Origin of the sequence: Enterobacter sp. C6, assembly GCF_008122455.1 — a bacterium.
GTDB classification, from domain to species: Bacteria; Pseudomonadota; Gammaproteobacteria; order Enterobacterales; family Enterobacteriaceae; genus Enterobacter; species Enterobacter pseudoroggenkampii.
In genome coordinates, this window is record NZ_QPFW01000230.1 from 1 (window position 1) to 54,096 (window position 54,096).

Genomic DNA, 54,096 nt, shown 5'->3' on the forward strand with positions numbered 1-54,096 from the left:
ATGCGCCACGGAAGAGGTGCCCGGGATCAGCAGGATATTTGGGGAACGCTGCAGCAGCCATGCCAGCGCAACCTGCATTGCCGTGACGCCCAGCGAGTCGGCGACAGCCTGCAGCCCGGAAGATTGCAGTGGCGTAAAGCCTCCCAGTGGGAAGAACGGCACATACGCAATCCCCTGCTGCGCCAGCAGATCCACCAGCGCGTCGTCACCCCGGTTCACAATGTTGTACATGTTCTGCACGCACACCACCGGTACCAGCTTCCGGGCTTCCGCGACCTGGGTTGCCGTGACGTTGCTCAGGCCAATATGCCGCACCAGCCCCTGCTGCTGTAATTCTGCCAGGGTGGAAAGCGGTTCAGCAATCGATCCTTCCGCCGGCCCGTGTGCGCTAAACATGATCCGCAGATTCACCACGTCCAGCACGTCCAGCTGCAGATTACGCAGGTTGTCATGCACCGCCTGCGTCAGTTCCTGCGCGGAAAAGGCCGGCAGCCAGGCGCCTTTGTCATCGCGACGGGCGCCGATCTTGGTGACGAGCGTCAGATCGTCCCGGTACGGGTGAAGCGCCTCGCGGATCAGCTGGTTAGTGACATGAGGGCCGTAAAAATCACTGGTATCAATGTGGTTCACCCCCGCCGCCACCGCTTCGCGCAGCACGTCCAGCGCGGCCTGCTTATCCTTCGGCGGCCCAAAGACGCCAGGCCCGGCCAGCTGCATCGCACCGTAGCCCAGCCGTTTCACCGTCCGCGTCCCGAGCGCGTACGTCCCGCTTTTATCAATGCTGCTCATGTTGACCTTCCTCATAAAAATGATCCGGATTTACAACAGGTTCCCTCAGGGAGCCCTTAGTTAAGCGCGAGTTAAATTAAAGTTTAAATTCTATACGACGATAGTATTGGTGTACCTCTGCATCCTTTCTAACGGACGACCGCTATGCTGAAAAATCTGCACGTGATTACCGGTATTATCTTTGCCCTCACCATATTCTGTCTGCTGCAAGTTGTCACGGGAGGGTTGTTCTACTCTGCCGTCAGTAACGATCGCCATAACTTCCAGAATTCCGGCGTGCTCAATGCCCAGCAGGAAAGCCTGAGCGACAGCGTGAACACGCTGGTGAAAACGCGCGTCACCGTCACCCGCGTGGCGATCCGCTATCTGAAAAACCAGCGTGACCCGGCTTCCCTGGCGGCGATCAATAAGCTGCTTGGCACCGCAGGCGACTCGCTGGCAAAAGCCGAAGCCTATAACAAAGAGTGGCAGAAACTGCCGCAGGTTAAGGGCCAGGAGGCGGCATTGACCGACGAGATGCAGAAATCATGGAACCAGATGCGCGAAGTGATGCGCTTATCGATTGAGTATCTGCGTGCCGACAACTATCAGGCCTATGGGGATCTGGACGCGCAGCAGGCGCAGGACGACATGGAGGCGGTCTATAACCGCTGGCGCGCCGAAAACAACACCCTGCTGAAGGCCGCAACCGAAGAGAACCAGAGCAGCTTCACGCAGATGCAGTGGACCCTGGCGGCAATTCTGCTGGCCGTTATCGCGGTTCTGGTGGTCATCTGGCAGGGTTTACAGCACCTGCTGTTAAAACCACTCCACTCCATTATGAACCATATTCGCGCCATTGCAGGGGGCGACCTGACGCAGGATATCGCAATATCTGGCCGCAACGAGATGGGTCAGTTGGCCGCTGGCCTGCATGAGATGCAGCAGTCGCTGGTGACCACCGTCAGCGCCGTGCGCGGAAGCACCGATTCCATCTACACCGGCGCAGGCGAAATTGCCGCAGGAAGCAACGATCTGTCCGCCCGCACCGAGCAGCAGGCCGCCTCGCTGGAAGAGACTGCCGCCAGCATGGAAGAGCTGACCGCGACGGTTAAACAGAACTCCGATAACGCCCGTCAGGCCACGCTGCTGGCGAAAAACGCCTCTGAAACGGCCGCGCGCGGCGGTCACGTCGTGGATAACGTGGTTCGCACCATGAACGAAATCGCCGACAGTTCGCAGCAAATTGCGCATATTACCAGCGTGATCGACAGCATCGCGTTCCAGACGAACATTCTGGCGCTTAACGCCGCGGTGGAAGCCGCACGCGCCGGGGAACAGGGGCGTGGCTTTGCGGTTGTCGCGGGCGAGGTCCGTACGCTGGCGAGCCGCAGCGCGCAGGCAGCGAAAGAGATCAAAGGACTTATCGAGAACTCCGTCAGCCGGGTGAATACCGGCTCTGAGCAGGTGAGCGAGGCGGGCACCACCATGAAGGAAATCGTCGCCGCCGTTACCCGCGTGACCGATATCATGGGCGAGATTTCCTCTGCCTCTGACGAGCAGAGCCGCGGCATTGAGCAGGTGAGCCTGGCCGTTTCGCAGATGGACAGCGTGACGCAGCAAAACGCCGCGCTGGTGCAGGAGTCCGCCACGGCGGCTGCGGCACTGGAAGATCAGTCCGAGCAGCTGCGCCAGGCGGTAGCGGCGTTTCGTCTGAACGGCAAAGAAAAAGCGGTCGCTCCACGCCCGGCCAATCTGAAAACGCCACAGCTGCTGCGCCCGGCAACGACAAACGCCTCCACCGACAGCAACTGGGAAACGTTCTGAGTCTCAGGCGGGCGAGAATATCGCCCGCTAGCGGCTGCGCTTGGCGTGCCGCTCCCAGTTCTCCTGTTTTGCTTCATCGGATTTTCGCAGTGAAACGTAACATGCCCCGCTGCCGCCGTGATGCGGCAGCGCCACGCAGAAGGCCTGTACATCCTCGAACTCGGTTAACCAGCGCGCCAGGTAGCTGCGCACCACATTCGGATGCGAGTTCTGCTCCCGCCCTTTCCCGTGAATAATAATCAGGTTACGTAACCCGTCACGTCTGGCCTGGCAGATAAAAGAAAACAGCATCTGACGGCAGCGTTCGGCAGGCTGACGCAGGAGGTTTAAGCTGGCCTGGCGGGCATATTTACCCGAGCGCAGCTTATCGATAACGCCCTGCTGCACCCCTTCGCGCTGGAACGCCAGCGGTTCTTCCAGGGGAAGAAGGTCAAGAAAATCGAGCGTCAGGAAGTTATCCAGCTGTTCATTATCCACCTCCTCGCGCACCCGGGTATTGCGGCTGGGCTGCCAGTGAATATCCGGGCCACGCTTCAGCGGCTGGACATCTTCCATGGCGTCAAGAAAAAAGGATTTGTCGTCAGGGTTCATGGATATCCTCCGGCTACAACTGAGGACGGTACTATACCTGCGCCCGAGACAGGCCTCAATCACCGTTACAGGCCGTCGTGCGCAACAAATATTAACCTGATGAATATATATAGTATTTATAAAATAAACTTAAATGTGACTTAACTAAAATTTCAGCAAAGATGAAATAAGTGATTTGTGTTAAATTTTCGTAAAATCAAACACTCAATATCCTTTCATTTTGCGGGAAAGGTGTTATACCTAAATATACCTGCTTCATGGATATAATACTCAGGATTGGCGAAAGGACGCACTGCTGTGTGTACTGGAGGGTCTGTCAGATGTCGGACAGACCCTGTTTTTTTATGGTCGGCTTTTCACGCCACGACTATTTTCCTCGCATCCCTTCTGAACTGTGTAATTAATGATTCGGCAAGGGGCGTCTGACGTGAATCACGGCGCTGAATTAAATAATATGCTGCTTTTGGAAGCGACTCGACAACCGGCAGCATGACCAGGCGGTGCGCCAGCAGCGGGTCACACCCTAGCTCCTGCGGCAATATGCTTAGAAAATCACTTTGCGCAACCAGGCTAATACAGGAGGAAAAGGTTTCACAGACCACACCAATTCGCGGTATTTGCGAGCGATGGCTAAATACCTCTTCTAACTGCTTATAATAACTTCCCCGCGGGGTCGGCATTGTCCAGTTATAATGCAGAAGTTCATTAATCGACGTTGCCCCCGTCGCCGGATGCCCTTCCCGACAAAATACCGCAAACGGTTTTTCGAAAAGTTTTTCAAACGTAAATTCCTGATCGTAAGGCCCCTGATAATAGGTATTGATGGTGAAGTCCAGTTCACCCTGGCGTAATTCATTGATCATCGATACCAGCTGCCCTTCCATAATCCGCACCTTGACCTGCGGATGCTGCGCGTGAAAGCGGGTAATGACGGCGGGCATAAGCGTGCGTGAAACGCTGGCCCCCATCCCGATGTTGATCTGCCCGGCCAGCTCCCCCTGCCGCTGACGAATGTCATCCTGCGCCGCGCGCAGCTCTTCCAGGATCAACCTGGCACGCTGGTAAAAACCCTCACCGCATTCCGTCAACGCGACGCCCTTACTCCTGCGCACGAAAAGCTGCGCCGCCATGCCCTCTTCCAGCTCTTTGATGGATTTGGTCAGCGCCGGCTGGGAAAGATTCAGCGTTCTGCTGGCACCGCGAATGCTGCCCTGACGCGCGACTTCAACAAACGCCCGGATTTGATGAAATTTAATCTGGAATGTCATAGCCCGACCGATAACCGTTGTTTATCAGAGTAAAGAAACTGTCATCTACTTTAATGGAAAGGGATGTGCGAGGGTAATTCCTGAACGGTTAAAACTGTGAAAAATCGGTTAGTGATAAGTAAAAACTATCACATCGTGAAGCAGTTCACATATTTTAATGATGACAGGAACAGATATGGACACACTGGCACAGTACATCCAGACGTTACCCCCGCAGCTGAGCGCATGGCGTCATGATTTTCACCATTTCGCGGAATCCGGCTGGGTAGAGTTTCGTACCGCCGCGAAAGTCGCGGAAATCCTGGACTCGCTGGGTTACGAACTGGCGATGGGTCGCGACGTGGTCGATGCCGAAAGCCGGATGGGGCTGCCCGATACCGCTACCCTGGCGCATGAGTTTGCCCGCGCACGGGCGCAGGGCGCGCCTGAGAAATGGCTGGCGCCGTTTGAAGGCGGCTTTACCGGCATTGTGGCGACCCTCAATACCGGCCGCCCTGGCCCAACCCTGGCGTTTCGCGTCGACATGGACGCCCTTGATTTAAGCGAAGCGCTCGACGACAGCCATCGTCCGTTCCGCGACGGGTTTGCCTCCTGCAACGCGGGAATGATGCACGCCTGCGCGCACGACGGCCACACCACCATTGGTCTGGGGCTGGCGCAGGTGCTTAAGCAGAATGAAGCCCGGCTGAACGGCACCATCAAGCTGATCTTCCAGCCCGCCGAAGAAGGTACGCGCGGCGCGCGCGCCATGGTTGCCGCCGGGGCGCTGGACGACGTGGACTATTTCACGGCTATCCATATTGGTACTGGCGTGCCTGCCGGAACGGTGATCTGCGGCAGCGATAACTTTATGGCCACCACCAAGTTCGACGTGAGTTTTACCGGCGTGGCCGCACACGCGGGCGGTAAGCCGGAGGACGGTCGTAACGCCCTGCTCGCCGCCGCGCAGGCCGCCCTCGCCCTGCACAGCATCGCCCCGCACAGCGAAGGTGCCTCCCGGGTAAACGTCGGCGTGATGCAGGCGGGCAGCGGACGCAACGTGGTGCCCGCGAATGCCCTGATGAAGATTGAAACGCGCGGTGAAAGCGAAGCGATTAATCAGTACGTTTTTGAACGCGCGCAGGCGGTCATTACCGGCGCGGCGGCGCTCTACGGCGTGAGCGCCGAGATGCGCCTGATGGGGGCTGCCACCTCCAGCGCACCGACGCCGGCCTGGGTGGATTATCTGCGCGAGCAGGCGAGTCAGGTTTCCGGGGTTGTTCACGCCATCGATAAGGTGAAGGCGCCAGCAGGCTCCGAAGACGCCACGCTGATGATGGCCCGCGTGCAGCAGAACGGCGGCATGGCGTCCTATATGGTGTTTGGCACGGAGTTGAGCGCCGGACATCACAACGAAAAATTCGACTTCGATGAGCAGGTCATGCCTGTCGCCATCGAAACGCTGGCGCGAACTGCGCTTAATTTCCCGTGGACGCGAGGTGTGTAATGCAGGAGAACTACGCTTTTATTGCCGATGCGATCGACACGCGATGTCGGATGTTAACCGATATTGCCGATGCGATCTGGGATCGTCCCGAAACCCGCTTTGAAGAGTTCTGGTCCGCAGAACGACTGGCCAGCGAGCTGGAAGCAGAAGGCTTCACGCTGATCCGCGAGGCAGGCGGCATCCCCAACGCGTTTATCGCCAGCTTCGGCAGCGGGAAACCGGTTATCGCCCTGCTGGGCGAGTACGACGCGCTGGCCGGGTTAAGCCAGCAGGCACACTGCGCGACCGCGCAGACCGCCACGCCGGGAGCCAACGGCCACGGCTGCGGGCATAACCTCTTAGGCACCGCGGCGCTTGCGGGCGCGGTGGCGGTGAAAAGCTGGCTGGAGCAGCACGGCGGCAGCGGAACGGTGCGTTTTTACGGCTGTCCCGGCGAAGAAGGCGGCTCCGGGAAAACCTTTATGGTGCGCGAAGGGCTGTTTGATGACGTCGATGCTGCCGTCACCTGGCACCCGGAAGCCTTTGCCGGGATGTTTAACGTCAGCACGCTGGCGAATATTCAGGCCGCCTGGCGTTTTCACGGCGTGGCGGCACACGCGGCCAACTCCCCTCACCTGGGACGCAGCGCGCTGGACGCCGTGACGCTGATGACCACCGGCACCAACTTCCTTAACGAACACATTATCGAGAAAGCGCGCGTCCATTACGCCATTACCGATACCGGCGGGATTTCGCCCAACGTGGTACAGGCGCAGGCCGAGGTGCTGTACCTGATCCGCGCCCCGGAGATGGCGGATGCGCAGCAGATCTACGAGCGCATCGAGAAAATTGCCCAGGGCGCGGCGCTGATGACCGAAACCACCGTCGAGTGCCGCTTTGATAAAGCCTGCTCCAGCTACCTGCCGAACCGCACGCTTGAGGCGGCGATGTATCGCGCCCTGCAGCACTACGGCACGCCGGAGTGGACCAACGAGGAGCGAGAGTTTGCCCGCGAGATCCGCGCCACGCTGACGCCCAACGATTTGCAAAACAGCCTGAAAAATATTGCCGCCACGGGTGGCGAAGCGGGTAAAGCCTTTGCCCGTCGTCATCAGGCGACGCTGCTGGTGGATGAAGTCGCGCCTTATGCCGTCACCGACAACGTGCTGGCGGGTTCAACCGACGTGGGTGACGTCAGCTGGAAAATGCCGGTCGCCCAGTGCTTCAGCCCCTGTTTTACCGTCGGCACGCCGCTGCATACCTGGCAACTGGTATCTCAGGGGCGAACCTCTATTGCCCACAAAGGCATGCTGCTGGCCGGGAAAGTGATGGGCGCGACCGCGCTCAATCTGCTGCAGGACGCCGCGCTGCTGAAAAAATGCCGTGAAGAGTTCGAACAACAAATACAAGAAAAACCGTACGTGTGTCCGATCCCACGAGGCGTGACACCGTCACCTTTAAAATAAAAAACACAACACAACAACACAACAGTCCCGAGGAACGCCCATGAGTATGTCATCCATACCTTCGCATTCCCCATCCGGTAAGCTCTATGGCTGGGTTGAAAGGATCGGCAATAAAGTGCCGCACCCTTTCCTGCTGTTTATCTATCTGATCGTGATTTTGATGGTCGCCACCGCCGTGCTCTCCGCCTTTGACGTCAGCGTGCGCAGCCCGGCCGACGGCAGCCTGGTGGCGGTAAAGAACCTGCTCAGCGTTGACGGGCTACACTGGTTTTTACCTAACGTCATCAAAAACTTCAGCGGTTTCGCCCCGCTGGGCGCCATTCTGGCGCTGGTGCTGGGCGCCGGGCTGGCAGAACGCGTTGGCCTGCTGCCCGCATTAATGGTGAAGATGGCTTCCCACGTCAGCGCGCGGTACGCGAGCTACATGGTGCTGTTTATCGCCTTCTTCAGCCATATCTCCTCCGACGCCGCGCTGGTGATCATGCCGCCGATGGGGGCGCTGATTTTTCTCGCCGTCGGTCGTCATCCCGTGGCGGGCCTGCTGTCGGCGATTGCGGGGGTGGGCTGCGGATTCACCGCTAACCTGCTTATCGTCACCACCGACGTGTTGCTCTCGGGCATCAGCACGGAGGCGGCAAAGACCATCGATGCGTCCATGCACGTCAGCGTGATCGACAACTGGTACTTTATGGCAAGCTCGGTCATTGTCCTGACGATTGTCGGCGGGCTGATTACCGATAAGATCGTCGAGCCGCGCCTGGGCAAATGGGAAGGCCGTAGCGATGAAAAGCTGGAGACCCTGAGCAAAGAGCAGCGCTTCGGCCTGCGCGTGGCTGGCGTGGTCTCGCTGGCCTTTATCGCGCTGGTGGCGCTGATGGTGGTCCCGGAAAACGGCATATTGCGCGATCCGGTTAAACATACGGTCCTGCCGTCACCGTTTATTCAGGGCATTGTGCCGCTGATTATCCTCTTCTTCTTTGTCGTTTCGCTCGCCTACGGAATCGCTACCGGCAAAATCCGCCGTCAGGGCGATTTGCCGCAGCTGATGATCGAGCCGATGAAGGAGATGGCGGGCTTTATCGTGATGGTGTTCCCGCTGGCGCAGTTTGTGGCGATGTTTAACTGGAGCAACATGGGCAAGTTTATGGCCGTGGGCCTGACCGACGCGCTGGAGGCTGCCGGATTAAGCGGCGTACCGGCGTTTGTCGGCCTGGCGCTTCTGTCATCCCTGCTGTGCATGTTTATCGCCAGCGGTTCCGCCATCTGGTCGATTCTGGCCCCGATCTTCGTGCCGATGTTTATGATGCTGGGGTTCCACCCGGCTTTTGCCCAGATCCTGTTCCGCATCGCGGACTCTTCGGTTATTCCGCTGGCGCCAGTCTCGCCGTTTGTTCCGCTGTTTTTAGGCTTCCTGCAGCGCTATAAACCCGAGGCCAAACTGGGTACCTACTATTCGCTGGTTTTACCCTACCCGCTTATCTTTTTAGGGGTATGGCTGGTGATGCTGGTGGCATGGTATCTTGTCGGCCTGCCGATTGGACCGGGGATTTACCCGAGGCTGAACTAAAGGAATGAGGATGCTGAGATTACTCGAAGACAAGATTGCGACGCCGCTCGGGCCGCTGTGGGTGATCGCGGACGAGCAGTTCTGCCTGCGCGCGGTTGAATGGGAAGAGCACAGCGACCGCATGGAAGAACTGCTTGCGATTCACTACCGCTCACAGGGATATGAACGTATCCGCGCCACCAATCCGGGCGGGCTGAGCGACAAGCTTGCGGCGTACTTCGAAGGCGATCTCAGCATCATCGATACTCTGCCGACCGCCACGGCGGGCACGCCTTTTCAGCGCGAAGTGTGGCAGGCGCTACGTTCGATTCCGTGCGGGCAGGTCATGCATTACGGCCAGCTTGCGGAGCAGCTAGGCCGCGCAGGAGCAGCACGCGCGGTGGGTGCCGCGAACGGCTCTAACCCGGTGAGCATCGTGGTACCCTGCCATCGCGTCATTGGCCGTAACGGTACCATGACAGGCTATGCCGGTGGCGTGCAGCGAAAAGAGTGGCTGCTGCGTCACGAAGGGTATCTCTTGCTCTAGTTCCCAGGCTTTTTGTGCTTAATTTTCTACCGGTTAGGGTAAAAATCCATAATCAAGCTGTGGAATTTCAAGAAGATGGCGACACGTTGTCGTCTCTTGTCCTTATTGAGGGTTTGTCAGGCTTACGTACTTACCAAAAAGATGTTAAAATTGACCAATATCAATTAAGGCTTGAGCAAACCTATGATCCCGGAAAAGCGAATTATACGACGCATTCAGTCTGGCGGTTGTGCTATCCATTGCCAGGATTGCAGCATCAGCCAGCTCTGTATCCCGTTTACCCTGAATGAGCATGAACTCGATCAGCTTGATAATATCATCGAGCGCAAAAAGCCTATTCAGAAAGGGCAGACGCTGTTTAAAGCGGGAGACGAACTGAAATCGCTCTATGCTATCCGTTCTGGCACCATCAAGAGCTACACCATCACCGAACAGGGTGATGAGCAGATCACCGGCTTCCATCTGGCGGGCGACCTGGTGGGCTTTGATGCCATCGGCACGGGCCATCACCCGAGCTTTGCTCAGGCACTCGAAACCTCAATGGTTTGCGAAATCCCGTTTGAAACCCTGGACGATCTCTCCGGCAAGATGCCTAACCTGCGTCAGCAGATGATGCGTCTGATGAGCGGTGAAATCAAAGGCGATCAGGACATGATTCTGCTGCTTTCCAAAAAGAATGCAGAAGAGCGCCTGGCCGCGTTTATCTACAACCTCTCCCGCCGCTTCGCCGAGCGTGGCTTCTCGCCGCGTGAATTCCGTCTGACGATGACGCGTGGCGATATCGGTAACTACCTGGGTCTGACCGTGGAAACCATCAGCCGTCTGCTGGGTCGTTTCCAGAAGAGCGGGATGCTGGCCGTTAAAGGTAAATACATCACTATCGAAAACGGTGAAGCGCTGGCCGTTCTTGCCGGGCACGCCCGCAACGTGGCATAACTTTCCACCTGTTGATGACCAGACTGATAAATTCTTGTGATTTATTGGTCTGGTATAATCACTTTCGTTTCAAGATATTTTCACCGTAGTACGTCCCCACACAGCGCCCGAAAGGTTCTCGTTGAGGTTATGAATTGAGAGAAAGTTTGTTTTTCGTTTCAGTCGTGATCGCCTCAGTGACCTTTATCTTCATCTGGATCATGCTTGTCGGCCCGATGAAGGGGGAGGAAAAAACCTACGTTCAGGACTCCACGACCTTTGCGATAGCGGTGATGGTGCTGCTGTTTATTGCGTTTATCGCGGTGACGACCACAGTGCTTTTCCTCTGATAAATTTTCATGAATTATTGATCTGGCAAAACCTCCCCTCTGTTTCATTCAGGATATATAGGTTACTCTTTTAATTACAGACTGTGGTGACAGTAGTAAGGAGACCTGTATGGCCAAGTATCAAAACATGCTGGTAGCTATCGATCCGAATCAGGACGATCAGCCGGCATTACGACGTGCTGTGTATTTACATCAACGGATTGGTGGCAAAATCAAAGCGTTTTTGCCGATCTATGACTTCTCGTATGAGATGACCACCCTTCTGTCGCCTGACGAGCGCACCGCTATGCGTCAGGGCGTCATCAGCCAGCGTACCGCGTGGATCCGTGAACAGGCGAAGTATTACCTGGAAGCGGGTGTGCCCATTGATATTAAAGTGGTCTGGCATAACCGACCTTTCGAAGCCATCATCCAGGAGATTGTCGCCGGTGGGCACGACCTGCTGCTGAAGATGGCGCACCAGCACGACAAGCTGGAATCTGTGATCTTCACCCCGACCGACTGGCACTTGCTGCGTAAATGTCCTTGCCCGGTCTGGATGGTGAAAGACCAGCCGTGGCCTGAAGGCGGGAAAGCCGTTGTGGCGGTAAACCTCGCGAGCGAAGAGGATTACCACAATTCGCTGAACGAGAAGCTGGTGAAGGAGACCCTCCAGCTTGCCGATCAGGTGAATCATACCGAAGTGCATCTGGTGGGCGCCTATCCGGTCACCCCGATTAACATTGCCATTGAGCTGCCTGAATTTGACCCAAGCGTGTACAACGACGCGATCCGCGGTCAGCACCTGCTGGCCATGAAAGCGCTGCGCCAGAAATTCAGCATTGATGAGAAAATGACCCACGTGGAAAAAGGGCTGCCTGAAGAGGTGATCCCGGACCTGGCGGAACACCTGCAGGCGGGGATTGTGGTGCTGGGCACAATTGGCAGAACCGGTATTTCTGCCGCGTTCCTCGGCAATACCGCCGAACAGGTAATCGACCATCTGCGCTGCGACCTGCTGGTCATTAAGCCGGATGAGTACCAGACGCCGGTTGAGCTGGATGACCCGGAAGACGATTGATCCCTAACGCCCGGCGGCGCAAGCTTGCCGGGCCTACAAAACCGTAGGCCGGGTAAGCGTGAGCACCACCCGGCAATAAAAAAACCGCCGGATTCGGCGGTTTTTTCGTTTCAACGCAACTTACAGCGCTTTCAGAATCGCATCCACGCTGGCTTTGGCATCGCCAAACAGCATGTGGGTGTTCTCTTTGAAGAACAGCGGGTTCTGAACCCCGGCATAGCCGGTATTCATGGAGCGTTTAAACACAATCACGTTCTGCGCCTTCCACACTTCCAGAACCGGCATACCGGCGATTGGGCTACCCGGATCGTCCTGTGCAGCAGGGTTAACGGTATCGTTGGCGCCAATGACCAGCACGGTGTCGGTGTCGGCGAAATCATCGTTGATCTCATCCATTTCCAGCACGATGTCGTAAGGCACTTTCGCTTCCGCCAGCAGCACGTTCATATGGCCAGGCAGACGCCCTGCCACCGGGTGAATACCAAAGCGAACCTTAATGCCCCGCGCGCGCAGCTTCTCGGTGATTTCCGCCACCGGATACTGCGCCTGCGCCACCGCCATGCCGTAGCCCGGAGTGATGATCACGGAATGCGAGTTTTTCAGCATGTCTGCAGTATCTTCCGCAGAAATTTCACGGTGTTCACCCACTTCTTCATCCGCACTGGAAGAAGACCCATCGGTCCCGAAACCACCGGCGATAACGCTGATGAACGAACGGTTCATCGCCTTACACATGATGTAAGACAGGATCGCACCGGAAGAACCCACCAGCGCACCGGTGACGATCAGCAGGTCGTTGCTCAGCATAAAGCCTGCCGCCGCTGCTGCCCAACCGGAGTAGGAGTTCAGCATCGAGACAACTACCGGCATATCCGCACCGCCGATGGACGCCACCAGGTGCCAGCCGAACGCCAGCGCGATGATGGTCATGACCAGCAACGCCAGCACCTGCAGACCGACGCTTTCGGTACGCACGAAAACCACCAGCAGTACAAACGACACGACCAGCGCCGCCAGGTTCAGCTTATGACGGTTTGGCAGCATCAGCGGTTTAGAGGAGATCTTCCCGCGCAGTTTGCCGAACGCGACAATAGAACCGGTGAAGGTCACCGCACCGATGAAGATACCGAGGAATACTTCCGTCAGGTGGATGTTCACCAGAATCGGTTCCAGGCCCGGTTCGTGATACAGGTAGCTGTTGAAGCCCACCAGCACCGCCGCCAGACCCACGAAGCTGTGCAGAATAGCGACCAGCTCCGGCATCTCGGTCATTTCAACGCGTTTCGCGAGGCGAATACCAATCGCGCCGCCGATGATCATCGCTACCAGGATCCACGCCACGTTGCCGGTATCCGGCCCGAAGATGGTGGCAATCAGCGCAATCGCCATCCCGGCGATACCAAAGTTATTCCCCTGCTGAGACGTTTCGTGTTTGGAAAGCCCCGCCAGACTGAAAATAAACAGGATTGCAGCAACAATGTATGCGGCTGTCACTAATCCTCCAGACATATGCTACCCCTTAGCCTTTACGAAACATTTTCAGCATGCGCTGAGTCACGGTGAAACCACCGAAAATATTGATACTGGCGATCAGCACCGCGATAAAGCTCAGGAAGCTGATCCAGCCGCCGTGACCAATCTGCAGTAACGCCCCCACTACGATGATCCCGGAGATGGCGTTGGTTACCGACATCAGCGGCGTGTGCAGCGCATGGGAGACGTTCCACACCACGTAGTAGCCTACGACGCAGGAGAGCGCGAAGACGGTAAAGTGGCCGAGGAACTCTTTCGGCGCGACGTCAGCCAGCCAGCCGAACAGAATAATCACCAGCGCCATGATCGCGTATTTGCGCCACGGAGAAGCCGGTTTGGCGGGCTCTTTAGGCGCGGGCGCCGCTTTCGCTGCCGCCTGAGGCTGAGCAGAAACCTGAATAGGCGGCGCAGGCCAGGTAATTTCACCTTCACGGACCACGGTGACGCCGCGCACCACCACATCGTCAAAATCGACGGTGATGTTGCCGTCTTTCTCTTTGCAAAGCAGCTTCAGCAGGTTGACGAGGTTAGTGCCGTAGAGCTGAGAAGACTGCGTTGGCAGACGGCCCGGCAGGTCGGTATAACCGATCACCTTCACGCCGTTCGCGGTCGTGGTCACCTGATTCGGTACGGTATATTCACAGTTACCGCCGTTTTGGGCGGCCAGGTCGACAATCACGCTGCCCGACTTCATGGAGTCAACCATCTCACGGGTAATCAGCTTCGGTGCCGGTTTACCGGGGATAAGCGCGGTGGTGACAATAATGTCGACATCTTTCGCCTGGGCAGCGAAGAGTTCCATTTCGGCTTTGATAAAGGCTTCGGACATCACCTTCGCGTAACCGTCGCCGCTGCCTGCCTCTTCCTTAAAGTCCAGCTCAAGGAATTCGGCTCCCATACTCTGAACCTGTTCCTTTACTTCAGGACGGGTGTCAAAGGCGCGTACGATAGCGCCCAGGCTGTTTGCCGCACCGATGGCGGCAAGGCCCGCTACGCCCGCACCAATCACCATCACTTTCGCCGGAGGGACTTTACCCGCGGCGGTGATTTGACCGGTAAAGAAGCGACCAAATTCGTGGGCCGCTTCAACAATGGCGCGGTAGCCGGCAATGTTTGCCATGGAGCTTAAGGCATCCAGCGACTGCGCGCGCGAAATGCGCGGCACGGAGTCCATCGCCATCACGGTCACGCCACGGGCCGCCAGCTTCTCCATCAGCTCCGGGTTTTGCGCAGGCCAGATGAAGCTCACCAGGGTCGTCCCCGGATTCAGCAGCGCAATTTCACTCTCTTCCGGTGCGTTGACCTTCAGAATTACCGGCGACTGCCAGACGTCAGCACCGTCGACCACTTCTGCGCCAGCCTGGATAAAGGCCTCGTCATCGAAACTCGCCAGTTTGCCTGCGCCGCTTTCGACCGCGACCGTAAAACCCAGTTTAAGCAGTTGCTCCACCGTTTTCGGTGTTGCCGCTACGCGGGTTTCATTGGCTAACCGTTCTTTTGGTACCCCAATACGCATAGTTTTCCCTTCCATCGGTTTTTGATGATGGTTTATCGATAAATGCCCGCGGTTTGTATCAATTTTCGCCATCGCGCGAGCGACGAGATATGATTAACCCCGGAAAATAAAACAGTAACAAACTGTCTATAACCTACTGAAAATAGCGCCCGTGATCTACCGCCAGAAAACACTATTTCTTACTTTATCTGTGAAAAATAAGCGATCGGCGTCACTGACAGTGATATTTACCTTAAATTCATCGCCAGAACCGATAAATCGCGCAAACGAAGCGGTAAAAACATGATATAGCGCCATAAGAGAACAACTTGTTAACATTAAATTAACTTGTAAAAGTCATATGCTTTATCAGTTTTACTTGTCAAACGCGTGTTTTTTCAACATATCACTAAATGTTATCGAATAAGGTGATTCAGTAAGCACGGGCAGTGAAAAATGGCGCAGACAGCGACGGGTTTTAAATGCAATAATCGGGACCGTCTCAAATTAACAACAATACCAGTACATGGTTTGCGCAAGGCGAAGGATCATTTTTATGAAGCTTAAGAACACACTCCTGGCGTCCGCACTTCTTTCCGCGACCGCCCTGTCTGCGAATGCCGCAACAGAGTTAACGCCGGAGCAAGCGGCAGCGTTAAAACCTTTTGACCATACGGTCATTGTGGGTCGTTATAATTCTATTGGCGACGCCGTCGCCGCGGCATCAAAAGCTGCTGATAAAAACGGGGCGGCCTCGTTTTATGTCGTTGACCAGTCCGATTACGGCAACAGCGGTAACCAGCGCGTGACCATTGCGCTGTTCAAAGACAATGCGCCAAAAGCTGACGCACCGAAAAACCGCGTGATCAACGGTGTTGTTGAACTGCCGAAAGATCAGGCGATTGAGCTGGAACCTTACGACACCGTCACTGTTCAGGGCTTCTATCGCAGCCAGCCTGAAGTGAACGATGCCATAACCAAAGCCGCGAAAGAGAAAGGGGCCTACTCGTTCTTCATCGTGCGTCAGGTCGATGCTAACCAGGGTGGCAACCAGCGTATTACCGCGTTCATCTATAAAAAAGATGCGAAAAAACGTGTTCTGCAGAGCCCGGATGCCATCCCGGCGAATTCAGAAGCAGGTCGCGCGGCAATAGCAAAAGGCGGCGAAGAAGCGAAGAAAGTTGAAATTCCAGGCGTAGCAACGACGGCTGCTCCAAGCGCTGAAGTGGGCCGTTTCTTCGAAACGCAGTCCACGAAAGGTGGCCGCTATTCCGTTACGCTGCCGGACGGTACCAAAATTGAAGAGCTGAACAACGCCACTGCAGCGCAGATGGTGCCGTTCGACAGCATTAAGTTTACCGGCAACTACGGCAACATGACGGAAGTCTCTTACCAGGTCGCGAAGCGTGCGGCTAAGAAAGGGGCGAAGTACTACCACATCACCCGCCAGTGGCAGGAACGTGGTAATAACGTGACCATCAGCGCCGATCTGTACAAGTAACAAAATCGTTTAAGAAAGGCGGCGCAATGCCGCCTTTTTTGTTACTTTTTTTGAATTTCTGCCACACGTCATTGCATGCTTTCGATACACTCCGTAAAATCCCGCGCCTTAGTGTGATCCACCATTTTTATGCGCCTGAGCGAAATAATTATTCTGGATTTTGACCTTTCATAACAGGAAGCCAATGGAAAAGAAACTTGGCCTGAGTGCTCTGACTGCACTCGTTTTAAGCTCAATGCTGGGTGCAGGCGTATTCAGTTTGCCGCAAAATATGGCGGCCGTTGCGAGCCCTTCCGCGCTCATCATTGGCTGGGGCATTACCGGTGTCGGAATACTGCTGCTGGCCTTCGCCATGCTGCTCCTCACCCGCATTCGCCCGGATCTGGACGGCGGCATTTTCACCTATGCACGTGAAGGTTTCGGCGAGCTGATTGGCTTCTGTTCCGCATGGGGATACTGGCTGTGTGCCGTTATCGCCAACGTCTCCTATCTGGTGATCGTCTTCTCGGCGCTCAGTTTCTTTACCGATACGCCAGAGCTGCGCCTCTTTGGCGACGGGAATACCTGGCAGTCTATTGTGGGCGCCTCGGTGCTGCTGTGGTTCGTCCACTGGCTGGTATTACGCGGCGTACAAACGGCCGCCAGCATCAATCTGGTGGCGACGCTGGCGAAACTGGTTCCGCTCGGCCTGTTTATTGTTCTGGCCTTTATTGCGTTCCGTATGGACGTATTCAAGCTCGATTTCAGCGGCGTTGCGCTGGGCGTTCCCGTCTGGGAGCAGGTGAAAAACACGATGCTGATTACCCTGTGGGTGTTCATCGGTGTGGAAGGTGCGGTGGTGGTTTCTGCCCGTGCGCGGAATAAACGCGATGTGGGCCGCGCCACGCTGCTGGCCGTACTGGCCGCGCTCGGGGTCTATCTGCTGGTGACGCTGCTGTCGCTGGGCGTGGTGGCGCGTCCTGAGCTGGCGGAAATGCGTAACCCGTCAATGGCAGGCCTGATGGTGAAAATGCTCGGTCCCTGGGGCGATGTGGTGATTGCTGCAGGACTGATCGTCTCCGTCTGCGGCGCTTACCTGAGCTGGACCATCATGGCGGCTGAAGTGCCGTTCCTGGCCGCGACGCACAAGGCGTTTCCACGCCTGTTCGCCCGTCAAAACAAAAACAGCGCGCCGTCGGCATCACTCTGGCTGACCAACATCAGCGTTCAGGTCTGCCTGGTGCTGATCTGGCTCACAGGTTCAGACTATAACACGCTGCTGACCATCGCCTCGGAGATGATTCTGGTACCCTATTTCTTAGTGGGTGCGTATCTGTTAAAAATTGCCACACGCCCGGCGCATTATGTCGTGGGTGTCGGAGCCTGTATTTACGGCATGTGGTTGTTGTATGCTTCCGGACCTATGCATCTGCTGCTGTCGGTAGTGCTGTACGCACCGGGTCTGCTGGTGTTTATCTACGCCCGCCGCACGCATCAGCTGGAGAATGCGCTGAAACGCCGTGAGATGGCATTAATTGGACTGCTACTGGTTGCTGCTCTGCCGGCAACCTGGATGTTAATGGGATAGCATCGCCTTTCCCATTGTTGAATTGTAAAGGAGAATACGATGGGAAATGCACCGCTTCGCCCAATACTGATTACCGGTGGAGGCCGCCGTATCGGCCTCGCTCTTGCCCATCATTTTCTCAACCTTCGCCATCCGGTCATTGTCAGCTACCGTACGGAATACCCGTCGATTGAAGGATTACGCAAGGCCGGAGCGGTCTGCATTCAGGCTGATTTTTCAACCGATGAAGGCATTCTGGCTTTCGCGGAAGAGGTGAAGTCCACCACGACGGGGCTGCGCGCCGTGATCCATAACGCCAGCGCATGGCGTGCCGAAAAACCCGGTACGTCACTCAGCGAAACGCTCTCCGCCATGTTGCAGATCCACGTTAATACCCCTTATCTGCTCAACCACGCCCTGCAGGATCTGCTGCGCGGCCATGGGCATGCTGCGGGCGACATCATTCACTTCACTGATTATGTGGTGGAGCGCGGAAGCGACAAGCACATCGCCTACGCGGCCAGCAAAGCCGCGCTGGATAATATGACGCGCTCGTTTGCCCGCAAGCTCGCGCCCGAGGTGAAGGTGAACGCCATCGCCCCGGCGATGATTTTGTTTAACGAAAACGATGATGCGGAGTATCGCCAGCAGGCGCTGAATAAGTCGCTTATGAAAATCGCTCCTGGCGAGAAAGAGGTCATCGACCTCGTGGATTACCTTCTCACCAGCTGCTATGTCACCGGCAGAACCTTTGCCGTGGACGGCGGCCGCCCGCTGCGCTAGTGAAAGCGAATAACAGCCAGAATTACGGAACCGGCGTTAATTTTGAAAGATTAATGGAAGGTTAAGGTTCCGCGGTGTATGTTGGCTTTTTTCACGAAAACAGACGCTGTATGAATAAGATTGTTTATGTTGAAGACGAACCCGAAGTCGGGCAGTTGATCGCCGCCTATCTGGGTAAACATGATATGGACGTCATTGTTGAACCTCGCGGCGATCGTGCCGAAGAGGTGGTCGTCCGTGAAAACCCCGATCTGGTGCTGCTGGATATCATGTTGCCAGGCAAAGACGGCATGACGCTCTGCCGTGACCTGCGCGCCAGGTGGGAGGGCCCTATCGTCCTGCTCACCTCACTGGACAGCGATATGAACCATATCTTGTCGCTGGAGATGGGTGCCAATGACTACATTCTGAAAACCACACCGCCTGCCGTCCTGCTCGCTCGCCTGCGCCTCCATTTGCGCCAGCACGCCAGCATCGAACGCGAAGCGCCCGCGGCGTCTCTGACGCCGCACAAAGCGATGCGCTTCGGTACGCTGTCTATTGACCCCATTAACCGCCAGGTGCTGCTCTCTGGCGAGCTTATCGCCCTCTCCACCGCAGATTTTGACCTGCTGTGGGAGCTGGCAACGCACGCCGGGCAAATCATGGACCGCGACGCGCTGCTGAAAAACCTGCGTGGCGTGAGCTATGACGGAATGGACCGCAGCGTTGATGTGGCGATTTCGCGTCTGCGCAAAAAGCTGCAGGATAACGCTACCGAGCCCTACCGCATTAAAACCGTGCGTAACAAGGGTTACCTGTTTGCCCCCCACGCCTGGGAAACCTGATTCCGTTATCCGGTTAGCATAACATGCGCGAAATGAAGGCATTACACAGTGATGTCCTCTCTTTCGCGCCTTTATTTATCCGTTTGCGCAACAATTAACTTGCTAAGCACGCGAACTATCCCATAATTAAACCCTCTACTGTCCTTTCTTCAACTGGCACTGACCCGGCTACAACGCTTTCTCACCGTGAAGCTCTCACGAAACCTCTCCCATAAAATCTTGATATGAGGATTTAAGCCCATGAAATATGTATAGCTACAGTCAGGTTGAAGCCATCAAAACCAATCTTGAATGGATTGTTAATCAGGCAGCGCTTAGCCATGCCTCTCCCTCACGCGCCGATCGGAAAGCGCTCTTTGATCTCCTTGAACTCATCCAATCTTACGAAATACTTCTGGATTTGATTAACGAATTTGGAACCGATGTGATTGATGTGCACATTGCGGAAGGACTGGCAGTAACGGAAACACTCATCGCCAAGGTAAAAAACAGCGCGAAAGCCATGTAACACGCTTCACAGACATGAAAATATCGGCGGCTTTCATGTATATTCTGCACAAAGCGTTTCTTCGGTGAGATCCAATGAAAAAGCTGTTTGTGCAGTTTTAGTGTGCAGAAAAACCCCAACTCATTGAAATGGATATACTTATTATTTTTTCAATAAGTTAGCCCGAAACGTTTAACGGACATCTACGGACATTCACGGTCTTTTTTGTGCCCCTTTTGGTGTCCCTTCCTTCAAAATGCCCCCAAATTTGCCCCCAAAATCCCCCTCTTTTGCATAGCTCCTTCCAGTTTCGTAACACACCGCTGTACGCACTCCATTCTCTTCAGGAGAATCGCCCCGAATACGTTTGTAAGACTTAACCAGCGCGCTACTTTTTCTCCCTGCCCTATAATACTTTCAGTATGACTAACTGGAGGTTTCTATGTGTGGACGTTTTGCACAAGCACAAACACGTGAAGAATATCTGGCTTACCTGGCCGACGAAGCCGATCGTGACATTGCCTATGACCCGGAACCTATTGGCCGGTACAACGTGGCGCCAGGTACTAAAGTCCTGCTGCTGAGCGAACGCGACGAGCAATTACACCTCGATCCGGTATTCTGGGGCTATGCGCCCGGGTGGTGGGATAAGCCGCCACTGATTAACACGCGCGTCGAAACTGCGGCCACGAGTCGAATGTTTAAACCTTTGTGGGAACATGGCCGGGCGATCTGCTTTGCCGATGGGTGGTTTGAATGGAAGAAAGAAGGCGACAAGAAACAGCCCTACTTCATTCACCGGGCAGACGGTCAGCCTATTTTCATGGCTGCAATCGGCAGCACGCCGTTCGAGCGCGGCGATGAATCGGAAGGTTTCCTGATAGTGACATCTGCAGCTGACAAAGGCCTGGTGGATATTCATGACCGCCGGCCACTGGTTTTGTCAGCAGTAGCAGCAAGGGAATGGATGCGTCAGGACGTTGGAGGGAAAGAAGCTCAAGAGATAGCGGCCGACGGCGCTGTACCAACCGACAAGTTTATCTGGCATGCGGTGGCCCGTGATGTTGGAAATGGAAAAAATCAGGGGAGAAAATTGATAGAACAAACAGATATATAATCTGCAGTTCTTTTGATGCGCACTTTATATTTGGCTCAATATTATCTTACTTTAAGAAAGAAATATATTTGCAGCCATCGGACCACTAAGTCCATTTATACGATAAAATTCAACACGAACACCTGGCTTTAACGTTTGGCTTTCACTATTACTTAATGCAGAAACATGCAAAAAAACATCTTTTCTGCCATCTGATGGGATAATCAATCCCTTTCCGCTCTTGAAGTCAAAACTTTTGACAATTCCTGTCATTTTACGAGACAAATATTTTCCTAATGGTAATCCAGATTTCACTATACAGGATCAGTTAATAATAGCTAACACTATTTTAACGGCCTTCTAGAAGGCTAAGATAAAATTTGCTTAATCATTCAACACGTGCCTTAATGGTTTGGCTGATTCGGTGCGATGATGAATCTAACTTTTCCAAAAGCCGTTCTCATAACTAGGTGTTATCTCTGATATCCCTCCTCTTGAGTCCATACATATACCAGCATACGTTTCTTATCATGAGCTTGCTTGTCAGTTTGAAATGTTCAAACGGAGTTTGTATGTCATCTAAAATCATAGGTCTTGTTAAGTGGTTTAACGAAGATAAGGGGTTTGGCTTTATCTCCCCACTCGATGGAAGTAAAGATGTTCTTGTTCACACCTCTTCCCTGCTGGGAGAAACATTTAATACTCTTTTTGAAGGACAAAAAGTCAAATTCGCTATCATAGCTGGAACTAAAGGTCCAATCGCTGCCAATGTAACACTTTGCGATAGATAATTTTTAGATGGTTTGCTTAAGCCAGCATGACTTTATCAGTGAAAGGTGATGTTCGGTTACTCACATCATTACAACAGGCCAGCATATTTACTTACCATCAAGTTTGCTGACCGATGTGATGAAATGCAGGACTGCTGCATGAACAGTCTCAAAGCAGAAGCTAACTGCTTATAAAATACTAAAGTGCGTAAGAGGTTAGGCAGCCTCCAAAAGCATCACTTCTTATTTTTTTAATAAATTTTTTAGAAGCGCTGGGAAGATTTGAACAAAGCACAGCAGTATGGGCACACCAACTGAGCCCCCTTTTGTACACGATTGTAACTATGTTCGGAATCTTTTGAGCAGTTTGGACAAGGACATTTTACTAAATAATTTCGGCGGAATTGAGTGTTTTTACGTGCAGACATAGACTTCTCCAGTTCAAATGGACCGTTACAGTACACGTTAAGAAAGTATAATGCTTGTTTTAATTTCGAAAGAGGCAAAAAAAAATGAACAAACAGAACCCTTTCGACCACCTGCAGGGGCTAGAAACCCTCAAAATACATGGTGATATATGAAAAAAGTAATCATTTTTTTTAATGGTAAGCCAAGTAAAGTTATCACTGTGCTTAAAGGTGTGACATCAATACGCGAAGAATATCCTAATGGAGAAGTGATAAACCTTCAGATAATGTCAGCAGGTTTTCCCTCTTTAACAGGTGACCATGAAGTGGTCCATGTGGCATCAGATCGAGAGCTTACCTCTCAGGAAATATTAGATGCGGCGCAGAAGTATCTTTGACGCTAGGGATTCAACGCAGACATTCATGAAATCATTATTATAACTACGTTTAATTATTATAGCCTGCTTAACGCAGGCTTTTTTTACCCCCACACAAACATTTATAATTAAGACATGTACATCCAACACCATGGCAATATGACTTTATTGCTGAGGCAACCATAAGGCTTCCATGAAAATCCTGCATTACACAGTATTAATAGTTCTTGAAGCCCCATTCTCAGATAATAATATCAACCCTCTTATCTTGGGTCTCTTGCATGACCGAAACTATTCAAGTAAGTCAAACCGAGGTGTCAAACTTCCATCCCATGCATTCATTGGTTCAGAGGGTCAGGCAGTTTTAGAGTGGGAGTCTGAAAAAGATGGAGCAGAAAAACTAAAAAAAAGACTCTACCAGATGCTGCATGGAATTACACGTTTAGAAAAATCTCCCACAGCAATTTTTCTAATGATTTGCCCAGAAGATAAAACCTTAAACTTTGTCTCAAGACTTAAAGTAAAAAAATGAACATCGATATTTTAACCTTCACCATCTGAAAATTCCGTGACCGTGAAAACTGCGAAAGAAAATCATGAGGCACATCAGTAAATATTGTATCATTTGCTAAGCATTGCTGTTACATTCGGTTTAATGATGAATCCTCCTCAGCGGCAGGGCTAATTAACCTGATGATTTGTATATCCAGCGGCTCATCCTGAATTTCTGAAGCAGCGAGTCACGAGTGGTTAGTTCAATGACTCACCGGGAGGCACCCGGCATCATACCCATAAGCCCCTGTATAATTGCAGGGGCTTATTTACATTACAAAAGCATAGTAGTAGACATATTAATCTTAATACTCATAGCCGATGATTAGGTTCGAATGAATATACCGTTTAAAGGATCATCTAACTTTTATTAGGTCTGAATACCTCGTAGTATACCGTGGAGATAACATATCCCGTTTCATCTGCTGCTGTATGCCCTGCCCGGCAAAATAAAGCGTTCCCTTTCCATCTTTCCCGTTCAGATAATCCAGAACTTCCATCAACCTCTCGCTACCAGCACGCGGCGCGTTCTCATCGAACAGGTTGAGCTGGGCCACGCCCTGGCTGAAAAAATCCCCAAGCATGATCCCTGCCTTCTGGTACCGGTGGCCATCCTTCCAAATTTTGTCCAGACACTTTACAGCAGTGTTGATGATGTCGCGAGAATCCTGAGTGGGGGTGAGAAGCTTCATGGACGCACTGTTACCGTAATACGGCTCGTTAAGCGCAAAGGGAGAGGTTTTCACGAACGTAGAGATAAAGCGGCAGTACTGATGTTCACCCCGCAGTTTTTCAGCACCACGGGCGGCATAGCTGCAAATAGCCTGGCGCATCTGTTCATACTCAGTAACGCGTTCGCCGAATGACCGACTGCAGACGATTTCCTGCTTAGCTGGTGCAAACTCCTCCAGATCCAGACATGGTTCGCCGCGCAGTTCCCGGACAGTTCGCTCCAGGACGACATTGAAGTGCTTTCGAATAATCCACGTACTCTGCTCTGAGAGGTCGAGAGCCGTTTTGATGCCCATGGCGTTCAGCTTCTTACTGATGCGCCTGCCGACGCCCCAGACGTCCTCCACCGGAACCAGAGCAAGCAGTCGGCGCTGGCGATCAAGATTGGATAGGTCCACTACCCCACCCGTTTGCCGCTGCCATTTTTTGGCGGCATGGTTTGCGAGCTTAGCGAGGGTTTTGGTCTGCGCGATGCCGACCCCAACTGTCAGGTGCGTACGCTTTAGAACTGTAGCGCGGATCTCTTTCCCGAAGTCAGTCAGGTCCCGGCAGTTGCGAACACCTGTCAGGTCGCAAAATGCTTCGTCGATACTGTAAATTTCAACTCTGGGGCTCATTTCTTCGAGTGTTGTCATCACCCGGTTCGACATATCAGCGTAGAGCTCGTAGTTACTGCTGAAGCAAACAACCCCAGCGCGCCGAAATAAGTCCTTTTGCTTGAAGAAAGGCTCCCCCATCGTAATTCCAGCGGCCTTAGCCTCGGCACTGCGTGCGATTACACAGCCATCGTTATTCGAGAGAACGACAACCGGGCACCCTCTCAGGTCAGGCCTGAATACGGTCTCGCATGATGCGTAGAACGAATTCACATCACAGAGCGCAAACATACTCAGCTCGCCGATTTGACGATGAAAGTAACAACGCCGAAAACGTCCAGCGTATCTTCGCTGCCTACAACAATCGGACTGTAGGCGCTATTCATTGGGATGAGTTGGACTGTCGGGCGTAGCTGCAGGCGCTTAACAGTGAATTGGCAAAGTGATATTTGAGTGTATTTTCGAGATTCATGCGGCCTCCAGCTCGGTGATAGTGAGTTCTAATTTTCCGCCCTTAACGACAGGCATTTTCACAACGCGATAGTCGACAACCTGGCAGTCATCCAGCCAGAATCCCGCCTTGGTTAAAGCGTCGAATGTAGCTTTCTGCAGGTTATCCAGATCGCGGCGCCGGCGGTCGGGCATGTGACATTCGATACGGATTTTGAGTGGTGCGGCCGTTCGGATATTTAGACGGGCGCTTCGAATGACACTGGCGACCGCATAGCGGTAAGCGACGCCATAAGCACTAATATGCGTGCGCCCGCGGTTGTGCCTGTAATACCGGTTGTTGCTCGGCGGCCAGGGTAAAGTGATTTGATATGTCTTCACGTTCCCCCTCACATCCGGTTTCGCCAGCGGCTATCCGGGCGCGCTGGTGTGTTAGATGTCGGAAGGAACGCACTCACAGTCCATGTCACGTAATCTGGATTAAGGCTACGCTCAACTCGTACCCCGCGGGCCTTATAACGCTTAACCAGTTCGTCGGCCTGTTCGGTGCTGCAGTCGGTATGCTGGAACCAGGTCTTCTTCATCCCCATCACCCCGCAAAGCCAAGCAGCTGAGCAGCGACATTTTCTGCTTCATCACGACTGCGGAATGAACGGGACAGGACCCAGCGCCAGAGAACATCGAGCGCAGCTTTATAGAGTTGCTGGAACTCGAGTTCGTCCATGTTGGCGAATGAAATGCTGCGAGGATGCTTTTTGAGTGTGCCGTCAGGTAGCTGAATGGCATCAAAGTGCCCTGCCTCGACGATCACCCAGGAGCGGTAAGCATCGAAGGATTTGCACAGGCTAATACCATTCGTAACGCGCCGGTAAGCAACCTGCTCAAGATACTGCTCAGCGGCATCGATCAGAGCCCCCTCGTTACCGCCATAAGAAGCCAGGAACTTAGCGTAGCCATTAATCAGCTTCCGCTCGTTACTCGAAATAGCCCCGCCGGTTGGTTCCCAGTATTCAAAACCGAGATTGAGAAGCGCGAAAAAGCGCCGGTGAAATGCCGGGTTTCGTACCCGCCTGAACTCGGCAACAAGAACATCGCCGAGCCGGGTTTTGGATTGCAGGATATCTCTGGTCTCGGGCGTAGCCGGGATCAGTATTCCTGAATGGTGTTTAATAAGTTGTAATTCTAGCGCCATGGTTTTCTCCGTGGCGCATCAGGTATAGGGTGTTCAGGCCTATGAAAGAATAATATCAGACGGTAGTGTAACTCGGTACCCCAGTCGTTTTGCAAATTGCATAAATCCGTTGAGAGTGAAGATTTCTTCCTCTTCGAGTAACGGTCGTAATGAAACTATTCCATTTACTCGATAAACCAGATATCTCCCTTCCGCCGGGAAGCTATAGATAACTGCTTTATCGGCCCTTCTGACCACGTCGTACCATTGATCATCTGCATTAAAGGCATCTGCACTAAACACTATTTCCCCCAGAGCGACTTATTGACGCGGTAAACAGTAATCGGGAACAGCCAGGGGAACGCAAACAGCGATACTCTTTGAAACTGCTCCAGTGAAATTCACGCGATTAATAAAACCACTCGTCCGCGCTTTCCCAGGTCTCCTGCACGATATGTTCGATCTCTTTCTTGTCGCCCCCGAAAACAGTCAAACCATCACTACTGGCACGTCTAATCGTAAGCTGGCATTCATCGAACTGTTTACTGAGTCTTTTGAGCAGTTCTGACTCGAGCGCAGGTATAGCTCCATCAGGAAGTTTCTTCATGCGATCAATGGTTAACTCGATTTTCATTTTTTCCCTCCGCAGCGAATTACTGTATGCATATACAGTATATTTATAAACTTATGTTACAGATTTTGCAACGCTTTAAGAGCGTCTAATGCAAATCACCGCATTGTTTACACACTAAAAAAACATCAGGCCATTTCTTTAATCGGGAGTAATTTTTCAATGGATTGTAGTTTTGAGGGGAAAAGTAAGAATGAATGTTTGCATTTTCAGCATGGCTCAAATGCACCGCACCACAATCAAATTGCTGAAATTTGATCCAACTTTGCGTGGGGTACGGTGTCCGCTTCTTGCCAGGAGCAGACGTTGGCGTTTTTTTAGATGCCCTGCACAGCAAAATCCCTTGGCCAGCAAATTCAATCATTACGATCATCATGGCTGATAAGACGCTCACGGCAGACATCCAGAATTTCATCAGCCAGAGCGGAATTATCCGGGCATGCACGAGACAGTACCAAAGCGCCGACAAGATGCGCGATGGTATCTATAAGGTCAGCGCGCATACCATTTTCAGCACCTAAAACTGCCAATTGCCGTTCAATTCCAGCCGCAAACGTCTCCTTTATTGACTCAGACTGACGCGCTGCATCAGTACTTAGCGCAGACATGACACAGCCTTTTCCCATGTGATCGCGATGTTCTCGGGATAGATAATATTCAATAAATTTGTCCCGGTTAACACCCTCAGTTTTTTCTGCGGATTGAGTAAAACCACATTTCATGGCTTCAGCCAGCAAATCAGCTTTAGAACCAAAATGCTTATAGAAGCCGCCGTGAGTTAACCCTGCCTCTGACATCAGTTCCGATATCCCGATGCCATCGTAACCTCGTTCACGAAAAAGTTCTGAGGCTGTTTCAACAACTCGCATCCGGTTTTCCCGAACCTGCTCTTTCGAAACCTTCATTCTTTCTGCCCTTTTGAAAATAAGGGTTAAGTATACATTGATGATGATCATAATCAAACCAGTTGACTTTATAGATTATGATCATCATCATTAAAAGTAACCTTTACTCACCACTGATTAGGCAAATAATCATGACGAATCGATCACTATTTCAGCCTTATGCTCTCGGTCCAATAACACTTGCCAACCATATCGTGATGGCACCGCTTACACGTAACCGAGCCGGAGCTGGTCTGGTACCAAGCGAGCTGGCGGCTACCTATTACGCACAGCGTGCTACAGCAGGGCTGCTAATTACTGAAGCCACGCAGATCTCAGCGCAGGCACAGGGCTATCAAGATACACCGGGCATCTATACGCAGGCTCAAATCGATGGCTGGCGCAAAGTAACGGATGCGGTGCATGCCAAAGGCGGACGCATATTTGTACAGCTATGGCACGTAGGACGAATTTCACATGTCGATTTACAGCCAGGCGGGGTAGCACCGGTAGCTCCGTCAGCCATCCGTGCCGAAACAAAAACCTTTGTTAACAACGGTTTTGCTGACGTTTCAGAGCCACGTGCGCTCGAACTGCAGGAAATACAGGGGATTATCGACGATTTCAAAAAAGCTGCTGCCAATGCCATTGCTGCCGGGTTTGACGGCGTTGAGATCCACGGCGCGAATGGCTATCTGCTGGAACAGTTCCTTAAAGATGGCGCAAACCAGCGTACTGATGAATACGGTGGCTCTGTTGAGAATCGCGCGCGTTTACTGCTGGAAGTCACGTCGGCAGTAAAAGATGAGATAGGCGCAGAACGCACTGGCGTTCGTATTTCACCAGTTTCACCGGCTAATGCGATTTCGTGCAGCGATCCGCAGTCACAATATGACTACCTCGCTGAACAACTCGATGCATTAGGTATTGTGTATCTCCATGTGGTTGAAGGCGCCACAGGCGGCCCGCGAGATGTATCACCGTTCGATTATGATGCCCTTCGCCGGCGCTTCAAAAACAGCTATATCGGAAACAATGGCTATGACCTGGCGCTGGCGTCCACTCATCTCGCACAGGGCAAAGCTGATCTTTTCGCTTTTGGTCGCCCGTTCATCTCCAATCCGGATCTGGTCGAAAGGTTGAAGACGGGCGCGCCTCTGGCATCACTCAATCCTGAAACACTTTATGGCGGTGGCGCAGAGGGATATACCGATTATCCGTCTCTTGCCGAGGCCAGCAAGTAAATCTGTGAGTGTCACGGTTCTACATACATCGCAGATTGCGAATTCTGTTTACAAATTATAAAGAAGATCAACATGACTAAAGCTTCAGTTCTCATTACAGGTGCATCAACGGGTATTGGTGCTGTTTACGCTGAACGGTTTGCCCGCCGGGGTCACGACCTTGTTCTGGTTGCACGTGACCAAGCGAAGTTAGAGATATTGGCCGAGCGCCTGCAACAGGAAAATGGCATTTCTGTAGACGTTCTGCCTGCCGACCTCACGCGAACGAGTGATTTAGCCGCGGTTGAAGCTCGCCTGCGTGAAGACACACAGATTGGCATTCTTATCAATAACGCTGGTATCGCGCAGTCCGGTAGTTTTACAGAGCAGACGCCTGAATCCATAGAAAGTCTCATCGCACTCAATGTCACTGCCCTGACAAGGCTTGCCAGTGCCGTGGCTCCTCGGTTTGTAAAAGCGGGAGAAGGTTCGATCGTCAACATCAGTTCTATCGTCGGTCTCGCCCCTGAATTTGCCATGACGGTGTACGGCGCGACCAAAGCCTTTGTTCTTTTCCTCTCTCAGGGAATGAATGTAGAGCTGTCATCTAAAGGCATATATATTCAGGCGGTTCTCCCTGCCGGTACTTACACGGAAATTTGGGACCGTGCGGGTATCGATATCAGTAACGCTGCAAAATTCATGGAAGTTGGCGAGTTAGTTGATGCCGCACTGGTTGGCTTTGATCGCCGTGAGCTTGTCACCATCCCACCACTACAGAAGGCTGAACGCTGGGACACCTTCGATACCTCGCGTCACACTCTGCTTTCTGACATCAAACAAGATGAAGTTGCTGAACGATATAAAGCACTTTAGTCAATGAGGTAGGCTCTGCAGAACGCCCTTTGAGTAGTTCTGCAGAGAAGCCCCCCTTACAGCGTGACGTCTCATCAGCGATGAGAATTCTCAAACAAATCTTGAAGGCCTTTTCAGTATGACAAAAAAACGTGTAGCACTGGTTACCGGTGCGTCCTCAGGTATCGGCGAAGCGTCTGCTATTAAACTTTTAGCGGCAGGGTATAAGGTTTATGGCACGAGTCGGCGTGGCTCCATAGCGGGAAAGCATCCGTTTCCCTTGCTGACTCTTGATGTAACAGACGACGCTTCTGTCGGGGCCGCCATTGAGGAGTTACTTCGTATGGAGGGCCGCATAGATCTTCTGGTGAATAATGCTGGCTTCGGGATCGCTCCGGCGGCGGCGGAGGAAAGTTCTGTCGAACAGGCCAGACAGATGTTCGACACCAATTTCTTGGGCATAGTCAGGTTAACCAGGGCAGTAATTCCACACATGCGTCATCAAGGCAGCGGACGCATTATTAATATCGGCTCGATACTCGGGGTCGTTCCGTTTCCTTATGTGGCACTTTATGCTGCCAGTAAATACGCGATCGAGGGATATACGGGAGCGCTGGATCATGAACTACGCACCCAGGGTATCAGGGTTTCGGTCATCGAACCTGCTTACATGAAAACACAGTTTGAAGCCAATAACATAGAGCCGGATGCCAAGCTTGAAGAGTATGACCTGATCCGGGCTAAGCTGGCGAAAGTGCTTAGTAAGGCAATGGCCGAAGCGGAAAGCCCGGAGGTCGTTGCTGACGTAGTTGTTAAAGCGGCTCAGACTTTACATCCGAAGGTGCGCTACACGGCGGGAACTCTGGCCGGTAAATTGAATTTTATCCTCAGGTTCGCGCCTGCTTCATTCCTGGATAAGGTCGTGCGCAAAAGTCTTCAGCTGGATGCGAAGGACTAAAAAATGAAATTTTCTCAACTGGCCATTCTTACTACAGTGTTGTTTTTCATCCTGGCCACGGTATGGATGTTTTTCCCGGAACAGCTTTTAACACAATGGGGCATTGAGCCAACTCCGGGTACTATCGTTATTTGTCATCGCTCGGCAGCATTTTTTGCAGGAATAAGCGTTATGTGTTTCCTGGCCAGAAATGCCGGACCTTCCCCGGCCCGTTATGCTCTGGCCGCGGGTATCAGCACGATATCGATTATTTCAGCCGTGCTGGGCATCGCTGAATGGCACGAAGGGCATGTCAGCGGACAGATTCTTTTTGCCGTCTTAATCGAGCTGTTCCTGGGCGCCGCCTTTTTACTCAGCAACAGGGCTCCTGCGAAAAATATTACTGGCAAATACTAAAGGGTAAAGAACAAATGAAAAGTAGGAAGATGAAAGCCTTTACGTTTAAACGTTATGGTAAAACCCCTGAGCTGGGATTTGATGACGTGGATTTTCCTTCCCCGGGTGCTAATGAAATCCTGGTGAAGGTACACGCGGTTGGCCTTAACCCAATTGACAACATGATCCCAACGGGAATGTTTAAGCCAGTGTTGAATTTTACGCTTCCTGCGACAATGGGCAGTGATTTGGCTGGGATCGTCGTATCCGTGGGTTCTGGTGTGACCCGTTTTATCCCGGGTGACGAAATCTTTGCCAGTATTTTCGATACAGGAATGGGTTCCCTGGCCGAATTTGCTTTGGTCCCTGAAAGCGCTGCGGCCAGAAAACCCGCGAACCTGGACTTCGTGCAGGCGGCTGCGTTACCGATGGTAAGCCTAACGGCCTGGCAAGCGCTAATAGAACGTGCCGAGCTTAAGTCTGGTCAGAAAGTTTTTATACCTGCAGGTTCAGGAGGCATTGGCAGTTTTGCCATCCAGCTTGCGAGTCACCTGGGCGCAGGCGTAGGTACGACAACGAGTACAGAGAATGTAGACTGGGTAAGCCGTCTTGGTGCAGCTGAGGTGATTGACTATAAAAAGCAGGAATTCGAAATCGAACTCAGTGGCTACGATATTGTCCTGGGTACTCTCAGAGGGGATGCAATTGAAAAATCCACCTATATTCTTAAGCCAGGCGGGAAAATTGTATCTCTCATCGGCCCGTTAGATGCTGATTTCGCACGTGAGAGAAATTTAAACTTCCTCCTGCGCTTTGTGTTTACCCTGATGAGCCATAAAATCATGCGTCTTGCAAAAAAGCGCGGACTGACCTATTCATTTCTCTTTGTTCGGCCTGATGGCTCTCAACTCTTTCAAATAAGTAAGCTCATAGAAGCGGAACATATCATCCCAGTGATCGACAAGGTTTTCCCTTTCGAAGCAACGAAGGAAGCTCTTGATTATCTTGCAGGAGGACATGCGAAGGGCAAAGTTGTCGTTAGGATACAATGAAAAAATAAGCGTGATTTGCATCTGCCTACTATAAGAAAAATCGCTAGCTCTGTTGCCTCAGGTAAGCGGGACAACATGTTTTCTACTAGCTAAAGGCGGACGCTTTGCGACTAGCGTCCCCCTCTCCTTCTTGTTGATAAATATGTTTATTTAATAGATTGTACATAGAGAAACATGAGCAAATGTAACATCACATATCCTGCGACAGGAAATGTAGGTTGGAATTATCTCATCGATTGAGGGTAAAAGTTCTCACGCCTGCATCCCCTTACCTCTTGCCAGGTTAATTCTATCAACGCATTCCCTCAGCATTTTTACTTGCTCAGGGGTGAGTTCAGTTTCATCAATGCTGGCGAGAAGACTATTGAGAGAGCGCTCAATATCATTTTTAGTTAACCGTAAACAGATAACCTTAACCCAACGTGGCGAGAACTTACTGAGGCCGATTGCTCTTGTGATGCGTATTTTCATGAGATGCCTCTTAACCACCAGTTTGGTGGTTTTGCAACCTCGGTTATAGCACGTAATGAAGATTACTTATGTGATAATTTCGCCTTAGAAATTTCTTAGAGTCGTTTAGCTTATGTCCAACCGGTTTTCCAGCAAACATCAAATTGGTTTTCCTGCATGACGCACACCCGCCACACCATAAACAGAGAGTTAGTAGTTCACCTTGTGGAAGTTTTTTTACGGTCTGACACAGGATGGGATGTCAGTTTTGTGCCAAAAGCGGAAGTAGCTAATAATAGTCTGTGTTGAACAACGGGGAGCAGGTCAGAAGAGTTTGGGATATAGTGTAACCAATGAAAAAGGCCAGATTAACTAGCCTTAAGCATGTACATGATTGGTTTTTACTTCTTAATTTCACCAGTGCACTGGAATTCAGTCTCAACATGCCAACCCATGCCCCCGCTTGAAGAGGGTTGATTACAGGTTTGAATTGTACCCCCGAAAGGTTCAGTCCCAGAGTAACCCCATGCTTTACAGCGTCGTTCCGCTGCTGCGATTGCCTGATTCTTATCGAGCACTGGCTTTTCAAACAAACCATAATCAAAGCCCATCCTCACTGTACCATCAGCTTTTGAACCTCCCATCGGCACCATTTCTTTTTGGGTGGCACAACCAGACAAAACCAATGTAGAAACCAATAACACCAATATATTATTACGCATAGTTAATCCTATAAACTTATTTTTATATATGCTTGAATGATATTTTCATTTTAAATTGCTTATGTGCTGTTTGTGTTTTTTTATTAAGACTGTTCTCCGTGCTTCTTGTTTCTCTCATTAAGGAATATTAATCCCTGTAATATCATGATGGGTAACGCGGGTAATCTGTTGTGGTCATTGTTCAAACTGTGGCTTTACGGGAGTTGGTCATCGTCTTTCACGTAGCTAAGGATGGTTTTCATACTGTCGTGTTTGGTTCTACGCAGTAGCAGTGTCACTAAAACCAACCACAGGATTATTAACACAACACCCCCACCGATTAACCATTTCATTAGGTAGGCTAGCCTCCGGTGTTTTGTGATGCCTTGGCGTAAATGCTTGAGAGTATGAATACGATTAGAGAATACTGTTGTTCGTCTTCAAAGATAAAGCTATGACGTTCAAGCCCATTTAATACTTCCTCAAGAGACAATCTGATCATTTGTCTCCTCCGGCGCTGCCTCTCATCCATGCCCGGCAGAAAACCCAGCCGAAGGCAAGCCACAGCGCCAGAAGCGCTGCGATTTCTATTAGTGTTTTCATTTAGTCTGATTACAGATGTGATTATTATCTTGGTAATGTTTCTGGTTGGTATTATTGCTGGGGAAAGAAGGTTGAACAAGTAACTAATTTTAATTGGGTATTAGCAAAACTAATAAATCTCTAAAGATGATAAGAACCTTGTGCTGTCTCCCCCTATCTCCATTTAATTTCATCTCTGTAACTCTTGCTCAAATTGCACTCATGGCTCATGATTTGAAGATTGGATAGTTCCAATGCAAGATAAGGATGTAGGGAACGGGGCTTGATGTGTTCTACGTTCATCACCATTCCTTCACTTGCGCCACGTCCACATACAAAGCATTTGTTGCCATACTTTCTGAATTCCTGATAGCGTAAACGTCGCCATTCCTTTGAGTTAAAGAATGTGGTTGCGTTACTGGCTGAACGGTTGCGTTCCTCCTGCTCACGCCGGATCTGTTCGAACAATCCAACATGGTCTTCCTCCTTGGGATAATGTCCCCAAGCATCTTTGCCAGCAGCACCCCATTTCACCTGTGCTCTCTCACTTGGCGATCTGCTAGACGGAAGATTGCACTGACCTGCTCCCCATTAACCCATACGCCTTGACGTCAGTAATATCTTCATCAGCAACGTGAATGCCCGCCGGACAAAAGAAGTGTGCATCTGTAGCCACTATCTACTCCTGGCGAAGAAATACCCCGGTAAGTCTAAGTCCGGGCCAGAGGGGGTTTTTGATGAGGTTCAGATTAAAATGCATCACTTTTTCAGGACGTAATTTCGACCTGAATTGCGATGAGCTCATCCACTTTAAGCTAAACCGGCGTCAGCAGATCGACACCGGTCTCCGGTACATGAAGGGAGACGATGATTCTGTAGCGCGCTTCAGAATCATCGCGTTCCGGAGCGAGTTGTGTGTTGCACCAGCGCTGCCTCCTGAGCAAGCGGTTTGGTTATGGGCAAAGTAAGGGCATAGCTTTCGAAGGAGATATGTCATTAATGTTTGCATGATGGTCGTCCGCTTTGTGCCAACAGCAGACATTGGCTTACCAAGAAAGTAGCCGTGATGTGTTTTCATCTTCGCTGGTTCCATTAGAATAGCCTCGTTGAAAACGAGAGAACTGGAGTGAAAATGTTTGCTGATTTTGGTGTCGTGAATTTCTGGACGTACCTGCTTGGGGCGACGCTGATAGTCCTTGTGCCTGGCCCTGAAACCATGTTCGTGATTAAAACGAGCATTACCAGCGGCATCAAGCGGGGCTTTGCTGCAATATTTTCCATTCTGCTGAGCGACGTTATTCTGGTTCTTCTGGCATGGTGTGGGCTGGCGGCGGTTATAAGCTCAACCCCTTCCTTGTTTAACGCCATCAAGTACGCAGGCGCTGCTTATCTTTTCTATCTCGGTGTCCAGACAATACGCGCAATCTTTAAGCCGGCTGTCGAAACGAGTGAGGAAAAGAAATCTTCAGCTGATACCGGAGGGATCATCGGACGCGGAATGCTGGTTACGCTATTGAATCCAAAGACGCTGCTGTTCTATATATCTTTCTTCGCACAGTTCATTAATGTTCAGGCTGAACACTCCTGGATGGCTTTTATCATTCTGGCAGCAGTAATGTTCGCAATTACTCTCGTTTATTTCGGCTTTCTCGTTTTCTGCGGCTCTTATCTGCTTAGCCGTCTTAAAGGCAACCGACGTCTTTCTGCAATCGGAAACGCGCTGGTAGGGATGTTCTTCATTGGATTTGCAGCAAGGCTCGCAAGCGCAACTTCCTGACTGGACACATAAGCCGCCGTGAGGCGGTTTTTTTACTTTCTTCCTGGGATGAGACGTCCGCACCTCGCTCACAGCGGACCTTCAGTCTCGTCAGTACGTCCGCCCTGTGCCAGAAGCGGAAGTTAGTAGAGAGCCTTTTTTGTTACTGATATGATAATAAAATGCATAAAAGAGGTGACACATGGGTACTGACACTGTAGTTACGCTGTTTAGATACAAGCGCTGGATAGATATTGAAACACTACAAGCGATTAAAAGAATTGATGCGTCTGCGAATGCAGAAAAACGTCATCTGACGCTCAGATTGATGAATCACATACATGTTGTTGATATGATCTTCAAGGCTAACATTACCGGGCAGAAACATTTCTACACTGCACTGAACACGCCGGAGACCCCCTCCGCTGATGAGCTTCTGATAACGATGACAGAATGTACAGACTGGTATATTCAACGTGTCAATTCTATGTCCCTTGCTGACCTTGCGGAAACAATTAAATTCCAGTTTGTCGATGGCGGACATGGTGAGATGAAGGCGGCCGATATGCTCAATCATGTGCTGTTTCACGGGACATATCATCGCGGTGCTGTAGGTTGGCTACTTTCAGAAAGTGGTGTAACCCCGCCCAAAGACGTACTGACCGTTTTTCTAAGAGACCATAACCACGAGTAGATGGCTGACAGGGTCATGCAAACTTAAAACGCTATTGACCCTTTAAACAAAAACGTCAGTACGTAAATGATTGTCCAGGAATGTCTGCTCCTCGCTCATAACAGACCATTTCCTCACTATGCCCTGCCATCGGCTTTCATCAGCTGATATTTAGCTTTCAAAAGCTCCGCCGGTGTCGGTCCCTTAGGAGCAACTGGTGCAGCCAACGCCCTCCGAACAGGCGGGATCGGCTTCCCGGCCAGCACCCGCTTTTCCCACATATCCAAAATATCGCTGGCCTCACGCTCGAGCTCTTTCTGACACAACTGGCCATCGATTCCGCGGCGACGCAGTTCGAGGCAGATGTGGTAATACACCGGCTCCGGCCACGGATACTGCTCACTGCTAGGATACGGGCGAGTGGCCAGCGCCGATCACTACCGATTACACAGATGAACTGAACGATTTCGACCTGCGCCGCCTCGAAGCGCTGCGCGCTCAGGCTTAAGGGGGATTTATGCATAACACAAACGTTACCGTTGCTGACCAGAACACCGTTATTAACTCCAACGTGGCTTTGTTCGATTCCCAGTATCTGAACGCCATCAGCACGTTCGCGCAGATTATGGCCCAGGGCACTGCTACTGTTCCTAAACACTTGCAGGGCAATCAGGCCGACTGCATGGCTGTAGCGATGCAAGCGGCACAGTGGCAGATGAATCCCTTTGCCGTGGCGCAGAAGACGCACCTAATTAACGGTGTGCTCGGGTATGAAGCGCAGCTGGTTAATGCCGTCATCTCGCGCAGCGGCGTGCTGGCCAGCCGTTTTGAATATGAGTGGTATGGGCCATGGGAAAAGGTCGTTGGAAAATTCCATATCCGTAAAGGAGACAAAGGCGAGTACCGCGTCCCGGGCTGGCCCCTGGCTGACGAAGCCGGGATCGGCATCATTATCCGCGCAACGCTTAAAGGCGAAGATCAGCCGAGAGAACTCGATTTGCTGCTGGCTCAGGCCCGTACCCGAAACTCTACCCTTTGGGCTGACGACCCTCGCCAGCAGCTGGCGTACCTAGCAGTCAAACGCTGGGCGAGGCTGTTCTGCCCGGATGTGATTCTGGGCGTCTACACCCCGGATGAACTCGATGATCGACGAGAAGAACGAGAGATAAACCTCGTACCGGCGCAGCACGTAAGCCTTGTAGACATTTCAGGTGACAACGTCACTACCACTCAAACGGCCCAGGAATCAGCTCAAAACATCGATGCACTTGCTGATGATTTTCGTGATCGCATCGAGGCGGCTCAGGATGTGGATAGCGCTAAAGCTCTGCGCGCAGATATTGAAACCGTCAAAGCAACGCTGGGTTCTGCCCTGTTCACTGAGCTGAAAAACAAGGCCGTGAAGCGTTATTACCTAGTTGATGCACGGAACAAAGTCGAAGCAGCCATCAATTCCTTGCCACCTTCAGATGAGCCCGATGCAGCTGCGCGGTTCGCAGAAGTAGAGCGCGTTCTTGCATCGTCGAAACGCCATCTGGGCGACGAACTGCATAGTCAGTTCAGCATCACCCTGGCGGATATGAAACCGGAATACGTGGACTAACGAGATCGGGAGGGGAAACCCTCCCTCAAGGAGAAGAAATGCGACTGATTAATCGAGGCAGTAAGCAATCCCCTTTAGCTCGCCAGGCATGTGAAATCGCACTCGCAGCCCACCAGCAAAGATATGGTGACTATGGGCGCAGCAAGATGAAAGAGACCTATACGGTGAAAGTGGAAGGCGTGAAGGTCTGGGTTGAAGTAGTCAACTGCAAGGCAAGCTACGTGGCCACAGCAATGACCGGCATGCGCCGACTGCGTTCCCTGCCCGGCCAGGCAAACTGAAACTGAAATATCAACGACTAAAGACCGGCATATCTATACTCATGCCGGTTACCTGAGGTGAACCATGTCGCAGGTAATTTACGATTCAGAATGGGGCGTTGCTTCAAAACTAAAAGAGAAGACAGGCCTTACAGATCGTCAGATTAAAAGCTATCGCCAAACCTCCTGGGTAGAAAGTGTTCATTTTAAGAGAATCCCATTGGATGGAAGCAGCTCCGAAGAGCGAGGACTTGTCTGGTACAACATCCCAAACATTAACAGGTTTGTGAAGGAGGCATAATGGCTGCAATGCCAACGGGTGTTGAGATCCACAACAATAAGATACGAATAAGTTTCAAGTTTCAGGGCGTTAGATGTCGAGAAACATTGAAAGGATGGATCGTAAATGCTCCGAATCTCAAAAAAGCCGGGAATCTAAGGGCCAAAATTGTAAGCGAGATTCAGCTGGGCACTTTTGACTACCGGGACGTGTTCCCGGAGTCAAAGGTGGCAGCAAAGTTTTATACATCTAAAAACATTACGACGTTCTCCGAACTTGCATCAACCTGGTATGAAAACCATAAAATCGATCTCTCACCCAATGCCACAAGAAGCTATGGGATAGCTGTAAGAACGTTAACAAAACTAATCGGCCCTGAAACGCTGGTTGCATCCATCACCAACAGCGACATTCTGGGCTGGAGAAAGGAATTACTGACTGGCGAGACTAACTATGCTCCCGTAAAGAGGAGAAATAAAACCGGCCGCGCCGTTAGAACAGTAGATTATTATCTGGCCATCCTGCGACAAATCCTCGACTATGCGGTCAAAAATAAAGTCATTTCATATCAACCATATGTCGGGATAAAAAGGCTTCGCAAAGGGCAAACAAAACCCGATCCACTGCTGAGACATGAATTTGAGCAGTTGAAAGAGACTGCTCCGACTCAGCAGAAAAACATGTGGCAATTTTTTGCTTACACCGGTGTTCGGCCTGGGGAGCTTTGCGCTCTTGCATGGGAAGATATCGATCTTAATTCCGGCGAAGCTACGATTGCACGCAATCTAACTCAGGAAGGCTTTTTTGGACCACCTAAAACCGAAGCTGGATATCGGACTATAAAGTTACTGGAGCCGGCTCTGGAGGCTTTGCGAGCTCAAAAGGAGCTTACGGGGAGTGCCCCTAAAGTACCAATCACTTTTCACCACCGGGAGTTCGGAAAAACGGAAACGCAAAAGCTGCACTTTGTGTTTATGCCTCGCCCCCAGAAAGGCAAGCAAGCTGCGTACTATTCAGTCAGTTCAATTGTGTCATTATGGGATATTACGGTAAGACGATCGGGAATTCGCCGCAGACGCCCCTATCAGCTGCGTCATACATATGCGTGCTGGATGTTGTCGGCAGGTGCTAATCCTGCTTTTATAGCGAATCAGATGGGTCATGAGAATGCAGAGATGGTCTTCCATGTATACTCTGCGTGGATAAATGCTCTCGATAGCGATCAGGTATCATTTTTGAATCAGCGCTTTGGCGGATATGCAAATGCCCCTATAGTGCCCCTGAAGGTATAAACAAAGTAGTTAATTACTTGATTTCCCGGTGATATTTAATGAAAAAGCTGTTTGTGCAGTTTTATCTTTTGCTGTTTGTCTGCTTCCTGGTCATGACCATGCTGGTCGGGCTGGTCTATAAATTCACCGCCGAACGTGCAGGCAGGCAGTCGCTGGACGACCTGATGAAAAGCTCGCTCTATCTGATGCGCAGCGAGCTAAGAGAGATCCCGCCGCACGACTGGGCGAAAACCCTGAAAGAGCTGGATCTGAATCTCTCGTTCGATTTACGCATCGAGCCCTTAAAAAATTTTGAGCTGGACCCACCCGCCATGCAGCGTCTGCGCGACGGGGACATCGTCGCGCTGGATGAGAAATACACCTTTATCCAGCGTATCCCGCGCAGCCATTACGTGCTGGCCGTCGGCCCGGTTCCCTATCTCTATTATCTGCACCAAATGCGCCTGCTGGACATGGCGCTGATGGCCTTTATCGCCATCTCGCTCGCGTTTCCGGTTTTTATCTGGATGCGCCCGCACTGGCAGGACATGCTGAAGCTGGAATCCGCCGCGCAGCGTTTTGGCGAGGGGCATTTTACCGAACGCATTCACTTCGACAGCGGTTCCAGCTTTGAACGTCTGGGCGTGGCCTTTAACCAGATGGCCGATAACATCAATGCCCTGATCGCCAGTAAAAAGCAGCTGATCGACGGAATTGCGCACGAGCTGCGCACGCCGCTGGTGCGCCTGCGCTATCGTCTGGAGATGAGCGAAAATCTGACGGAAGCGGAGTCTCAGGCGCTTAACCGCGACATTGGCCAGCTTGAGGCGCTGATTGAGGAGCTGCTGACCTATGCGCGCCTCGATCGCCCGCAAAACGAACTGAACCTCAGCACGCCGGATCTGCCCGCGTGGCTGCAAACCCATATTGACGATGTCCAAAGCGTGAACCCGCAGCGCACGCTGTTAACGCGCGTGACGCCGGGTGATTACGGCGCGCTCGATATGCGCCTGATGGAACGCGTGCTGGACAACCTGATGAACAACGCCATGCGCTACAGCGAAAGTACGCTACAGATTGGGCTGGATTTGCAGGGCAGTCAGGCCAGCCTGACGGTTGAGGATGACGGCCCGGGGATAGCTCCGGAAGCGCGAGAAACCGTGTTTGAACCGTTTGTCCGCCTCGACCCCAGCCGCGATCGCGCTACTGGCGGATGTGGCCTGGGGCTGGCGATTGTCTACTCTATCGCGCAGGCAATGGGCGGCACGGTGCATTGCGAGGAGAGCGAGCTTGGCGGCGCGCGCTTCTGCTTTAGCTGGCCGGTATACCACAACATCGCCCTTCCCGTTCCTGTCTGACCTAAACCGCACGCTGGCCTGACCCGGCGTGCTGTGCTATATGATAAGTATGTTGTAACTAATGAGAGTGTTTATGGCGACTTACGATCTCCTCGAACGGCTGAACAGCACGTTTCGGGAAATAGAACACGAGCTCCTGACCCTGACCGAACGTTTGCAGACCTGCCGTCTGCTGGCTGCGCGCGTCTTTACCCTGCCCGAGGTAGCTAAAGGGGCAGAACACGACCCGCTGGACACCATCGAGGTTGAACAGCACATCGGCAGCGCCGCCCTTGAGCTGGCGCTGAAACACTATCGTCGCCTGTTTATCCAGCAGCAGTCTGAAAACCGCAGCAGTAAGGCGGCCGTGCGTCTGCCCGGCGTGATTTGCCTGAAAACCGATGCGACAACGCGCGAAGCGCTGGAAGCCCGGATTACCCATATCAACACCCTGAAAGCGGCATTTGAAAAGATCGTTACCGAAGAGTCCGGCCTCGCCCCTGCCGCCCGGTTTGAATGGGTGCACCGTCAGCTTCCTGGGTTAATTACCCTGAATGCCTATCGCACGCTGACGGTACTGCGTCACCCCGCCACGCTGCGCTTCGGCTGGGCGAATAAGCACATCATTAAAAACTTCACCCGGGATGAAATTCTGGCGCAGCTGGAAAAAAGCCTGAAGACGCCGCGCACCGTCGCGCCGTGGTCGCGTGAGCAGTGGATTGAGCGCCTGGAACAGGAGTACCACAGCATCGCCTCGCTACCGGCGGATACGCGCCTCAAAATTAAGCGCCCGGTGAAGGTGCAGCCTATCGCCCGCGTCTGGTATTCCGGTCAGCAAAAACAGGTTCAGTATGCCTGTCCGACGCCGCTGATTGCGCTCTTTGATGCCAATCAGGGGGCCATCGTGCCGGATATTGGTGAGCTTTTGAATTACGATGCGGACAATGTCCAGCACCGTTACAGGCCTCAGGCGCAGCCGCTGCAGCTGATTATTCCGCGGCTGCACCTGTATGTGGCGGGTTGATTATTTCAGGCTACCGACCATCGCTTCCGGGCGAACCCAGGCGTCGAACTCCGCCTCCGTCAGATAGCCCAGCGCCAGGGCGGAGGCTTTCAGCGTCAGCCCCTCTTTATGCGCTTTTTTAGCGATCTCGGCGGCCTTGTCGTAGCCGATATGGGTATTCAGCGCCGTCACCAGCATCAGGGATTCATTGAGCAACTGGCTGATACGCTCGCGATTCGGCTCAATCCCTACCGCACAGTGCTCGTTAAAGCTCTCCATCCCGTCCGCCAGCAGACGAATCGATTGCAGAACGTTGTGGATCACCATCGGGCGATAGACGTTCAGCTCGAAGTTGCCGGACGCGCCGCCCAGGTTGACGGCCACGTCGTTGCCCAGTACCTGACAGCAGAGCATAGTCATGGCTTCACACTGGGTCGGGTTGACTTTACCCGGCATGATGGAGCTGCCCGGCTCATTTTCCGGAATGCTGATTTCACCAATGCCGCAGCGCGGGCCCGAGGCCAGCCAGCGCACGTCGTTGGCGATTTTCATTAATGATGCCGCCAGCCCTTTCAGCGCGCCGTGGGTGTGGACCAGCGCATCGCAGGTCGCCAGCGCTTCGAACTTGTTGGGCGCCGTGACGAACGACTGCCCGGTGATGTTTGCCAGCTCCTCCGCCACGCGCACCGCGTATTCTGGATGGGTGTTTAACCCGGTCCCGACCGCCGTCCCGCCGAGCGCCAGCTCCGCCAGGTGCGGCAGGCTGTACTCAATATGCTTCAGGTTATGTTCCAGCATCGCCACCCAGCCGGAAATCTCCTGGCCGAGCGTCAGCGGCGTGGCGTCCTGCAGGTGCGTACGGCCAATTTTAACGATGTCGCGGAAGGCCTGCGCTTTCTCATTGAGCGTGGATTTCAGAACGTTGAGCTGCGGAATAAGCTGCTCGCGGATAGCAATCACCGCCGCCACGTGCATCGCCGTCGGGAAGACGTCGTTAGAGCTCTGGCTTTTGTTGACGTCATCGTTCGGATGGATCTTACGCTCCATGCCGCGCACGCCGCCCAGCAGTTCGCTTGCCCGGTTCGCCAGCACTTCGTTCATGTTCATATTGCTTTGGGTGCCGGAACCGGTCTGCCAGATGGCGAGGGGGAATTCATCGGGATGCTTACCCGCCAGCACTTCGTCGGCGGCGTTGATGATGGCGGTCGCTTTGTCTGCCGTCAGCAGGCCTAAATCCTGGTTCACTTTCGCAGCTGCACGTTTGGTGAGCGCCAGCGCCTGAATCAGCGAGACGGGCATCTTTTCAGTCGAGATACGGAAATGCTCCAGCGAACGCTGGGTTTGCGCGCCCCATAGCTTGTCGGCCGGGACGTCGATGGCGCCCATCGAATCTTTCTCATGGCGTACCGTGGTCATTACTTTCTCCTTGATAACAAAAGAGGGATTGCTCACATGCTTAAGGGATAAGTATTGATGACTTCTGAGAAACGTTATGGCGCTTTGTGCGCTCTTTTTGGTGTCGGGTGGCGGCTGCGCCTTACCCGACCTACGAGAATGCAGGCCGGGTAAGCGTCAGCGCCACCCGGCAATTTACAGAATTACTTCACACATGCCGAACACTGGGACGACTGAATCTGCTTGAAGAAGTCGTTGCCTTTGTCATCCACGAGGATAAACGCCGGGAAATCTTCCACTTCAATTTTCCAGATCGCTTCCATGCCCAGTTCCGGGTATTCCACGCACTCCAGGCTCTTGATGCTGCCCTGCGCCAGCACCGCTGCCGGGCCGCCGATACTGCCGAGGTAGAAGCCGCCGTGCTTGTGGCAGGCGTCCGTCACCTGCTGGCTGCGGTTACCTTTCGCCAGCATGATCATGCTGCCGCCGTTGGCCTGCAGCTGGTCGACATACGAGTCCATACGCCCTGCCGTGGTTGGGCCTAACGAGCCAGAGGCGTAGCCTTCAGGCGTTTTCGCCGGGCCAGCGTAGTAGATTGGGTGATCTTTAATGTACTGCGGCAGCCCTTCGCCATTGTCCAGACGCTCTTTCAGCTTCGCGTGCGCGATGTCGCGCCCCACGATAATCGTGCCGTTCAGGGAGAGACGGGTCGAGACCGGATACTGCGAAAGCTGCGCCAGAATTTCTTTCATCGGACGGTTCAGGTCAACGCGAACCGCTTCACCCTCACCCGCTTTACGCAGCTCTTCCGGAATGTACTTGCCCGGGTTGTTTTCCAGTTTTTCGATCCACACGCCTTCGCGGTTGATCTTGGCCTTGATGTTGCGATCCGCAGAGCAGGAGACACCCATACCGACCGGACAGGAGGCACCGTGACGCGGCAGACGGATCACGCGCACGTCGTGGGCAAAGTATTTGCCGCCAAACTGCGCGCCGAGACCCAGGTTACGCGCCTCTTCCAGCAGTTCCTGCTCAAGCTGTACGTCGCGGAACGCCTGGCCGTGCTCGTTACCTTCGGTAGGCAGGCCGTCATAGTATTTGGTTGAGGCCAGCTTGACGGTTTTCAGCGTGCTTTCAGCCGAGGTACCGCCAATCACAAACGCGATATGGTACGGCGGGCACGCCGCGGTGCCGAGGGTGCGCATCTTCTCAACCAGGTAGTTCTTCAGCTTACCCGGGGTGAGCAGCGCTTTGGTTTCCTGGTAGAGATAGGTTTTGTTGGCTGAACCGCCGCCTTTGGCGATACAGAGGAATTTGTACTCATCACCGTCGACGCTGTAGAGGTCAATCTGTGCTGGCAGGTTGGTGCCGGTGTTGACCTCTTTGTACATGTCCAGCGCGGCGTTTTGCGAATAGCGCAGGTTGTCTTCGGTGTAGGTGTTATAAACACCGTGCGCCAGCGCCGCTTCATCACCGCCGCCGGTCCAGACGCGCTGGCCTTTTTTACCGACGATGATCGCCGTGCCGGTATCCTGACAGGTTGGCAGAATGCCTTTCGCGGCGATGTCTGAGTTACGCAGGAACTGCAGGGCAACGTATTTATCGTTTTCGCTGGCCTGCGGGTCGCTCAGGATATCGGCCACCTGCTGCTGGTGCGCAGGACGGAGCATAAACGAGGCGTCGTGGAAAGCGTGCTGCGCCAGCAGCGTCAGCGCCTGCGGGTCGACTTTGAGGATCTCTTGTCCTTCAAACTCAGAAACGGAGACGTGATCGCGGGTTAACAGGTAATACTCGGTCTGATCCTTACTGAGGGGGAAAGGATCCTGATAATGGAAGGGTTTATTCGACATTGGTCTCTCACTTACTGCTTCGGTCTGTTTATTCAGGGCAGATGTTCCGCTGCCCGGCTTAAAAGCGAGTCAGCTTATCCTACACAATTTTTTAACAAAAACTGAGACTAGTACGACTTTTTACATCCACAGGTTACTTCCATGAGGTTTATTGCTTTAATACCCGGAGTTAATTCCACAATTGAATCAGGGCTTGATAATGCAAAAACTCATTAACTCAGTGCAAAACTACGCCTGGGGAAGTAAAACTGCGTTAACGGATCTCTACGGTATCGCGAACCCGAACAACCTGCCGATGGCAGAACTGTGGATGGGCGCGCACCCGAAGAGCAGCTCAAAAATTGAAGACGCCAGCGGCCAGGTACGCAGCCTGCGCGACGTGATTGATGCCGATAAAGCCGCGCTGCTGGGTGACAAGGTCGCTCGCCGCTTCGGCGAACTGCCGTTCCTGTTTAAGGTGCTGTGCGCCGACCAGCCGCTCTCCATCCAGGTTCACCCGAACAAGCAAGCCTCTGAAATCGGCTTTGCGAAAGAGAACGCGGCGGGTATCCCGTTAGACGCCGCCGAGCGTAACTACAAAGATCCCAACCACAAGCCGGAGCTGGTGTTCGCGCTGACGCCGTTCCTGGCGATGAACGCGTTCCGCGAGTTTTCGGAGATCATTTCTCTGCTGCAACCGGTCGCGGGTGCCAACAAGGCTATCGCCCACTTCCTCGAAAACCCGAACGCCGACGCGCTGAGCCAGCTGTTTGCCAGCCTGCTGAATATGCAGGGTGAAGAGAAATCCCACGCGCTGGCGGTGCTGAAAGCCGCCCTGGACAGCCAGCAAGGTGAACCGTGGGAGACTATTCGTCTGATTTCCGAATTCTACCCGGACGATAGCGGCCTGTTCTCCCCTCTGCTGCTGAACGTGGTGAAGCTGAACCCGGGCGAGGCAATGTTCCTGTTCGCGGAAACCCCGCACGCCTACCTGCAGGGCGTGGCGCTGGAGGTGATGGCCAACTCCGATAACGTGCTGCGCGCGGGCCTGACGCCGAAATACATCGACATTCCTGAGCTGGTTGCCAACGTGAAGTTCGTGGCGAAACCTGCCGCGGAGCTGCTGACGCAGCCGGTGAAAAACGGCGCAGAGCTGGACTTCCCGATCCCGGTTGAGGATTTTGCCTTCTCCCTGCACGACCTGAGCAGCGCCGAAACGTCGGTGGCTCAGGAGAGCGCGGCGATTCTGTTCTGCGTTGAAGGCGAAGCGACGCTGCGCAAAGGCGAACAGCGTCTGGTGCTTAAGCCCGGTGAGTCAGCATTCGTTGCAGCCAATGAGTCCCCGGTCAGCGTGAGCGGCACCGGTCGCCTCGCGCGCGTTTTCAATAAGCTTTAAGCACTTACTGAATTTTTTAACAACTCTTGCTAAGCTAGTTGCAGGCTTAATATCTCCAGGCGGTTTTTACCGCCTGGTTTCATTTTAGGGATAGTCGCAATGAAAAAATCGGTCGTAGCGGTAGGAGTGATTGTAGCGTTAGGCGTGGTCTGGACGGGTGCCTCCTGGTTTACCGGGAAACAGCTGGAAGGCCGTCTGGCTGAGATGGTGGCGCAGGCTAACGGAGAGATTAAGCGCAGCGCGCCGGAAGCAGGTCTGGAACTGAGCTACCAGAACTATCACCGCGGTGTGTTTACCAGCCGTATGCAGCTGGTGGTGAAGCCAGTTGCCGGTGCTGAAAACGGCTGGCTGAAACCGGGCCAGAGCGTGGTGCTGGACGAAGTGGTGAGCCACGGTCCGCTGCCGCTGGCGCAGCTGAAGTCCTTTAACCTGATCCCGTCGATGGCGTCCGTTCATACCGTGCTGGTGAATAACGACGTCACCAAACCGCTGTTTGACCTGGCGAAGAATGAATCGCCTTTCGACATTAATACCCGAATTAGCTATGCCGGTGACACCAGTTCCGATATTGCGCTGAAAGCGCTGAACTACGAGAAAGAGAATGAAAAAGTCGCCTTCAGCGGCGGCCACTTCAAACTCGATGCTGACCGCGACGGAAACGTGTTCTCCCTGACGGGTGAAGCGGAGAGCGGCCTGGTCAATGCCGTGAACGAATATAACCAAAAAGTTCAGCTCACCTTCAGCAACCTGAAAGCCGACGGCAACAGCCGAATGACCGATTTCCAGGAGCGTATTGGCGATCAAAAACTGTCTCTCGATAAAGTCGCCATTGCGGTTGAAGGGAAAGAGATGGCCGTGCTGGAAGGCATGGACGTCAACGGCAAATCCGACGTTTCCAAAGACGGTAAGAGCATCAATACCCAGCTGGATTACACGCTGAAGAGCCTGAAAGTACAGAATCAGGATCTGGGCACCGGCAAACTGTCGCTGAAGATCGGCAATATCGACGGCCAGGCGTGGCACGAGTTTAGCCAGAAATACAGTAAAGAGAGCCAGGCGCTGCTGACCGATACCGCGCTGCAGCAGAACCCGGAAGTGTACCAGCAGCAGGCGATGGCGGTGCTGTTCAACAACCTGCCAATCCTGCTGAAAGGCGAGCCGGTGATAACCGTTGCTCCGCTGAGCTGGAAAAACAGCAAAGGCGAAACCAGCTTCAACCTGTCTCTGTTCCTGAAAGATCCGGCCACCGCAACGGGTGAACCGCAGACGCTGGCGCAGGAAGTGGATCGCAGCGTGAAGTCGCTCGACAGCAAGCTGACCATTCCGATGGATATGGCGACCGAGTTTATGACCCAGATTGCGAAGCTGGAAGGCTACGGCGATGAAGATGCCGGCAAGCTGGCGAACCAGCAGGTGAAAGGTCTGGCGGCCATGGGCCAGATGTTCCGCATCACCAAAGTGGAAAACAACACGATTTCCACCAGCCTGCAGTACGCCAACGGCCAGGTCACGCTCAACGGCGACAAGATGCCGCTGGAAGACTTCGTCGGCATGTTCGGTATGCCTGCTCTGGGGATGCCGGAACCGGCTGAACCGGCAGCGCCAGCCGAACCGGCGGCACCGCAGCAGTAAACGTCAAAACCCCTCGCATGAGGGGTTTTTTATTGCCGGGTGGCGGCGACGCTTACCCGGCCTACGATCGACCTTGTAGGCCCGTGCAAGCACAGCGCCGCCGGGCGATGTGCAGCGGAGATTATTTCACCGTCACCAGCCGCGCTGCCACAATCTGGTGCCCGGCCTGCACATCCGCATTGTCGATGCGCTGCATAATCCTGTCCGCCAGGGTGTAACCCATCTCCCGCGCTGGGGTGGTGGCCCAGACGATCGGCAGGTCGTCGAGGGCGTTTTCCCCGACGTCGGCGAACGCCCCCAGCGCCACCTGGTGGCCGAAGAAGGTTTCCACCCCGCCCTCGCCGCTCTGACGCCCGGCGCGGATCAGGCCAAACCAGGCGCCCATGGCAATCACATCGTTATAGCAAATCACGGCGCTGATCGTCGGGCTGCTTCGCAGCAGCGCGCCAATCGCTTCCGCCGCTTTCTTCTGGCTGGATTCACACTCCACGACCCACTCGCTGTGGAACGGCAGGCCGTATTTAATCAGCGTCGCGCAGTAGCCGCCTACCCGCTCGGCGCGGGTCAGGGACGAGCTTTTACCGCCCAGCCAGGCAATGCGCTGATGCCCGCGACGAATAAGATGCTCGGTCAGCATTTGCGCGGCCTGCATGTTATCCGGGCGTAGCGTATCGGCTTCGTCGAGGTAGCTGGCGCGCGAGGCAAACACCAGCGGCACGCCTTTTTCGGCCGCGCGCTCGCACAGTTCGCTGCCCACGCCCGATGCCCCGGCGACGATCACCCCGTCCACACCCTGATTCAGCAGCATATCGAGCCGGGAAAGCAGCTGATCGGCCTCGCGACCGCCGTGAAGCAGAAAGACCATCCGCCCCTGTGCTTCAAGCGCTTCGGTTAACCCGGCTGTTAACTCCGCATAGAAAGGTGACGTCAGATCGCGAACAATCAGGCCAATCACCCCGCTTTGCCCGCCGCGCAGCGCCGACGCCTGACGGTTACGCACAAAGCCCAGCTGTTCAACCGCCTCGTTCACCCGCTGACCGGTGGCAGGAGAGATGCGCCCCTTCCCACTTAGCACCAGAGAAACGGTGCTGACGGAAACGCCCGCCGCAAGCGCGACATCGTTGATGGTGATTTTTTTCGCTACAGCCATGTGTCGGCGTGACTCCCTGAAATGAGATCGGTAAAACCTTTTATCAATACGTTATCTTTATACTACCAGTCAAAGCCTGAGAATGTGATTTAGCGCGCACTAAACTTTGATAAAACGTTTTATCTTCTCGCAGCATTGAAGCAGACAAACTCATTTTAACAATAAAGGAGTCGTTTTATGACGGCGAAAGCAGCACAAAAAATATCGCTGTGGGAATTTTTCCAGCAACTGGGTAAAACCTTTATGCTGCCCGTGGCACTCCTCTCGTTCTGCGGGATCATGCTCGGGATCGGCAGCTCGCTAAGCAGTAAAGACGTCATCACGCTGATCCCGTTCCTCGGTACTCCCGTGCTGCAGGCCATCTTTATCTGGATGAGTAAAGTCGGCTCCTTTGCGTTTAGCTTCCTGCCCGTCATGTTCTGTATCGCTATCCCGCTGGGCCTGGCGCGCGAAAATAAAGGCGTCGCGGCGTTTGCCGGTTTTGTGGGTTACGCGGTGATGAACCTCGCGGTTAACTTCTGGCTGACCGCGAAAGGCATACTGCCGACCACCGACGCTGCCGTGCTGAAGGCCAACAACATTCAGAGCGTGATTGGCATCCAGTCTATTGATACCGGGATCCTCGGGGCGGTGATCGCGGGTGTGATTATCTGGATGCTGCACGAGCGCTTCCACAATATCCGTCTGCCGGATGCCCTGGCCTTCTTCGGCGGCACCCGCTTCGTGCCGATTATCACCCTGGTGGTGATGGGCCTGTTTGGTCTGATCATTCCGCTGATCTGGCCGGTCTTTGCGCTGGGCATCAACGGCATTGGCCGCATCATCAACGGCGCGGGAGATTTCGGTCCGATGATCTTCGGCACCGGCGAGCGTCTGCTCCTGCCGTTTGGCCTGCAGCACATCCTGGTGGCCCTGATTCGCTTCACCGAAGCGGGCGGGACGATGGAGGTGTGCGGCCACGACGTGAGCGGTGCGTTGACCATCTTCCAGGCGCAGCTGAGCTGCCCGACCACCCACGGCTTCTCCGAAAGCGCCACCCGCTTCCTGTCTCAGGGTAAAATGCCTGCCTTCCTCGGCGGCCTGCCGGGTGCCGCGCTGGCGATGTACCACTGCGCACGCCCGGAAAACCGTCATAAAATTAAAGGGCTGCTGATTTCCGGCGTGATCGCCTGCGTCGTAGGTGGTACCACCGAGCCAATCGAGTTCCTGTTCCTGTTCGTTGCGCCGGTGCTGTATCTGATTCACGCTGTGCTGACCGGTCTGGGCTTTACCGTGATGGCGGTGCTGGGCGTCACTATCGGTAACACCGACGGCAACGTCATCGACTTCGTGGTGTTCGGCATCCTGCACGGCCTCTCCACCAAGTGGTATCTGGTCCCGGTCGTGGCGGCAATCTGGTTCGTGGTGTACTACGGGATCTTCCGCTTCGCCATCACCCGCTTTAACCTGAAAACGCCAGGCCGCGATACCGATACGGCCACCAGCGTGGAACAGGCGGTTGCCGGTACCGTGGGCAAATCCGGCTACAACACCCCTGCCATTCTGGCGGCGCTGGGCGGTGCGGATAACATTACCTCGCTGGATAACTGCATTACCCGCCTGCGTTTGTCGGTGGCGGATATGTCAAAAGTGGATACCAACGCCCTGAAAGCCAACCGGGCTATCGGCGTGGTACAGTTAAATCAGCACAATTTGCAGGTGGTTATCGGCCCGCAGGTACAGTCGGTGAAGGATGAGCTGGCTACCCTGATGCGAACAGTAGAAGCCTGATGCCTCAGCCCCCTCTCATGAGGGGGTTTTACTTTAAGGATTAACGTCATGTTTGATTTCTCTACCGTCGTGGATCGACACGGCACCTGGTGTACGCAGTGGGACTACGTCGCCGACCGCTTTGGCGCGGCCGACCTGCTGCCCTTCACCATCTCGGATATGGATTTCGCCACCGCGCCCTGCATTACCGACGCGCTGCATCAGCGCATCAATCACGGCGTGTTGGGCTACAGCCGCTGGAAGAACGATGAGTTTCTCGCCGCCGTTGCGCACTGGTTCCAGCAGCGCTTTCACAGTCAGATTGAGACCGAATCGATCGTTTATGGCCCTTCCGTTATCTACATGGTGTCAGAGCTGATTCGTCTCTGGTCAAACACCGGCGACGGCGTGGTTGTCCACACCCCGGCATACGATGCGTTTTATAAAGCCATAGAGGGTAACGCGCGTCGTGTTGTGGCGGTTGAGATGGAAAAGCAGGCTGCAGGCTGGCAGGGCAATATGGTGGCCCTCGAAGCGGCGCTGGCGAAACCGGAAAACAAAATTTTACTGCTGTGCAGCCCGCAAAACCCGACCGGCAAGGTCTGGACGCGGGATGAGCTGACGCAGATGGCGGAACTGTGCGCACGCTATGACGTGGCGGTTATCAGCGATGAAATCCATATGGACATGGTGTGGGGAGAGCGTCGTCACACGCCGTGGAACGCGGTGGCGAGCGGCAAATGGGCGCTTCTCACCTCCGGCTCGAAAAGCTTTAATATTCCGGCGCTGACGGGCGCTTACGGCCTGATTGGCGATGAAGAGAGCCGTAACGGTTACCTCAGCGCGCTAAAAGGCCGGGACGGGCTCTCTTCCCCTTCCGTGCTGGCGCTGACGGCGCATATCGCCGCCTATCAGCAGGGGGAGCCGTGGCTGGATGCCCTGCGGGGTTATCTGGAAGAGAATTTGTTGTATATCGCGCAGGAAGTAAACCGCGCTTTTCCGAAACTGAACTGGCAGCCGCCCGAAGCGACCTATCTGGCCTGGATCGATCTGCGCCCGCTGAACATTGACGATCGGGAGCTGCAAAAAGTACTGATCGAGCAGCAAAAAGTCGCCATCATGCCGGGATATACCTACGGTAAAGAAGGAAATGGCTTTGTTCGCCTGAATGCGGGCTGCCCGCGCAGCAAGCTGGAACAAGGCGTGCAACGCCTCATAGCCGGGATTAACACGCTCCTGTAATCAATTTGCGCAACGGAATATTCCCTTGCGCAAATAGCTTTTTACCCCGTTTTGTTTTTATAATATGGCGCACTTTAACCAGAAAAGAGTGCGACCATGATTGATACACGCCTGCCTTTAACTGATATTCATCGTCACCTTGACGGTAACATTCGTGCCCAAACCATCCTCGATCTTGGCCGCCAGTTCAATTTAACGCTTCCTGCTCAGACCCTTGAGTCCTTGATCCCTCACGTACAGGTGACCTCTAATGAACCGGACCTGGTCAGCTTCCTGAGCAAACTCGACTGGGGCGTGAAGATGCTGGCGTCGCTGGATGCCTGCCGCCGCGTGGCGTTTGAGAACATCGAAGATGCAGCCCGCAACGGCCTGCACTACGTCGAACTGCGCTTCTCGCCGGGCTATATGGCGATGACCCACAACCTGCCCGTTGCAGGCGTGGTGGAAGCCGTCATTGAAGGTGTGCGCGAAGGGTGTAAAACCTTCGACGTTCAGGCCCGCCTGATCGGCATTATGAGCCGTACGTTCGGTGAAGCCGCCTGCCTGCAGGAGCTGGAAGCGCTGCTGACCCATCGCGATGCCATCACCGCCATCGACCTCGCCGGCGACGAGCTGGGCTTCCCGGGCAGCCTGTTCCTCTCCCACTTCAACCGCGCGCGCGATGCCGGCTGGCACATTACCGTCCATGCGGGTGAAGCGGCTGGCCCGGAAAGCATCTGGCAGGCCATCCGCGAGCTGGGCGCCGAGCGTATCGGTCACGGCGTGAAGGCGGTCGAAGATCGCGCCCTGATGGATTTCCTGGCGGAGCAGCGTATCGGGATTGAGTCGTGCCTGACGTCTAACATTCAGACCAGCACCGTGGCGACGCTGGCGCATCACCCGCTAAAAACGTTCCTCGAGCACGGCGTGCTGGCCTCGCTGAACACTGATGACCCGGCGGTTCAGGGCGTGGATATTATCCACGAGTACAACATCGCCGCACCGCAGGCGGGTCTGAGCCGCGAGCAGATCCGTCAGGCACAGATTAACGGGCTGGAAATTGCCTTCCTGACGCCTGCTGAGAAGCAGGCGCTGCGGGATAAGGTGGCAACCGCGTAAACCCTTTTGCCGGGTGGCGGCTACGCCTTACCCGGCCTACAACAACGTCAATAACTTATGCCAGACAGAGCGTGGCGCGATGTTTGGCAGATTCGATGCCCAGCTCAATCAGCTCCATAATCTGAATCGCCTGGCTGGCAGGGACCGGATTCTCTCCCGTGCCGTTCAGCGCATCGCGGATAGCTGCATAATACGCCGGATAGTTACCCGGTATCGTCAGCAAGGTCTCTTCGACCAGCTCCTCGCCTTCGACCCGCGTTACCACGCCGTCGCGCATATCATAGCCCCAGTCTTCCTGCGGCAGACGTTCACCGTTTTTAAGCCTGTCTTCCTGCGGATCGAGACCAAACTTCACGTAGCTCCCGCGCGTACCGTGAATGATATAGCGGGCCGATTCTGCGGCCGCGACCATCGTGCCGTGCAGCACAATCCGCCGCTGCGGGTAACTGAGCACCGCGTGGAAGTAATCGGTTGTCTGCGCGCCGGGCCTGAGCTGGGCCAGATCGACCGTCATGCTCACCGGCAGACCAAAAAGATTGACGGCCTGATCCAGCAGATGCGGAGCTAAATCGTACCAGATGCCGC

The 54,096-nt window shown here is 53.4% G+C and carries 56 protein-coding genes and 2 pseudogenes; 35 read left to right on the top strand and 23 right to left on the bottom strand.

Annotation, left to right across the window (positions count from 1 at the left end; translation table 11 throughout):
• A partial coding sequence (locus DOU50_RS14460) for an aldo/keto reductase family oxidoreductase (RefSeq protein ID WP_148769629.1) occupies positions 1 to 789 on the bottom strand: 789 nt, incomplete at its 3' end.
• A gap of 144 nt (positions 790 to 933) precedes the next feature.
• Between DOU50_RS14460 and tcp the strand changes: the two genes are divergently transcribed.
• The gene (gene tcp, locus DOU50_RS14465; protein WP_148769630.1) at positions 934 to 2,595 is read left to right on the top strand and encodes a methyl-accepting chemotaxis citrate transducer; all 1,662 of its coding nucleotides are present in this window, start codon (positions 934 to 936) and stop codon (positions 2,593 to 2,595) included.
• A gap of 27 nt (positions 2,596 to 2,622) precedes the next feature.
• Here the strand turns inward: tcp and smrA are convergent, their stop codons facing one another.
• The gene (gene smrA, locus DOU50_RS14470; RefSeq protein WP_024909165.1) at positions 2,623 to 3,186 is read right to left on the bottom strand and encodes a DNA endonuclease SmrA; all 564 of its coding nucleotides are present in this window, start codon (positions 3,184 to 3,186) and stop codon (positions 2,623 to 2,625) included.
• Between the two features lie 356 nt (positions 3,187 to 3,542).
• Positions 3,543 to 4,454 (bottom strand): LysR family transcriptional regulator, encoded by a 912-nt coding sequence (locus DOU50_RS14475; RefSeq protein ID WP_148769631.1) that lies wholly within the window; start codon positions 4,452 to 4,454, stop codon positions 3,543 to 3,545.
• 175 nt (positions 4,455 to 4,629) lie between these two features.
• Between DOU50_RS14475 and DOU50_RS14480 the strand changes: the two genes are divergently transcribed.
• The 7 genes from DOU50_RS14480 to uspE all read left to right on the top strand — a co-directional run bounded on the left by DOU50_RS14480 (position 4,630) and on the right by uspE (position 11,803).
• Positions 4,630 to 5,940 (top strand): M20 family metallo-hydrolase, encoded by a 1,311-nt coding sequence (locus DOU50_RS14480; protein WP_148769632.1) that lies wholly within the window; start codon positions 4,630 to 4,632, stop codon positions 5,938 to 5,940.
• Complete coding sequence (locus DOU50_RS14485; RefSeq protein ID WP_148769633.1) at positions 5,940 to 7,385, top strand: M20 family metallopeptidase; 1,446 nt, start codon at positions 5,940 to 5,942, stop codon at positions 7,383 to 7,385. The genes DOU50_RS14480 and DOU50_RS14485 overlap by 1 nt, the downstream gene beginning before the upstream one ends.
• Positions 7,386 to 7,425: 40 nt before the next feature.
• Entirely contained in the window at positions 7,426 to 8,952 is a 1,527-nt protein-coding gene (gene abgT / locus DOU50_RS14490) for a p-aminobenzoyl-glutamate transporter (RefSeq protein WP_148769634.1), read from the top strand.
• 10 nt (positions 8,953 to 8,962) lie between these two features.
• Complete coding sequence (gene ogt, locus DOU50_RS14495) at positions 8,963 to 9,478, top strand: methylated-DNA--[protein]-cysteine S-methyltransferase (RefSeq protein WP_032651063.1); 516 nt, start codon at positions 8,963 to 8,965, stop codon at positions 9,476 to 9,478.
• 183 nt (positions 9,479 to 9,661) lie between these two features.
• Positions 9,662 to 10,414 carry a fumarate/nitrate reduction transcriptional regulator Fnr gene (fnr, locus tag DOU50_RS14500; RefSeq protein ID WP_006174991.1) on the top strand — a complete coding sequence of 251 codons (753 nt, stop codon included), beginning with the start codon at positions 9,662 to 9,664 and terminating at the stop codon, positions 10,412 to 10,414.
• A 146-nt stretch (positions 10,415 to 10,560) separates the two neighbouring features.
• Positions 10,561 to 10,743 carry a hypothetical protein gene (locus DOU50_RS14505; protein ID WP_014883604.1) on the top strand — a complete coding sequence of 61 codons (183 nt, stop codon included), beginning with the start codon at positions 10,561 to 10,563 and terminating at the stop codon, positions 10,741 to 10,743.
• Positions 10,744 to 10,852: 109 nt separating this feature from the next.
• Positions 10,853 to 11,803: a universal stress protein UspE gene (gene uspE / locus DOU50_RS14510; protein WP_024909171.1), complete on the top strand. Its 951-nt coding sequence runs from the start codon at positions 10,853 to 10,855 to the stop codon at positions 11,801 to 11,803.
• Between the two features lie 120 nt (positions 11,804 to 11,923).
• On the opposite strand, the gene pntB is transcribed toward uspE, so the two are convergent.
• The gene (gene pntB / locus DOU50_RS14515) at positions 11,924 to 13,312 is read right to left on the bottom strand and encodes a Re/Si-specific NAD(P)(+) transhydrogenase subunit beta (protein WP_032668239.1); all 1,389 of its coding nucleotides are present in this window, start codon (positions 13,310 to 13,312) and stop codon (positions 11,924 to 11,926) included.
• 10 nt (positions 13,313 to 13,322) lie between these two features.
• Positions 13,323 to 14,852 carry a Re/Si-specific NAD(P)(+) transhydrogenase subunit alpha gene (pntA, locus tag DOU50_RS14520; RefSeq protein ID WP_024909330.1) on the bottom strand — a complete coding sequence of 510 codons (1,530 nt, stop codon included), beginning with the start codon at positions 14,850 to 14,852 and terminating at the stop codon, positions 13,323 to 13,325.
• A 535-nt stretch (positions 14,853 to 15,387) separates the two neighbouring features.
• Here pntA and ydgH point away from each other — a divergent pair.
• The 6 genes from ydgH (at position 15,388) to DOU50_RS14550 (ending at position 21,092) form a co-directional block, all read left to right on the top strand.
• Positions 15,388 to 16,332: a DUF1471 family protein YdgH gene (ydgH, locus tag DOU50_RS14525; RefSeq protein WP_024909331.1), complete on the top strand. Its 945-nt coding sequence runs from the start codon at positions 15,388 to 15,390 to the stop codon at positions 16,330 to 16,332.
• A gap of 184 nt (positions 16,333 to 16,516) precedes the next feature.
• On the top strand, positions 16,517 to 17,899 hold the full coding sequence (locus DOU50_RS14530) for an amino acid permease (protein WP_148769635.1): 1,383 nt from the start codon (positions 16,517 to 16,519) through the stop codon (positions 17,897 to 17,899).
• Between the two features lie 39 nt (positions 17,900 to 17,938).
• A complete protein-coding gene (folM, locus tag DOU50_RS14535) occupies positions 17,939 to 18,661 on the top strand; it encodes a dihydromonapterin reductase (protein WP_061715397.1) in 723 nt (240 codons plus the stop codon).
• 110 nt (positions 18,662 to 18,771) lie between these two features.
• Positions 18,772 to 19,488: a two-component system response regulator RstA gene (gene rstA, locus DOU50_RS14540; protein ID WP_024909333.1), complete on the top strand. Its 717-nt coding sequence runs from the start codon at positions 18,772 to 18,774 to the stop codon at positions 19,486 to 19,488.
• Between the two features lie 247 nt (positions 19,489 to 19,735).
• Positions 19,736 to 19,996: a hypothetical protein gene (locus DOU50_RS14545; RefSeq protein WP_024909334.1), complete on the top strand. Its 261-nt coding sequence runs from the start codon at positions 19,736 to 19,738 to the stop codon at positions 19,994 to 19,996.
• A gap of 421 nt (positions 19,997 to 20,417) precedes the next feature.
• The gene (locus tag DOU50_RS14550; protein WP_148769636.1) at positions 20,418 to 21,092 is read left to right on the top strand and encodes an SOS response-associated peptidase; all 675 of its coding nucleotides are present in this window, start codon (positions 20,418 to 20,420) and stop codon (positions 21,090 to 21,092) included.
• A gap of 51 nt (positions 21,093 to 21,143) precedes the next feature.
• Here the strand turns inward: DOU50_RS14550 and cspF are convergent, their stop codons facing one another.
• On the bottom strand, positions 21,144 to 21,356 hold the full coding sequence (gene cspF / locus DOU50_RS14555; RefSeq protein WP_072058474.1) for a cold shock-like protein CspF: 213 nt from the start codon (positions 21,354 to 21,356) through the stop codon (positions 21,144 to 21,146).
• Between the two features lie 287 nt (positions 21,357 to 21,643).
• On the opposite strand from cspF, the gene DOU50_RS14560 reads away from it, so the two are divergent.
• Positions 21,644 to 21,862, top strand: coding sequence for a cold shock domain-containing protein (locus DOU50_RS14560; RefSeq protein WP_042719078.1), 219 nt, complete (start codon positions 21,644 to 21,646; stop codon positions 21,860 to 21,862).
• Positions 21,863 to 22,104: 242 nt separating this feature from the next.
• Here the strand turns inward: DOU50_RS14560 and DOU50_RS23870 are convergent, their stop codons facing one another.
• Positions 22,105 to 22,269 carry a YnfU family zinc-binding protein gene (locus DOU50_RS23870; RefSeq protein ID WP_213729873.1) on the bottom strand — a complete coding sequence of 55 codons (165 nt, stop codon included), beginning with the start codon at positions 22,267 to 22,269 and terminating at the stop codon, positions 22,105 to 22,107.
• A 149-nt stretch (positions 22,270 to 22,418) separates the two neighbouring features.
• On the opposite strand from DOU50_RS23870, the gene DOU50_RS14565 reads away from it, so the two are divergent.
• The gene (locus DOU50_RS14565; protein WP_047652164.1) at positions 22,419 to 22,646 is read left to right on the top strand and encodes a phage protein; all 228 of its coding nucleotides are present in this window, start codon (positions 22,419 to 22,421) and stop codon (positions 22,644 to 22,646) included.
• Positions 22,647 to 22,818: 172 nt separating this feature from the next.
• Entirely contained in the window at positions 22,819 to 23,157 is a 339-nt protein-coding gene (locus tag DOU50_RS14570; RefSeq protein WP_148769637.1) for a hypothetical protein, read from the top strand.
• Between the two features lie 376 nt (positions 23,158 to 23,533).
• Here the strand turns inward: DOU50_RS14570 and DOU50_RS14575 are convergent, their stop codons facing one another.
• From DOU50_RS14575 to DOU50_RS14615, 8 genes and pseudogenes are all read right to left on the bottom strand, one after another.
• Positions 23,534 to 24,796 (bottom strand): Y-family DNA polymerase, encoded by a 1,263-nt coding sequence (locus tag DOU50_RS14575; RefSeq protein ID WP_148769638.1) that lies wholly within the window; start codon positions 24,794 to 24,796, stop codon positions 23,534 to 23,536.
• A 2-nt stretch (positions 24,797 to 24,798) separates the two neighbouring features.
• Positions 24,799 to 24,942, bottom strand: a pseudogene (locus tag DOU50_RS23960) (S24 family peptidase); the annotation flags it as partial.
• A 31-nt stretch (positions 24,943 to 24,973) separates the two neighbouring features.
• On the bottom strand, positions 24,974 to 25,336 hold the full coding sequence (gene rusA, locus DOU50_RS14585; protein WP_148769639.1) for a crossover junction endodeoxyribonuclease RusA: 363 nt from the start codon (positions 25,334 to 25,336) through the stop codon (positions 24,974 to 24,976).
• An 8-nt stretch (positions 25,337 to 25,344) separates the two neighbouring features.
• A complete protein-coding gene (locus tag DOU50_RS23875; protein WP_148769640.1) occupies positions 25,345 to 25,545 on the bottom strand; it encodes a hypothetical protein in 201 nt (66 codons plus the stop codon).
• On the bottom strand, positions 25,545 to 26,147 hold the full coding sequence (locus tag DOU50_RS14595) for a DUF1367 family protein (RefSeq protein ID WP_148769641.1): 603 nt from the start codon (positions 26,145 to 26,147) through the stop codon (positions 25,545 to 25,547). The genes DOU50_RS23875 and DOU50_RS14595 overlap by 1 nt, the downstream gene beginning before the upstream one ends.
• A 388-nt stretch (positions 26,148 to 26,535) precedes the next feature.
• Positions 26,536 to 26,760, bottom strand: coding sequence for a DinI family protein (locus DOU50_RS14605; protein WP_148769642.1), 225 nt, complete (start codon positions 26,758 to 26,760; stop codon positions 26,536 to 26,538).
• A gap of 85 nt (positions 26,761 to 26,845) precedes the next feature.
• Entirely contained in the window at positions 26,846 to 27,121 is a 276-nt protein-coding gene (locus tag DOU50_RS14610) for a hypothetical protein (RefSeq protein WP_148769643.1), read from the bottom strand.
• Positions 27,114 to 27,662: a TetR/AcrR family transcriptional regulator gene (locus DOU50_RS14615; RefSeq protein WP_148769662.1), complete on the bottom strand. Its 549-nt coding sequence runs from the start codon at positions 27,660 to 27,662 to the stop codon at positions 27,114 to 27,116. The genes DOU50_RS14610 and DOU50_RS14615 overlap by 8 nt, the downstream gene beginning before the upstream one ends.
• Positions 27,663 to 27,793: 131 nt before the next feature.
• Here DOU50_RS14615 and DOU50_RS14620 point away from each other — a divergent pair, with 131 nt between their 5' ends.
• From DOU50_RS14620 to DOU50_RS14640, 5 genes are all read left to right on the top strand, one after another.
• Positions 27,794 to 28,885 (top strand): alkene reductase, encoded by a 1,092-nt coding sequence (locus DOU50_RS14620; RefSeq protein ID WP_148769663.1) that lies wholly within the window; start codon positions 27,794 to 27,796, stop codon positions 28,883 to 28,885.
• A gap of 72 nt (positions 28,886 to 28,957) precedes the next feature.
• Positions 28,958 to 29,740 (top strand): SDR family NAD(P)-dependent oxidoreductase, encoded by a 783-nt coding sequence (locus DOU50_RS14625; RefSeq protein WP_148769644.1) that lies wholly within the window; start codon positions 28,958 to 28,960, stop codon positions 29,738 to 29,740.
• A gap of 118 nt (positions 29,741 to 29,858) precedes the next feature.
• Positions 29,859 to 30,677 (top strand): oxidoreductase, encoded by an 819-nt coding sequence (locus DOU50_RS14630; RefSeq protein ID WP_148769645.1) that lies wholly within the window; start codon positions 29,859 to 29,861, stop codon positions 30,675 to 30,677.
• 3 nt (positions 30,678 to 30,680) lie between these two features.
• Positions 30,681 to 31,073, top strand: coding sequence for a hypothetical protein (locus tag DOU50_RS14635; RefSeq protein WP_117268855.1), 393 nt, complete (start codon positions 30,681 to 30,683; stop codon positions 31,071 to 31,073).
• A 14-nt stretch (positions 31,074 to 31,087) separates the two neighbouring features.
• A complete protein-coding gene (locus DOU50_RS14640; RefSeq protein WP_148769646.1) occupies positions 31,088 to 32,104 on the top strand; it encodes an NADP-dependent oxidoreductase in 1,017 nt (338 codons plus the stop codon).
• 252 nt (positions 32,105 to 32,356) lie between these two features.
• Here DOU50_RS14640 and DOU50_RS14645 read toward each other — a convergent pair whose 3' ends face one another.
• The 3 genes from DOU50_RS14645 to DOU50_RS14655 form a co-directional block, all read right to left on the bottom strand.
• Complete coding sequence (locus tag DOU50_RS14645; RefSeq protein ID WP_117268857.1) at positions 32,357 to 32,575, bottom strand: hypothetical protein; 219 nt, start codon at positions 32,573 to 32,575, stop codon at positions 32,357 to 32,359.
• A 380-nt stretch (positions 32,576 to 32,955) separates the two neighbouring features.
• The gene (yecR, locus tag DOU50_RS14650; RefSeq protein ID WP_228117536.1) at positions 32,956 to 33,276 is read right to left on the bottom strand and encodes a YecR family lipoprotein; all 321 of its coding nucleotides are present in this window, start codon (positions 33,274 to 33,276) and stop codon (positions 32,956 to 32,958) included.
• 735 nt (positions 33,277 to 34,011) lie between these two features.
• Complete coding sequence (locus DOU50_RS14655; protein WP_148769647.1) at positions 34,012 to 34,371, bottom strand: HNH endonuclease; 360 nt, start codon at positions 34,369 to 34,371, stop codon at positions 34,012 to 34,014.
• A gap of 598 nt (positions 34,372 to 34,969) precedes the next feature.
• Between DOU50_RS14655 and leuE the strand changes: the two genes are divergently transcribed.
• Together leuE and DOU50_RS14665 are read left to right on the top strand one after the other, a co-directional pair.
• Positions 34,970 to 35,614, top strand: coding sequence for a leucine efflux protein LeuE (leuE, locus tag DOU50_RS14660; RefSeq protein ID WP_148769648.1), 645 nt, complete (start codon positions 34,970 to 34,972; stop codon positions 35,612 to 35,614).
• Between the two features lie 181 nt (positions 35,615 to 35,795).
• Positions 35,796 to 36,287, top strand: coding sequence for a DinB family protein (locus tag DOU50_RS14665; protein WP_148769649.1), 492 nt, complete (start codon positions 35,796 to 35,798; stop codon positions 36,285 to 36,287).
• 116 nt (positions 36,288 to 36,403) lie between these two features.
• On the opposite strand, the pseudogene DOU50_RS14670 reads toward DOU50_RS14665, so the two are convergent.
• Positions 36,404 to 36,679 (bottom strand): annotated as a pseudogene (locus tag DOU50_RS14670) (replication protein P); the annotation flags it as partial.
• Positions 36,680 to 36,783: 104 nt separating this feature from the next.
• Between DOU50_RS14670 and DOU50_RS14675 the strand changes: the two are divergent.
• From DOU50_RS14675 to tus, 6 genes are all read left to right on the top strand, one after another.
• A complete protein-coding gene (locus tag DOU50_RS14675; protein WP_148769650.1) occupies positions 36,784 to 37,869 on the top strand; it encodes a RecT family recombinase in 1,086 nt (361 codons plus the stop codon).
• Between the two features lie 38 nt (positions 37,870 to 37,907).
• The gene (locus DOU50_RS14680) at positions 37,908 to 38,150 is read left to right on the top strand and encodes a DUF4060 family protein (RefSeq protein ID WP_048979543.1); all 243 of its coding nucleotides are present in this window, start codon (positions 37,908 to 37,910) and stop codon (positions 38,148 to 38,150) included.
• Positions 38,151 to 38,214: 64 nt separating this feature from the next.
• Entirely contained in the window at positions 38,215 to 38,430 is a 216-nt protein-coding gene (xisR, locus tag DOU50_RS14685) for an excisionase family protein (protein ID WP_148769651.1), read from the top strand.
• Positions 38,430 to 39,701, top strand: coding sequence for a site-specific integrase (locus tag DOU50_RS14690; RefSeq protein ID WP_148769652.1), 1,272 nt, complete (start codon positions 38,430 to 38,432; stop codon positions 39,699 to 39,701). Before xisR ends, DOU50_RS14690 begins: the two co-directional genes overlap by 1 nt.
• Positions 39,702 to 39,739: 38 nt before the next feature.
• A complete protein-coding gene (gene rstB, locus DOU50_RS14695; protein ID WP_024909335.1) occupies positions 39,740 to 41,038 on the top strand; it encodes a two-component system sensor histidine kinase RstB in 1,299 nt (432 codons plus the stop codon).
• A 73-nt stretch (positions 41,039 to 41,111) separates the two neighbouring features.
• Positions 41,112 to 42,041 (top strand): DNA replication terminus site-binding protein, encoded by a 930-nt coding sequence (gene tus, locus DOU50_RS14700; protein ID WP_148769653.1) that lies wholly within the window; start codon positions 41,112 to 41,114, stop codon positions 42,039 to 42,041.
• Here the strand turns inward: tus and fumC are convergent, their stop codons facing one another.
• Both fumC and fumA read right to left on the bottom strand, forming a co-directional pair.
• Positions 42,042 to 43,436, bottom strand: a complete 1,395-nt coding sequence (gene fumC / locus DOU50_RS14705; RefSeq protein WP_148769654.1) for a class II fumarate hydratase — start codon at positions 43,434 to 43,436, stop codon at positions 42,042 to 42,044.
• Positions 43,437 to 43,618: 182 nt separating this feature from the next.
• Positions 43,619 to 45,265: a class I fumarate hydratase FumA gene (fumA, locus tag DOU50_RS14710; protein WP_061715401.1), complete on the bottom strand. Its 1,647-nt coding sequence runs from the start codon at positions 45,263 to 45,265 to the stop codon at positions 43,619 to 43,621.
• Positions 45,266 to 45,464: 199 nt separating this feature from the next.
• Here fumA and manA point away from each other — a divergent pair, with 199 nt between their 5' ends.
• On the top strand, positions 45,465 to 46,640 hold the full coding sequence (manA, locus tag DOU50_RS14715; protein WP_148769655.1) for a mannose-6-phosphate isomerase: 1,176 nt from the start codon (positions 45,465 to 45,467) through the stop codon (positions 46,638 to 46,640).
• A gap of 99 nt (positions 46,641 to 46,739) precedes the next feature.
• The gene (locus DOU50_RS14720) at positions 46,740 to 48,272 is read left to right on the top strand and encodes a YdgA family protein (RefSeq protein WP_148769656.1); all 1,533 of its coding nucleotides are present in this window, start codon (positions 46,740 to 46,742) and stop codon (positions 48,270 to 48,272) included.
• Between the two features lie 121 nt (positions 48,273 to 48,393).
• Here DOU50_RS14720 and DOU50_RS14725 read toward each other — a convergent pair whose 3' ends face one another.
• Positions 48,394 to 49,422 (bottom strand): Mal regulon transcriptional regulator MalI, encoded by a 1,029-nt coding sequence (locus DOU50_RS14725; protein ID WP_148769657.1) that lies wholly within the window; start codon positions 49,420 to 49,422, stop codon positions 48,394 to 48,396.
• Between the two features lie 177 nt (positions 49,423 to 49,599).
• Between DOU50_RS14725 and malX the strand changes: the two genes are divergently transcribed.
• The 3 genes from malX (at position 49,600) to add (ending at position 53,511) form a co-directional block, all read left to right on the top strand.
• Positions 49,600 to 51,192, top strand: a complete 1,593-nt coding sequence (gene malX, locus DOU50_RS14730; RefSeq protein WP_032651044.1) for a maltose/glucose-specific PTS transporter subunit IIBC — start codon at positions 49,600 to 49,602, stop codon at positions 51,190 to 51,192.
• A 48-nt stretch (positions 51,193 to 51,240) separates the two neighbouring features.
• Positions 51,241 to 52,413 carry a MalY/PatB family protein gene (locus tag DOU50_RS14735; protein WP_148769658.1) on the top strand — a complete coding sequence of 391 codons (1,173 nt, stop codon included), beginning with the start codon at positions 51,241 to 51,243 and terminating at the stop codon, positions 52,411 to 52,413.
• A gap of 96 nt (positions 52,414 to 52,509) precedes the next feature.
• On the top strand, positions 52,510 to 53,511 hold the full coding sequence (gene add, locus DOU50_RS14740; RefSeq protein ID WP_148769659.1) for an adenosine deaminase: 1,002 nt from the start codon (positions 52,510 to 52,512) through the stop codon (positions 53,509 to 53,511).
• 55 nt (positions 53,512 to 53,566) lie between these two features.
• On the opposite strand, the gene DOU50_RS14745 is transcribed toward add, so the two are convergent.
• Positions 53,567 to 54,096: oxidoreductase (locus DOU50_RS14745; RefSeq protein ID WP_148769660.1), on the bottom strand; the 530-nt coding region annotated here is incomplete at its 5' end.

Coding starts and splice junctions, on each gene's coding strand:
- DOU50_RS14575 (WP_148769638.1), bottom strand. CDS start 24,796: ATGTTTGCGCTCTGTGATGTGAATTCGTTCTACGCATCATGCGAGACC.
- rstB (WP_024909335.1), top strand. CDS start 39,740: ATGAAAAAGCTGTTTGTGCAGTTTTATCTTTTGCTGTTTGTCTGCTTC.
- DOU50_RS14725 (WP_148769657.1), bottom strand. CDS start 49,422: ATGGCTGTAGCGAAAAAAATCACCATCAACGATGTCGCGCTTGCGGCG.
- DOU50_RS14635 (WP_117268855.1), top strand. CDS start 30,681: ATGAAATTTTCTCAACTGGCCATTCTTACTACAGTGTTGTTTTTCATC.
- DOU50_RS14545 (WP_024909334.1), top strand. CDS start 19,736: ATGTATAGCTACAGTCAGGTTGAAGCCATCAAAACCAATCTTGAATGG.
- leuE (WP_148769648.1), top strand. CDS start 34,970: ATGTTTGCTGATTTTGGTGTCGTGAATTTCTGGACGTACCTGCTTGGG.
- DOU50_RS14630 (WP_148769645.1), top strand. CDS start 29,859: ATGACAAAAAAACGTGTAGCACTGGTTACCGGTGCGTCCTCAGGTATC.
- fumC (WP_148769654.1), bottom strand. CDS start 43,436: ATGACCACGGTACGCCATGAGAAAGATTCGATGGGCGCCATCGACGTC.
- DOU50_RS14560 (WP_042719078.1), top strand. CDS start 21,644: ATGTCATCTAAAATCATAGGTCTTGTTAAGTGGTTTAACGAAGATAAG.
- uspE (WP_024909171.1), top strand. CDS start 10,853: ATGGCCAAGTATCAAAACATGCTGGTAGCTATCGATCCGAATCAGGAC.
- ydgH (WP_024909331.1), top strand. CDS start 15,388: ATGAAGCTTAAGAACACACTCCTGGCGTCCGCACTTCTTTCCGCGACC.
- add (WP_148769659.1), top strand. CDS start 52,510: ATGATTGATACACGCCTGCCTTTAACTGATATTCATCGTCACCTTGAC.
- DOU50_RS14620 (WP_148769663.1), top strand. CDS start 27,794: ATGACGAATCGATCACTATTTCAGCCTTATGCTCTCGGTCCAATAACA.
- DOU50_RS14720 (WP_148769656.1), top strand. CDS start 46,740: ATGAAAAAATCGGTCGTAGCGGTAGGAGTGATTGTAGCGTTAGGCGTG.
- DOU50_RS14690 (WP_148769652.1), top strand. CDS start 38,430: ATGGCTGCAATGCCAACGGGTGTTGAGATCCACAACAATAAGATACGA.
- DOU50_RS23870 (WP_213729873.1), bottom strand. CDS start 22,269: ATGTCTGCACGTAAAAACACTCAATTCCGCCGAAATTATTTAGTAAAA.
- ogt (WP_032651063.1), top strand. CDS start 8,963: ATGCTGAGATTACTCGAAGACAAGATTGCGACGCCGCTCGGGCCGCTG.
- DOU50_RS14530 (WP_148769635.1), top strand. CDS start 16,517: ATGGAAAAGAAACTTGGCCTGAGTGCTCTGACTGCACTCGTTTTAAGC.
- DOU50_RS14595 (WP_148769641.1), bottom strand. CDS start 26,147: ATGGCGCTAGAATTACAACTTATTAAACACCATTCAGGAATACTGATC.
- abgT (WP_148769634.1), top strand. CDS start 7,426: ATGAGTATGTCATCCATACCTTCGCATTCCCCATCCGGTAAGCTCTAT.
- xisR (WP_148769651.1), top strand. CDS start 38,215: ATGTCGCAGGTAATTTACGATTCAGAATGGGGCGTTGCTTCAAAACTA.
- DOU50_RS14675 (WP_148769650.1), top strand. CDS start 36,784: ATGCATAACACAAACGTTACCGTTGCTGACCAGAACACCGTTATTAAC.
- pntA (WP_024909330.1), bottom strand. CDS start 14,852: ATGCGTATTGGGGTACCAAAAGAACGGTTAGCCAATGAAACCCGCGTA.
- DOU50_RS14735 (WP_148769658.1), top strand. CDS start 51,241: ATGTTTGATTTCTCTACCGTCGTGGATCGACACGGCACCTGGTGTACG.
- folM (WP_061715397.1), top strand. CDS start 17,939: ATGGGAAATGCACCGCTTCGCCCAATACTGATTACCGGTGGAGGCCGC.
- fnr (WP_006174991.1), top strand. CDS start 9,662: ATGATCCCGGAAAAGCGAATTATACGACGCATTCAGTCTGGCGGTTGT.
- pntB (WP_032668239.1), bottom strand. CDS start 13,312: ATGTCTGGAGGATTAGTGACAGCCGCATACATTGTTGCTGCAATCCTG.
- DOU50_RS14565 (WP_047652164.1), top strand. CDS start 22,419: ATGAAAAAAGTAATCATTTTTTTTAATGGTAAGCCAAGTAAAGTTATC.
- DOU50_RS14475 (WP_148769631.1), bottom strand. CDS start 4,454: ATGACATTCCAGATTAAATTTCATCAAATCCGGGCGTTTGTTGAAGTC.
- DOU50_RS14610 (WP_148769643.1), bottom strand. CDS start 27,121: ATGATTGAATTTGCTGGCCAAGGGATTTTGCTGTGCAGGGCATCTAAA.
- DOU50_RS14480 (WP_148769632.1), top strand. CDS start 4,630: ATGGACACACTGGCACAGTACATCCAGACGTTACCCCCGCAGCTGAGC.
- smrA (WP_024909165.1), bottom strand. CDS start 3,186: ATGAACCCTGACGACAAATCCTTTTTTCTTGACGCCATGGAAGATGTC.
- DOU50_RS14625 (WP_148769644.1), top strand. CDS start 28,958: ATGACTAAAGCTTCAGTTCTCATTACAGGTGCATCAACGGGTATTGGT.
- fumA (WP_061715401.1), bottom strand. CDS start 45,265: ATGTCGAATAAACCCTTCCATTATCAGGATCCTTTCCCCCTCAGTAAG.
- DOU50_RS14615 (WP_148769662.1), bottom strand. CDS start 27,662: ATGAAGGTTTCGAAAGAGCAGGTTCGGGAAAACCGGATGCGAGTTGTT.
- DOU50_RS14605 (WP_148769642.1), bottom strand. CDS start 26,760: ATGAAAATCGAGTTAACCATTGATCGCATGAAGAAACTTCCTGATGGA.
- tus (WP_148769653.1), top strand. CDS start 41,112: ATGGCGACTTACGATCTCCTCGAACGGCTGAACAGCACGTTTCGGGAA.
- DOU50_RS14680 (WP_048979543.1), top strand. CDS start 37,908: ATGCGACTGATTAATCGAGGCAGTAAGCAATCCCCTTTAGCTCGCCAG.
- manA (WP_148769655.1), top strand. CDS start 45,465: ATGCAAAAACTCATTAACTCAGTGCAAAACTACGCCTGGGGAAGTAAA.
- rstA (WP_024909333.1), top strand. CDS start 18,772: ATGAATAAGATTGTTTATGTTGAAGACGAACCCGAAGTCGGGCAGTTG.
- yecR (WP_228117536.1), bottom strand. CDS start 33,276: ATGCGTAATAATATATTGGTGTTATTGGTTTCTACATTGGTTTTGTCT.
- DOU50_RS14485 (WP_148769633.1), top strand. CDS start 5,940: ATGCAGGAGAACTACGCTTTTATTGCCGATGCGATCGACACGCGATGT.
- DOU50_RS14640 (WP_148769646.1), top strand. CDS start 31,088: ATGAAAAGTAGGAAGATGAAAGCCTTTACGTTTAAACGTTATGGTAAA.
- tcp (WP_148769630.1), top strand. CDS start 934: ATGCTGAAAAATCTGCACGTGATTACCGGTATTATCTTTGCCCTCACC.
- DOU50_RS14550 (WP_148769636.1), top strand. CDS start 20,418: ATGTGTGGACGTTTTGCACAAGCACAAACACGTGAAGAATATCTGGCT.
- DOU50_RS14645 (WP_117268857.1), bottom strand. CDS start 32,575: ATGAAAATACGCATCACAAGAGCAATCGGCCTCAGTAAGTTCTCGCCA.
- DOU50_RS14665 (WP_148769649.1), top strand. CDS start 35,796: ATGGGTACTGACACTGTAGTTACGCTGTTTAGATACAAGCGCTGGATA.
- DOU50_RS14570 (WP_148769637.1), top strand. CDS start 22,819: ATGAAAATCCTGCATTACACAGTATTAATAGTTCTTGAAGCCCCATTC.
- malX (WP_032651044.1), top strand. CDS start 49,600: ATGACGGCGAAAGCAGCACAAAAAATATCGCTGTGGGAATTTTTCCAG.
- DOU50_RS23875 (WP_148769640.1), bottom strand. CDS start 25,545: ATGGGGATGAAGAAGACCTGGTTCCAGCATACCGACTGCAGCACCGAA.